Origin of the sequence: Streptomyces sp. ISL-12, from assembly GCF_018614415.1 — a bacterium.
Lineage (GTDB): Bacteria > Actinomycetota > Actinomycetes > Streptomycetales > Streptomycetaceae > Streptomyces.
This window is the reverse complement of sequence record NZ_JAGGOO010000086.1, coordinates 1-57,671: the sequence shown is the minus strand read 5'-3', so window position 1 is coordinate 57,671 and position 57,671 is coordinate 1. Positions and strand designations below refer to the sequence as shown.

At 70.6% G+C, this 57,671-nt stretch carries 22 protein-coding genes and 5 pseudogenes (1 of these 27 running past the window's edge); 17 read left to right on the top strand and 10 right to left on the bottom strand.

All coding sequences use genetic code 11. The features are described from left to right. The 5 genes from J7I94_RS23905 to J7I94_RS23885 form a co-directional block, all read left to right on the top strand. Positions 1-226: the 3' portion of a hypothetical protein gene (locus J7I94_RS23905; RefSeq protein WP_215169850.1), read on the top strand. The gene continues 128 nt to the left of window position 1, outside the view; only the last 226 of its 354 coding nucleotides appear in the window; its start codon lies off the left edge, out of view; the stop codon is at positions 224-226. Positions 227-229: 3 nt separating this feature from the next. Next, positions 230-25,273, top strand: coding sequence for a lonely Cys domain-containing protein (locus tag J7I94_RS23900; protein ID WP_215169848.1), 25,044 nt, complete (start codon positions 230-232; stop codon positions 25,271-25,273). Positions 25,274-25,496: 223 nt separating this feature from the next. Then, positions 25,497-26,090 carry a type VII secretion system-associated protein gene (locus J7I94_RS23895; protein ID WP_215169846.1) on the top strand — a complete coding sequence of 198 codons (594 nt, stop codon included), beginning with the start codon at positions 25,497-25,499 and terminating at the stop codon, positions 26,088-26,090. A 439-nt stretch (positions 26,091-26,529) separates the two neighbouring features. Further along, positions 26,530-27,489, top strand: coding sequence for a hypothetical protein (locus tag J7I94_RS23890; protein WP_215169844.1), 960 nt, complete (start codon positions 26,530-26,532; stop codon positions 27,487-27,489). A 166-nt stretch (positions 27,490-27,655) separates the two neighbouring features. Next, positions 27,656-28,486, top strand: a complete 831-nt coding sequence (locus tag J7I94_RS23885; RefSeq protein ID WP_308114673.1) for a class I SAM-dependent methyltransferase — start codon at positions 27,656-27,658, stop codon at positions 28,484-28,486. Between the two features lie 503 nt (positions 28,487-28,989). Here the strand turns inward: J7I94_RS23885 and J7I94_RS23880 are convergent. Continuing rightward, positions 28,990-29,134 (bottom strand): annotated as a pseudogene (locus J7I94_RS23880) (IS5/IS1182 family transposase); the annotation flags it as partial. Between the two features lie 479 nt (positions 29,135-29,613). Between J7I94_RS23880 and rsgA (J7I94_RS23875) the strand changes: the two are divergent. From rsgA (J7I94_RS23875) to J7I94_RS23865, 3 genes and pseudogenes are all read left to right on the top strand, one after another. Beyond that, positions 29,614-30,075 (top strand): annotated as a pseudogene (rsgA, locus tag J7I94_RS23875) (GTPase RsgA); the annotation flags it as partial. A 552-nt stretch (positions 30,076-30,627) separates the two neighbouring features. Continuing rightward, positions 30,628-34,944, top strand: coding sequence for a LamG domain-containing protein (locus tag J7I94_RS23870; RefSeq protein WP_251075625.1), 4,317 nt, complete (start codon positions 30,628-30,630; stop codon positions 34,942-34,944). 115 nt (positions 34,945-35,059) lie between these two features. Further along, positions 35,060-41,905 carry a polymorphic toxin-type HINT domain-containing protein gene (locus J7I94_RS23865; RefSeq protein ID WP_215169842.1) on the top strand — a complete coding sequence of 2,282 codons (6,846 nt, stop codon included), beginning with the start codon at positions 35,060-35,062 and terminating at the stop codon, positions 41,903-41,905. A 448-nt stretch (positions 41,906-42,353) separates the two neighbouring features. Here the strand turns inward: J7I94_RS23865 and J7I94_RS23860 are convergent, their stop codons facing one another. From J7I94_RS23860 to J7I94_RS38530, 7 genes and pseudogenes are all read right to left on the bottom strand, one after another. Continuing rightward, positions 42,354-43,634, bottom strand: a complete 1,281-nt coding sequence (locus J7I94_RS23860) for a site-specific integrase (protein ID WP_215169841.1) — start codon at positions 43,632-43,634, stop codon at positions 42,354-42,356. Next, entirely contained in the window at positions 43,634-43,858 is a 225-nt protein-coding gene (locus J7I94_RS23855) for a helix-turn-helix domain-containing protein (RefSeq protein WP_215169839.1), read from the bottom strand. The genes J7I94_RS23860 and J7I94_RS23855 overlap by 1 nt, the downstream gene beginning before the upstream one ends. Then, positions 43,858-45,287: pseudogene (locus J7I94_RS23850) on the bottom strand (replication initiator). Before J7I94_RS23850 ends, J7I94_RS23855 begins: the two are co-directional and overlap by 1 nt. A gap of 151 nt (positions 45,288-45,438) precedes the next feature. Continuing rightward, entirely contained in the window at positions 45,439-46,206 is a 768-nt protein-coding gene (locus tag J7I94_RS23845; protein ID WP_215169837.1) for a DUF2637 domain-containing protein, read from the bottom strand. 39 nt (positions 46,207-46,245) lie between these two features. Then, a complete protein-coding gene (locus tag J7I94_RS23840) occupies positions 46,246-47,661 on the bottom strand; it encodes an FtsK/SpoIIIE domain-containing protein (RefSeq protein WP_215169835.1) in 1,416 nt (471 codons plus the stop codon). 1 nt (position 47,662) lies between these two features. Next, positions 47,663-47,854 carry a hypothetical protein gene (locus tag J7I94_RS23835; protein WP_215169833.1) on the bottom strand — a complete coding sequence of 64 codons (192 nt, stop codon included), beginning with the start codon at positions 47,852-47,854 and terminating at the stop codon, positions 47,663-47,665. Beyond that, positions 47,851-48,066, bottom strand: a complete 216-nt coding sequence (locus tag J7I94_RS38530) for a hypothetical protein (RefSeq protein WP_251075624.1) — start codon at positions 48,064-48,066, stop codon at positions 47,851-47,853. The genes J7I94_RS23835 and J7I94_RS38530 overlap by 4 nt, the downstream gene beginning before the upstream one ends. A 309-nt stretch (positions 48,067-48,375) precedes the next feature. Here J7I94_RS38530 and J7I94_RS23825 point away from each other — a divergent pair, with 309 nt between their 5' ends. The 6 genes from J7I94_RS23825 (at position 48,376) to J7I94_RS23800 (ending at position 52,613) form a co-directional block, all read left to right on the top strand. Further along, complete coding sequence (locus J7I94_RS23825) at positions 48,376-49,242, top strand: GntR family transcriptional regulator (RefSeq protein WP_215169831.1); 867 nt, start codon at positions 48,376-48,378, stop codon at positions 49,240-49,242. A gap of 608 nt (positions 49,243-49,850) precedes the next feature. Beyond that, positions 49,851-51,098: a helix-turn-helix domain-containing protein gene (locus tag J7I94_RS23820; protein ID WP_215169829.1), complete on the top strand. Its 1,248-nt coding sequence runs from the start codon at positions 49,851-49,853 to the stop codon at positions 51,096-51,098. Between the two features lie 125 nt (positions 51,099-51,223). Then, entirely contained in the window at positions 51,224-51,595 is a 372-nt protein-coding gene (locus J7I94_RS23815) for a hypothetical protein (protein WP_308114671.1), read from the top strand. Continuing rightward, the gene (locus tag J7I94_RS23810; protein ID WP_215169827.1) at positions 51,588-51,854 is read left to right on the top strand and encodes a hypothetical protein; all 267 of its coding nucleotides are present in this window, start codon (positions 51,588-51,590) and stop codon (positions 51,852-51,854) included. Before J7I94_RS23815 ends, J7I94_RS23810 begins: the two co-directional genes overlap by 8 nt. 313 nt (positions 51,855-52,167) lie before the next feature. After that, on the top strand, positions 52,168-52,329 hold the full coding sequence (locus J7I94_RS23805; protein WP_215169825.1) for a hypothetical protein: 162 nt from the start codon (positions 52,168-52,170) through the stop codon (positions 52,327-52,329). Then, positions 52,326-52,613, top strand: a complete 288-nt coding sequence (locus J7I94_RS23800; RefSeq protein ID WP_215169823.1) for a hypothetical protein — start codon at positions 52,326-52,328, stop codon at positions 52,611-52,613. The genes J7I94_RS23805 and J7I94_RS23800 overlap by 4 nt, the downstream gene beginning before the upstream one ends. A gap of 206 nt (positions 52,614-52,819) precedes the next feature. On the opposite strand, the pseudogene J7I94_RS23795 reads toward J7I94_RS23800, so the two are convergent. After that, a pseudogene (locus tag J7I94_RS23795) lies at positions 52,820-53,137 on the bottom strand (tyrosine-type recombinase/integrase); the annotation flags it as partial. 674 nt (positions 53,138-53,811) lie between these two features. On the opposite strand from J7I94_RS23795, the gene rsgA (J7I94_RS23790) reads away from it, so the two are divergent. The 3 genes and pseudogenes from rsgA (J7I94_RS23790) to J7I94_RS23780 all read left to right on the top strand — a co-directional run bounded on the left by rsgA (J7I94_RS23790) (position 53,812) and on the right by J7I94_RS23780 (position 56,937). Then, positions 53,812-54,918, top strand: coding sequence for a ribosome small subunit-dependent GTPase A (gene rsgA, locus J7I94_RS23790; RefSeq protein ID WP_251075623.1), 1,107 nt, complete (start codon positions 53,812-53,814; stop codon positions 54,916-54,918). Positions 54,919-54,987: 69 nt separating this feature from the next. Beyond that, on the top strand, positions 54,988-56,373 hold the full coding sequence (locus tag J7I94_RS23785; protein WP_308114670.1) for an AlkA N-terminal domain-containing protein: 1,386 nt from the start codon (positions 54,988-54,990) through the stop codon (positions 56,371-56,373). Positions 56,374-56,381: 8 nt separating this feature from the next. Next, positions 56,382-56,937: pseudogene (locus tag J7I94_RS23780) on the top strand (methylated-DNA--[protein]-cysteine S-methyltransferase). Here J7I94_RS23780 and J7I94_RS23775 read toward each other — a convergent pair. Further along, a complete protein-coding gene (locus J7I94_RS23775; RefSeq protein WP_251075622.1) occupies positions 56,900-57,382 on the bottom strand; it encodes a DUF456 domain-containing protein in 483 nt (160 codons plus the stop codon). The pseudogene J7I94_RS23780 and the gene J7I94_RS23775 sit on opposite strands and share 38 nt — an antisense overlap. Positions 57,383-57,671: the final 289 nt, after the last annotated feature.

Below are 57,671 nucleotides of genomic sequence, written 5' to 3'. Positions count from 1 at the left end.
GTGGGGCCAGGAGAACGTGGGCGATGACTTCGCCGATCAGGTGGGTCCGCAGATGAGATTGGAGCGGCAGCAGATCACCGAGACTCTGGACGCCCTCACTTCGGGTTTCCTTCATCTGGTCGGGGCTGTGGACGCCGAGGCAGGGTCTGCTCGGACGGCCCAGTCGGACGCCCTGGACAATATCCACCAGGCGAGCGGTGCTGCCGCGGACGGGGCCAAGCGGTAGGTCATGGCAATCGATTTCTCGCCCGCTCTCCGGGAGTTCCTGCAAGTATTCCTCGGAGCGAGTGTCCCCACCGGTGACGAGGATCTCGGCTTTCAGAGCCGGCGATCCCTGACCCGGGTGGAGACGGATGTCCGGTCGTGGGCGGACGAGATGAACGGTGCCATCTCCGCCGTGGCGGACAAACTGCCCGGTGATGTCGGCAGGGCGTTCAAATCCGCGTTGAACGAGTTCGTCGATGATCAGGGGCAGAACCATCTGACCCGTTTCGCGGATGATCTGCGGGACCGGGCGGACAAGCGGACCACCATGTCGATGAGTCTGCGGGAGAACAAGTACGAGCTCATCCTTGAATGGGTCGAGCTGAAGGCGTCGATCGCGGCGATCATCGCGACCTCCTTCTTCACCGGTGGTACTTCGGTGTGGCAGATAGCGCTTGCCGAAGCGCGGAGCGCGCTGGCGATGGCCCTCATCCTGCAACGGCTGGGGCGGGCGGTGCCGACTCCTTTGTCGGCGGCGCTGGAAGCGGTGCAGGAAGCGTTCGTCACCTTCGGCGCCCAGATGCTCTCGATGAGCGTGCCCGATGACCCCGGGCAGCGCCGCAAGAGCTTCGACTGGTCGGACATCGGCCGGTCGGCGGTGACGGGCGCGTTCGCGGGGCTCTTCGCGGGAGCTTTCGGCCAGGCGTTCCAGCCGGCCGCGAAAAAGTTCCTCGACGGCGCTCCGGAGTGGAAGAAGGAGGCGATGGAGCTTCCGGCGTCCTTCGTGAACGAGGGGCAGGCGGAGACCTTCGCCGAGGCCTTCACGAAACTGGCGTACGAGGGGAAGTTCGGCGTCGACGCGTCGACGTTCGTCAGTGGAGGTCTCAGCGGACTTCTGACCGACGCGGCCATGGGTGCCGCGGGCGGCGGGAGCAAGTGGCTGCACGGCAAGGTGTTCGGCGCTGACAAGTTCAGTGAGTACAACGCGAGCGGTGCGGGAGCCGCCCCCACGGCCGTGGGCGGCGTCAGTGGTCAGTCCACCGACGGCGCGAACCAGGCGGGCGACCCCACCGGCAGCGGCGGGGACGTCACCGGGTATGTGCCGGTCGGCACCGGAGCCCAGCCGTCGGGCACCCCCGCAGCCGGCCGTCCGTCCGGCACCGAGACCCACACCGACACGAGCCCGCCCCCGAGTACTTCCTCCACACCGGACACGAGCAGCTCCTACGCCTCCGATCCCGACGGTGCAGGTACAGGTACGAACGTCGCGGGAGCGCCGCCCGTGACCCCTGCCCCGGTACCTGCCGACACGTACCAGCCGCCGCCGACCGCTTCGGTGACCGACCCGGTCGGTACCGTTCCTCCTCCGGTCCAGCACGGTGTTCCCCCGCTGACAGCTGTGACCTATCCCGGCGTTCCCCTGGTCAGTGATCCCGTGACCGATCCGGCGGACGACAGCGCGTCCGTCTACAGCGACGTCAGCGCGCTGGGTCCAGGAGAAGAGGTCGATCTCGATACCGCGAGTGCGGTGAGTGACCTCTCTTATACGGCCGACCTGAACGACGTCAGTCCTGTCCCCACTGCTTCCGACCACCCGGGCGCCGACACCGTCTTCTCGACACTGAGCCCGGCCGGAACAGCGGCCGGGGTTCCGCCCACGGACATGACATCGGCCGAGAGCCCCTTGCCTGCGGCTGTGGATGTGAGTGCGTCGGTAGCGGGCAGTGGTGTTTTCTCTGTGCCTTCGTCCGACACGGACTTTTCCTCGGGGCCGGTGGATGCCGCGTCGACGGGTACGTCGGAGTCCGGCTTGCCCGCGTCCGCGACGCACCCGGTCCCTGAGCCGACGCGGACCGTGGCCGGTGTTCCGCTCACGGATGTGACGTCGGCCGGGAGTTCTCTGCCTGCGGCTGTGGGTGTGAGTGGGTCTGCGGCGGGCAGTGGTGCTACCTCCGTGTCTTCGGCCGGTGCGAGTCCTGCTTCGGAGCAGGTGGATGCCGTGTCGGCGGGTACGCCGAAGTCCGGCCTGCCCGCGTCCGCGACGCACCCGGTCCCCGAGTCGACGCAGGCCCCGGAACCCGGCTCACCGACAACCGACCGCCCGGACACCGCCGCTTCGGCCACGGGCACGGCCACGGAAGGGCGCGACGACACCACCGCCGTTCCCGATACCGATACCGGTACCGGTACCGGTACCGGTACCGCCGGCCTTCCCCTCGCCGCCGGCACGGGGGGAGTCCCTACCTCCGTGGACCAGGGGCCCGCCGAGTCGCTCTCCACCCAGTCGTCCGACCAGCCGTCCGATCCCTCCGCACCGCAGCCGGGTAACCCGAGCGGCGCCACCTCGGCCGGCGACCAGCCGGTGCGACCCGCGACCACGGTGACCGCCGACTCGACGACCGACACCGCCCCCGTCACCACCCCCGTCACGCGGTCGGCCACGGACCCCGTCGCGTCCGGCGCGGAACCGCTTCCGGTACCTCCCGCGTCAAGCGAGTCGAATGCTCCCGCCCCGGCCGATCCCTCCGGTGCTCCCACCGACCCGGTCCTGGCGGAAACCGTCGTCGCGCCCGCCGATACGCCGCCGTCACCGGTCGTGGCCGCGCCCACGGGCGCCCTCCCCGCAGCGGCCGGCCCGCCCTCGTCCGTCGGCCAGCAGCCCCAGGGGCGAGCGGATCAGACGGCAGGCATCTCCGGGCCCACGGAGCCGGCCCCGGCCGACGCGACCCCGTCGCCGTCACCGTCGTCGGTTCAGGACGTCGCAGCACCCGGCAGCCCCCGCGACTCCGACGCCTTCGCCACACCGCACACGCAACCGGCGGAGTCCCGGCCCGGCACCGCCACCACCGCGCTGCCGGATGCCGCTCCCACGGTCCGGACCAGCAGCACCGACACCCCGCCTCCGGCCCACGACGCGCGGACTGCCGCCCCGGCGACCGGCCCGGCCGTTCAAAGCGGTCCGCACGTCCACATATCCGCACCCGTGCCCACCGGCTCGGCAGCGACCTGGAGTACACCGCCCGTCGACGCCGGGTCGGACATGCCGAGCCAGGCCACTGGATGGGCACGGCAGCCTGACGTGACGTTGCGGTCGGTGTTCACCGGGGACGGGCAGCGCATCGCCCTGACCTCATTCAGTGACGTGGACTGGGCCAGGAGGGAACCCGCGTACCAGAACCTGCACGCGGCCACCACGTATGTGAGCTGGACCGGCGGAAGATCCGCACCCACCGCCGCCGTGCGACCCCTGCCCGGCGGACCCGGCACCTTCTTCTTCGCCTCGCACGGAAGCGAACTGGGGCTGGAACTGTCGGCGGCGGACGGCAGCAGGCGTGTGGACGACGGCTCGTACGTAGGCCGGCTGCTGAGCGGCGCGGCACGGAACGGTTTCACCAGCATCACGGTGCTGGCCTGTGGCACGAGGTTCAGGCCGGGCGACAGGCAGCGAGCCCAGGACCTGGCCGGCCGCATCGCCGAAGCCAGCGGACTGACGGTGTACGCCCCGTACGGACCCGTGGCGGTGACACGGTCGGTGGACGGGCACACCGGCCCCGCGACCATGCACGTCCTGGACGACGACCCCGGAGGCCGATCGAGTTTCGTCCAGGCGTCCCCCGGGACCCTGCCACCGCCCGCTCCGCAGCCGGTACCCGAAACGACCACTGACTCCACGGCGGACATCGGCTACCCCGACCCGCGGGACGTCAACTCCGGTGGGAGACGGCGCCTGCCGCTCGGCGACCTGCCACCGGGCTACAGCCCGTTCAGCTCCGGTGACCGGAGTGGAGCGCCCGGGCCCGGTGGCCTGCCGCCGGTCTCCAGCCCGTTCAGCCCCGGTTCCCGCAGCGGAGTACCCGGGCTCGGCGACCTGCCGCCAGGTTACAGCCCGTTCAGCGCCGCTGCCCGGGACGGAGAACCCGGACTGGGCCAACTGCCGACGACGCACAGCCCGTTCGGGCCCGGCCCAGGTGGCCGCTCCGCCATGCCCTCACCGTTCCAGTCAGCGGACCCGTGGGCGGCCGGTCCTGGATTCCCGGCGCCTCAGAGCACCTCCTTGGCCACGGCCCCGGCCAACGACGTCTCCCACGGAGCCCACACGTTGCTCCGTACCCCCAGAGGCCACAGGCAAGGGCGCAACTGGACCGGTAGGCCGCTCTCCGGACTCCGCACCTCCGGCTACGCCGTGGTGGACACGGCCGGGCGCATGCAGTCGCGGGACGACACACCCTGGGGAGACGCCAGGGTCTGGGCGGTCGTCGCCAACGTCTGGGAACCCGGCCTGATCGACGGCATCGTCGACGACCCGGATCGGCCGGCCGGTGTCCCCGTGCTCCTTGTGGCGCCGGTCTCCAGCACCCTGGAAGAGCCGCGCCTGCTGGCCGACCGGTTGGGGACACCGGTATGGTCCACGGACGCCCGTCACCGGCTTGTCGAGCAGACCAACGGCGACACACTCGTGGGATTCATCGACACCGACGGCGACCGCCCGGTCGGTCAGTGGATTCACAGCCGGCCCGGCATGGTGGCCCCTCCGGGTGAGAACACGATCAAATCCACGGCGGGCGGCGCCTTCTGGGAGAGGGATCTCCTCTCCCACACGATGGTGCATCCCGAAACCCGGGAGTCGACAGGACGCCTTCTCTACGACGACCCATTGGTGTACATTCCCGCCGCCCAGCATGTCTCCCACGCCACCGGACTGACCGCTTACGGATACGCGGGCGACTCCTCCTTCGAGCTGGGGGACCCCGGGAACCCGAACTCACCTGACCGCATCCTCGTCCACGGCCCCCTCAACGAGGCCCGTGAGGACGTCATCCGGTTCCGTCCGGAGATGCCCGACAGCCAGTTGGCCCAGTGGGCCGACCACGTGGGTCTCGACCCGAGTGTCGCGAACCGCCTGGAACACGTGCGCCGTTGGACGCGCGCACTGCGCCGGGCGTACGGCCCGACGATCGACGAGCCCGGCAGCCAGGCCGACTTCTACGGCCAGGCCATGCGCGGCTTCGCCGCGCTCCAGCGCCTGCGCGAGAACAGCGGGGAAAGCACACCGCTCACGTGGCGAGCCCTGACGGACATATTGCAGCGGTTCTACGGGGGACACGGCCGTACGACGCCTCCCTACCCCGAGGCGCTGCGCTCCCTCCTGGAACAGGCCGGCCGGCACGACGGAAGCGGCATGCCGCTGGCGCAGTTCTTGTCCGCTTCCTCCAGCATCCCTTCGCGGCCCGGTCCGACGGCACAGGGCGTGACGCAGACACCCGGCCGCACATGGACGCCCTTCATGAGCGGCCCGGCAGGGACGACCGGAGGGGCCCGAGGACACACCAGGGGCGCGGACCCACTGGCACCGTCGAGGCGGCGGCCGGATCCGGACGCGATGGCCGATGCCGCCTTCCACCCCTCGACGTTGATCAGCCTTCCGGACGGACGGACCCAGGGGCGCAACTGGACAGGTGCGGCACTGCGCCCGCTGGACGTCCAGCGAACCCTGGTCGTCCGGCAGATCGCCGGGCAGCGGCCCGAGCCGGTGTCACGGACGGCGGCTCCGTGGCAGGGGCGGAGCAACCATGCGCCATGGGTGGTGGTGGCCGACGGGGATGCCCACCAGGTCATGATGCCGGTCGGGAACGGGCGTACCCGGCCGTTCGAGGCCGAGTCGGTCGCCGCGTGGGTGCGGGCCGATCCGGAGCTGGCCGGCCTGTCGCCGGATGTCGATGTGGTGCTGGTCGTCCCGGGCGCGGGCGGCCAGGACAGGACGCTGCCGCGGGCGGTCGCGGACGCGACGGGGCGCCGGGTGTGGTCCACCTACGGCGAGGCCCGGATACAGGCGGTAGGCGGGCGGAGCGCCATCGCTCTTGTCGACCGTGACCCGGCGGACGCCCCGTTCGAGAAGCAGCATCCCCTGGGTGCGTGGTTCGTGACGGCACCGGGGATGTCGCCGGAGCAGTCGGACGAGGCCGGGTTCCTCACCACCCTCAGCGGTGAACGCGTCCCCGACACCGCGGTCAGTTCACGTCCGGTGGTCGGTGCCGATCACCGGGCGATCGGCGACATCAGCACGGCGGACGACAGCAGGCGCGCAGAAGAAGGCACGGCGTTCCTGCCCGGGGACATCCGGCAGATCATTCACCGGCGTCCGCTGGTCGGCACCGAGATCGCGGCCGAGCCGGTACCGCACGAGATGGCGGCAGCGGTGCGGTACCGGATGGTGAACCACGGACACCCGGGAGTGGCGGTCCTCCACCTCCGGTCCGGTGACGTGGTGTCGGTGAGCGGCCGGGAGTACGGCGAGTGGCTGAGCCGGCGGCGGAGCGTGCGGGAACTCGACCCGGCGGCCCAGATATGGCTGACCGCCTGCTGGGGCGCGGCGGCGGAGGACCACCTCGGTCGCTCCGCCGAGAACGGGCCCACGCCTCATGTCCGGGATCCGCTCGATCCGCGATTCCCCGCCGTGGGCCAGGCAACGGCGAACGCTACCGGGCGGGTCACCTGGTCGAGCAGCAGGACGATGGGATACGCCCTCCTCGACGACGACTCCCACCGGGATTGGTGGCCGTTCGTCCAGCTCGCCACGCCCGACGGCGGTACCAGGGGCCGACTGGTGAAGTTCGTCCCGGAGCCGGCCGGCGTCGAGCTGGACGACGTGGCACGTCAGGCGGGTCTGCTCACCGGACAAGGGCCCGGGCCGGCCGATGTGCGCGAGGTGGCGCTGCGCCTGGTGCGGGCGCTGCGCGCGATGTTCGGGCCGGATGTGCGGCAGGACGGTGACTACCCGCGCCTGCTGTCCGGCATCGGCGCGCTGGAGCGGCTGCGGGCCGGTGACGAGGGCCTGAGCGCCGTCACGCCGTTCACCCTCGATCTGTGGCACATGGTGACCCGTGCCGACGCGGGCCTGCTGCCGGGCGCTGAAGCGGACGGACCGGCCTATCGTGCCGCGCTGGGCCACGCCGAACAGGTCGTCACCCAGTACCCCGGGGCCACTGTGTCGACGACCTGGTCACTGCCCTGGCTCGGGGTCACGACTGAGCTGTTCGCCGCGGAACCGACGCGTACCAGCCTGGTCGACGCGGTGGTGGGCGACGGCTCACCGGCCGCGCCGCGGGACGCGAATGTCACACATGCCTTCTGGAGCCTGGCCAACGCGCAGGCCCACCTGGGAGAACTCGACGACGACGAGCGGTCCGAGCTGGCCGCGCGCGTCCTGCACCTGCCCGCCGCCGCGGACACGTCACCCCTGTCCCACGTGCAGGACCTGCTGCTCCTGCTGGCGCGGGCGGCGGCGGCCGGCCGGGACATCACCGACCCCGTCGCGGTCGCCTCCTACGACCTGGAACTGAGGGGAGCGCTGTCGGAGGGGACCTCGGTACCGGTGCTCGGCAGCGACGTCCGCAGCGTCCGCAACTGGACCGGCACCGAGATAGGAGAGATCAACGGCTGGAACCTGCATCGACTCCAGTGGCGGGCGGACGGCCGGCTGGGCGCGGGGGACATCATTGCGGCGCCATGGTCCGACGACGCCATCGGCCAGCCCTACCTGGTCCTCGCCGACGTACGGCAGGAGCACGTCGTACTGGAGCTGCCCGGCCAGCCCGCACTTGACGTCCCTCTCGATGAAGTGGTCGACCTCATCCAGCGCGACCGCAGGCAGTTCCGACTCCCGGAGAACTCACCAGTGGTGCTGGTCCCGCCAGGGGCGGACGTGCTGGGACACCCGTTGCCACTCGCCATCGCCCAGCGAACCGGCCGCCCCACCTTCGTCCACACCGGCCAGGTGATGCTGACGAACCTGCACGGCATCCACTTCATCAGCCAGATCCCGAGCGACCAGGAGGAATTCTGGAGCCCGGTCCTGCCCACCGACACCGCTGACTCCGACTCCGGTTCCGACGCCTCGTCGGACGTCCCGAGCGAGGCGTCGCACGACGGTGCGCAGGACGTGGACGACGTGGCCACGTCCTTGGCACAGGTAGTCCTGGGCGATTCGCCGGCATCGCCCACCACCCGGGCGCGCCGGTTCCTGTTCGACGCGTCGTCAGTGCTGGGGCCGGCCGGCGGACGGGCTCAGGGACGCGACTGGACCGGCGGGCTCGACGGGTCCGGCGGCGAGATCGAGACCTCGGAGCTGCGGGTCTACGAGCAGGGCGAGGACGGACGGCTCGACCTGGTGGACGAAACCGACGCGCCGTGGGCCGAGCGGGACACACCGGCGCCGTACGTGTGGGCGGCGCAGGGCGATCACGAGCATGTGCTGAGGCCCGGCCCGCAGGGGCGTCCGGAGCGGCTCGCGGCACCTGAGTTCGCCGAGTGGGTGGCGGCCGACCCGGCGCTGGCGGTCCTGCCCGCCGACGTGCCGGTGGTGCTGGCGGTGCCGTACGCCGGCGCGCAGGACCTGGTGCTGCCGCGCGCGGTGGCGGACCGTACCGGCCGCCGGGTCTGGGCCCCGGCGGGAGACGGACGGCTGGTACGCGACGCGGAGGACGGCCGACGGGGGACGGCCGTGGTGGACCACGAGCCGGCCGTGCCGCTGCCGCAGCGGCGCCCGTTGGGCGTCTGGGTGCCCGTGGACCCCGGTGGCCCGGACGCCGTGGCGGTGCTGCCCGGCGAGGTGGAAGCGTTCGACGGGCAGGTGGTGCGGGACACGGAACTGCACTCCCGGACGCTGGTGGCCGACGGGGAGCGGGTCGGCCGGGTGCTGATCGGCGACGACAACCGCACCCGGGAGAGACTGTCGCGGACGACGCTCGCCGAACTGGCGGGCGGAGACATGCTGCGGGTGCATCCGGCGTCGCTGGACGTGGTGGGGGGCGATCCGCTGCCCAGGGAGATGACCGCGGCGGTGCGCTACCGCTCGCAGTTCCACGGCGCACCGGGCCTGGCGGTCTACCCGCTGCGCGCGGGCGGGACCGTGACGGTGCCGGCCGCCGCCGTGGCGGCCGAACACGCGCGACGCCGGGAGATACGGGAACTGGGCCCGGGGCACCAGCTGTGGATCGACGCGTGCTGGAGCGGTGCGGCCACCGACGACCTGGGTGCGCCCTCGCACGCGGCGGCACCGGACTCGTACGTCTTCGATGTGCTCGATCCGCTGCACCCGGCGGTGGCCGCGGCGATCGCGAACGCGACCGGCCGGGTCGCCTGGGGCGCCACCCGGATGACGGGGGAGTGGTTCGACCGTTCGCCCTACCAGATGACCACGATGACCGGTGCTCCGGCACGGCTGGTGCGCTTCGAGCCGGAACCGGCGGGAGCGGAGCTGGACGCCCTGGCGGCGCGGGCCGGACTCGTCGCGCCCGGGACCACGAGGGTGCCGGAGCCGGTGCGGTCCCTGACGCTCCGTCTGGTGCGGGCGCTGCGCACCGCCTTCGGGAGCACGGTGGCGGCGGATGTCGGCGCCGACGCCTACGACCGGTTGCTGCGGGGCATCGGGGCGCTGGAGATGCTGCGGTCCAACGACCGGCGGTTGCGCGAGACGACACCGCTGACCATGCACCTGTGGCAGCGCGCGGCGCGGGCCCGGGCCGGGCTCGGCCCCGACGCCACGCCGGGACCCGACGCGTACGCGCAAGTACTGGACTGGGCGCGGGAGACGCGGACCACTCGGCCCGGCACCCGGCTGCTGGACGCGCTGCCGCTGCCCGGTGTGCACGCGGCGCTGGGCCGGATGAGCCGGCCCGTGGAGCGCACCCGGCTGACGCGGACCGTACTGCGGCTGGCGGACCGGGACCCGGTCGGTGAGCGGGAGACGGCCCGGGCCATGTGGGCCCTGACCCGGGCGGCCGAGATACTGCCGGCGGATCCGGCGGCACGCCAGGAACTGGCGACACAGGTGCTGCACCTGGACGCCTCCAGGCCACCGGACATGGGCGAGGCGATGCGGTTGTGGGACCGGATCGCACAGGCCGAGGCGGCCGGCCGGGACGTCACCGACACCGACGTGCTGGCCGCGTTCGACCTGGAGGCGCGCGGCGCCCTGACGGACGCCACCGCGATCACCGGGGCCCGCGGCGGGGGCCGGAACTTCACCGGCACCCCCCTCGGCGCGCTCGACGCGACCACCGTGGACACCTGGCTGGTCGCCGAGGACGGCACGGTCGACGGAGGACCGGCGGTCCTCGCCCCCTGGGCGGACGAGCCGGACGCCGCCCCGGCGTACGTGGTGTGGGCACCCACCGTGGCGGGCCGGCCGGTGCTCGTGCTCCCCGGCGGTGAGGTGGTGGGTGTCTCCGGTGCGGAGATCGCCGCGCTGCTGACCGCCGACCCGGTACTGCTGTCCGCCGACGTGAAACGGCCGGTGGTACTGGCGGTGCCCGGCGCCGGGCGGGAGGAGACACCTGTACACCGGACGGTGACCGAGCGCACGGGCCGCACCGCCTACGCCTACCCCTGGCAGGTGTCCGTGCAGCCGGGCCCCGACGGCGGCGCGCACCGGATCGCCGTGGTGATGGCCGCCGGCCAGCCGCTGCCCGAGTGGTCCCGGTCCGGTTCCGACAGCGCCACCGACCCCTTCTCGTATACGCAGCGCGCGGCGGTCCTGGCCACGGCCCGTTCCGCCCGGTCGAGCTCCCCCTCCCTCCTGCCGTCCGGCGAACCCGGCTCGCCCGACGCCCGGTTGCTGCGACGGCGCTTCCTGCGGACGGCCGCGGACGGCCCGGATCCACTGGTGGCCGAGATCGAGGCGGCGGTCCGGTACGGGCTGCGGAACCCGGAAGCCGGCTTCCCCCGGCTGCTGCTGGACACCGAACTGGGTGAACTCGTCGAGGAGACCGCCGGATTCGGGGACGGACCCGACCGGGAGGCATGGCTCGCCGAGGCCGAGACGACGATGCTGGAGATGGTTCCCGGCCTGGTGGACCAGGTGCGCGCCAAGATCGCCGACCACTTCGCGTCCGTGACCGGGCAACGCCCCGAGACACCCGTTCCCACGATCGAGTCCGTATTCCCGGCCGCCGTGCCGCCCGGTCCGCCGGGGACGCTGGTGCCGGACGGAGCGGAGCCGGACCAGGACACGGCCGCGACGGACCCGCCCGTGGACCCGACGGTGGGCACGCCTGCGGACGCGACGGTGGACACGGTGCCATCCGTCGCTCCCGTGGAGACGAGGCGGTGGCGGCTCCCCGCCTACGTGGAGGACATGCGGGCCGGTGGCCGGACGACCCTGTACGGGCTCACGGGCACCGACTGGGTCGCCGAGCAGATCGGCGCGCTCACCTCGGGTGGTCCGGCCACGGAGCTGATGGCGGAGCTGGCGGGGGCGCCCGACACGTTCCTCGGGCACGGACGGGTCTTCCAGGTACGCGGCGGCGACGGCTGGTACGACGTCACGCTGGCGATCACCCGGGACCCCGGGGAGCCCCGGCCGCTGGTCGTCTCCGTGGACACGGCGCGGCAGGTCGCGACCCGCACCGTCAACGAGCGGTCCTCGACGGCCGCCGCCGGTCATTCGTCGACCTGGAGCAGTGGCTGGGCGCTGCGCGGCGGCGGCACGTTCCTGGTGCCGACCCCCCAGCCGGGACTCATGGCGGGCGCCGCGCTGCAGGCGAACCTCGCGATCGGGCAGCGGTCGGTGACGGTGGCGGTCCAGGACGATGTCAAGGACGGCCGCGGTGTGGCCACCCAGCCGGGCACGGTCGAGGTACCCCGCCGGTTCATCTGGTCGTTGCGGGTGGCGAAGTCCGGATCCGGGCACGCGCGGACGCTGCGCGGGCAGGGGACGGTGGCGCTGCGGGTCCCCGTCGAGGACCTGGTGCCGGAGGGGCTGCGGTCCCGGCCGACCGCTTTCACCCCCATCGGCGCGGACACCGGCCGCCGTATCGCGGCCGCCGTCTCGCTGGTGATGCTGACGGCCGACGCCGGACGGCCCTACCAGGGCGGCGGGGGCATCTTCGACGCCATCCGTTCCCACCTGCCCGCCGCCCTGACGGCCCCGGGCGCGCCCGGCCGGACGCTGGCCTTCGAAGCCGCGTCGTCCGAGGGTCTGCTGCGCAACCTGCCGCGTCTGCTCGCCGGCTGGGTTCCCTCGGGTGAGCTGATGAGCGCGCACGGCGACACCGCCGGCGGCTACCGCATGCGGGCCACGATCACCGAACTGGCGCCCGTACCCCGCAACTACGAGGATTCCGCCGCACCCTCCGACGCTCAGGCACCGCCGGCCGCGGCCGGGGCCGGACAGCCGGGGCAGACCGGGGAGCCGACCCACCCCAGGCTGCGTACGACCCGGACGACGAGCGGCCAGCGCTCCACCAAGGTCGGCGAGGGCACCGCGTGGGACATCGCGGTGGGCCCGGGAATCGGGATCGACGCCCTGGCGCTGGGCCCGCGCGCCCGCGTCTTCCTCCAACCGGGCCTCAGCGGGGGAAGGAACCGCTCGCTGTCGGTGCTGGCCGGCACGGCGACGAAGAACAGCTCGGATCTCGCCGGTGACACGGTGCAGTACCAGGCCCGGGTACGCGTCGAGGTGCAGAGCACCGGCGGACACCCGCCCGCGGCGCGTACCGGACGCGGCCGGACAGCCGGCGCGGACGCCCAGGTATGGCTCTATCTGCGCGCCGAGGAAGCCGCCGAACTGGGGCTCCCCTTGCCCGACGGTGTCGCGCCGGGCCCGCTGACCACGCACCCCGGTTTCGAACGCATCCTGCCCCGTGGGCCGTTGGGCACCAGCACGGCACTCCAGGGCCTGGACACGGCGGGGCTCCTGGACGCCGTCCACCGGCACTTCACCCAGGACGCCCGACTGGCCGGTTTCCTGCCGGGGCTCCCCGCCGCGGACCGGGCGGGCGCTTCCCGCCGGTGGACCTCCCCGGCGGACGAGTCCAGGATGCGGAACAACGAGCGGGCCCTGTACACCGCGCTGTCACCGGCCGGTCTGCAGAACCGCAGGAGGGCGCTGTTCACCACCGGTGTTCCGGTCCGGCTGGTCCGCAAGCATCCGGCCTCCACGGAGACCGTCGTCGTCAGGGTCAGGGGACGGCTCACGGAGGGACCCGCATACCGGGGCGACGTAGGCGGTTGGAAGACGAGGTACGGCCACACGACGCGCGCGGGCACCGACAGCGAGGCCGCGACCAGGGCGGGGGCTTCGCTGTACGGACGCTTCAACGCGAGGCCGATGCGCGGGTCCTTCAGCCTGCTTGGCACGGCGAGCGCGGAGTTCTCCGCCACCCGGGCCGGCGGCACCGCCCTGCGGGTCACCGGTGAGACCGACAACGACGGGCACGCGCCGACCAGTGTGTTCGATGTGCGAGTGGCCTTCGAGGTGGAGATCACCTCGGTCAGCCGGAGCAGTCAGTGGCGGCGCCTGACGACTCCGGGGACGCCGGGCCGGCACACGCCCGCGGTCACCACTTTGCTGGCGGGTGCGCCGGCGACGGGCGGCCGCGAAACCTCCACCGCCACCTCGCTGTCCACGCTGTCCATCGAACCGGTACCCGCGCTGCTGACCTCGCCGGCGGCACTGACACTGACCGCTGACCGGCCGGAACCGACCACGCCACCGGCCGGGTCACCAGTGGGGTCACCGGCCGTGTCACCGGTCGGCGGGCCGCGCCCGGTGGGCGGCCCCGAGCCGCTCGACGTCCCCCCGGCGGACGGTATCGGCGCCCTGTACGACCCCGAGTGGGCACGCCCCTCGGCCGGCGCGTCCGACCTCCGGGACTGGCTGATGGTGGAGGACCACGGCGCCGGGGAACACCTCAGGAGTCTCGCACTGGACCTGCTGGTCCAGGCCGCGGGCGACGGCGACGACGCGCTCGGTGTGCCGGGACTCGATCCCGCCTCGATGATCGAGGCCGCGTTCGGACCGGACGGACTGGCCACGAGCTTCCAGGCCGGCCCCGACCAGGTGTGGCTGGTGGACGAGTTGCGGTTCGACCGGCGCTGGTCCGGGCTGCTCGGCGCCGTCGGTGCCAGGGTGAACGTCAGCGCGCCCACCGTGGTGCACGTGGCCGACGGACCACCGTTGTCGCGGACCTACACCGTACGGCGCGGCGCGACCGGCAGCGCGGGCCAGAGCCTGACGATCGGCACGCAACTCGGACTCATCGGCAGTGGCAACTCGGGTTCGCCCGTGCGCCTGCTGGGAGGCGTCGGCGCAAGCCGGTCCTGGAGCTGGTCCCGGGGATCGTCCTTCGGCACCGAAGGAGCGGTCGAGTCCAAGCACACCATGTCGGCAGGTGAACCCATGGTGCTGGTCCAGGCCGACCTGGAACTGCTCATGGTGGCCGAGGTGTCGGTACGGGGCGGCACTCCACGGGTCAGCTCCGGCGGACGCCGGATACCGGGGGCGGTCCTCGCCTGGCTCACCGAGAACGAGGCACACCGCCTCGGCCTCACCACGCAGGGCCCCGCGGCACCGGCCCGCACGGCACCGGAGTCCGCCGATGCCCTGGCCGGCCTGCGTCTCGAAGGGGCGGGCCCGCTGCCCCTCGGCCTGACCGAGCGGGTGCCGGACTTCCGCAGGCTGCTGCCCGCCCTGCGTGAGGAGCTCGGACGCCTGCGCGGTCAGGACCACGCCGACAGGCTCCTGCCGCACCGCCTGGTGGAGGACCGGCAGCGCAACACGTCCCGGCTCATGACAGTCCTGAGCGGTCTCGGCAGCCGCGGTCTGCTGGCCGGAGCACTGGACGGCGGTGTGCCGGTCGAACTGCGGCAGCGCGACGGCACCCTCGCGTACGTCGCGCGCCTGACCGTCACCCGCGGCACCGGTGTCTTCCACGACCGCCCCGCCGAGCGGCGCGGCAGCGACATCACGACCAGCGCGAACTTCACCCGGCAGACGACACGGACCAGGGGAAGGACCCAGGGCGGCAACGTGTCGCTCCTGCCGGCCTTGCGCCTGAGCCCGAGTGGCGACTCCAGCTCCGGCATCAGCGCACCGGTGGCCCTGGCCGGTCAGGGGACGCGCGCCGCCGTCAACGGCAGCCAGGGGAAGTACGGGACCGGTGTGACGGTCAGCGCCGACCCCAACGCCGCGACCGTGCGCGTACGCTTCCCGCTCGATGTCGCCCTGGAGCTGTATCAGCCCGGCGCCCACCGCGACGACGCCCCGGCCGCCCGGGTCCGGCTCGGACCTCCGCCGCGTGGCGACGACGACCGCTATGCGCTGCACCGTGTGCTGGAGGCCGATCTGCGGGCGCTCGCCGGCAGCGGAGCGGTCTCGGCACCCGCCCGTCACGACCGTGCCCTCTCGGCACCGTCGATGGCGCCGGAGCAGTGGCGCGCCGCCGGCACGGCGCTTCCGATGGAGGCACAGGTCCACAGTTTCCAGGGCGCGCCGCAGGTGCGTGCCGCTCTGGAGAGGCTTGTCGACGGCCTCGGTGCCTCCGCCGCCTTCGGCACGACGGGCACCCCCGCCGCCTCGCTGCTCGAAGGCGCGCTGTCCACCGAATGGCTCCGCTCCGCACTGCCCATGCTCGTCGCCACCGGAGGACGTATCCCGGTCGCGTTCACCGACGGCTTCCTCGACGGACAGGATCTGAACGTCTCGATCCACGCGCGCCTCACCGGCGGTGAGGTCCTCGGTGTGGGTGACCGCATGCTCTTCGACGTGGTCGTCGGTGACGCTCCGGGCGTCCCCCGCCTGAGCGAGACCTCCGCCGCGAGCACCCTGACCGACGCGGCCGGCGGCGGTCCGCCCTCCGGCGGTGCGGCCTGGTACCAGTACCGCGAGGCGGACCTGCACAACCACACCGCCTCCGGTGCCGTCGTCCTCGGGCGCGGCGCGGACACCGTCTTCACCCCCGGAAGCGGCCACGCTCCGCGGGTCCGGATCACCGGTCCCTCCGTGCTGGTGCGGTTCGACGCGGAGGTGCTGCTGGAAGCGGGACTGCGCCACCGCCTCGGGCACCTGACGGGGATCACCGACCGGACGGGCGAAGTGGTGGTGGGGCTGCCGCAGCCGGTCGTCGTCCGCATGGAACTGCGCTCGGCAGCCCACCTGGTGGCCCAGAACGCCATCGGTGACCCGCGTGCCGCGCTGCCCTTCTCCGGCCCCCTGCCGAAACCCGCCGGCGGCGAACCCGACTGGTCCGCGCGTGCCCTCTTCCACGACATCCATGACGCCAAGGGCAAGACCATCGGCAAGGCGTCCTTCGCCCCCGGCGACTGGAAGCACCGCGAGCCCGCGCTGAGCCGGGTCGGCGACGCCACGGCCTACGTCGAGTGGCGCAGAGCCTCCGACGGGCGCCTCGACAGCGACCTGCGGCCACTGCCCTTCCCGAACCGGCCCCGCTTCTACCTGGCGGGCCACGGTACGCGCGACGGTGTCGAAGTGATCGGGCAGGACGGCACGCCCCTGCCGCTCGGCCCGGACGGCATCGTCCGGATCGCCCAGAACTGGTCCGAGCTGGCCAAGCTCTCGTCCGACACCCTCCTCGTCCTGCTGGCGTGCGGACCCATGAACACGGACGTCGGACGCCGGCTGGCCGCCGTCACCGGCCTGACGGTCGTGCAACCGCGGTGGAGCGCCGCCGCCACCCCGCCGCAGGGCGACCGGCCGGCCAGGCTGCACATGCTGGAGGCGCCCGACGGCACGCCGGGCGGGCTGGTCCTGCACCGCCCCGGCGGCCGGAGCGAGACCTACGAACCGGACGGGACCCAGCCCGGGCCCGGCACAGACCCCTGGGAAGGAACCTCCTACCCCGGCCCGGAACACCGTCTGAGCGGACGGCCGACGCACCCGGCATACGCGAAGAAGACGCGGATCGTCCATAACGGCCGCCCCCGGGGACGGAACTGGACGGGTGCGGACATCGACGAGCTGGACATGTCGGTGACGCACGTCTACCAGCAGGTGGGTCAGCACGAGCCCAACCTGGTCTCGGACCACCCCGCACCGTGGGGCAGCGACGCCTGGGCCGTGGTGGCGGACGGGGATGCCGGGCATGTGATGTTCCCCGGACCGGACGGACGGCTGACGAGGGTTCCGGTCGAGCAGGCCGCGGCGTGGGTGCTGAACGACCCGGGCCTGCTCCAGTATCCGCCGGACGCCGATGTCGTCCTGGTCGTGCCCGGCGTGGGCGGTCAGCAGATGACACTGGTGCGTGACATCGCGGACGGTACGGGGCGTCGGGTGTGGGCGACATACGGCGAGGCACGGGCGTTCCGGCTGCCGCGACGGCGTGGCATCTCAGCCCTGGGCGACCGGCGCCGGCATGTCGCCGCCCTGGTGGGCAGGGTCCCGGTCGGGACGCCGGCGGGGGAGGGGCCTCCGCTGGGTGCGTGGCTGGTGGCCGATCCCGCGCCCGGTGCACTTCGATCCGCCCCCGCCGCCGGTTTCCGGACCCTGGACGGGGAGCAGATCTCTGATTCCGAAGTGGATGTCCGTCCCGCGGTGAACACCGTGCACCGGATGTTCGGCGGCGTCAGTATGGAAGACGATTCCCGAGGCAACGAATCCGCGACGATGCTCATGCCCAGGGAAATCGCCAAGGTGACGCACCAGCATCCGTCAGGTGCGGAGATGAACACCGAGCTTCTTCCTCGCGAGATGATTGCGGCGGCACGCTATCGCATGAGTAACCACGGGCTGCCCGGAGCGGCTCAACTGCACCTGAGGTCCGGTAGAACGGTCGCGCTGAGCGGCCGGGAATATGCGCAGTGGCTGGGGCGGCAGCGTGCCATTCGAGAACTCGATGACGAGGCGCAGGTCTGGCTGAACGTTTGCTGGTCCGCCAGTGCCACGGACCGGAAATTGCCTCCTTCAATCGGGCAAGCGGCACCATCCGAGTATCTTTTTGTCGCAGATCCACTCGATCCGGTGCTGCCCGCGCTCGGCCAGGAAGTCGCCAACGCGGTCAAACGCATCGTGTGGGGAGGTACCAGGCCGACGGGGTTCGATTTCAACACTGTCGACGGAAACGTTCTGACACCACTCACACATATCGCGGCGGCGGACGGTACCCGAGGCCGACTGGTCAAGTTCAAGCCGGAACCGTCGGCTGACCAGCTGGGGGCTCTGGCGGTCGCGGCGGGTCTGTGGCCGGCGGGCACCACCGTGCCCGCCGGGGTGGGCGCGACGGCGCTGCGACTGGCGAGAGCACTGCGTGCGGTATTCGGGCTGGAAGTGGAGGACGATGCCCATCTGCCCGACGGTACGTACGCTCGGCGGCTCCGCGGCGTGGGGGCTCTGGAACGAATGCGGGCCAACGATCCCGAACTGAGCAGGCTGACTCCGTTCACACTGGATCTGCTCGCTCACACGGCCCGCGCGCATTCAGGGCTGCACCCGACCGCAGAGCCGGAAGCCGAGCACTATCGCTCTGTTCTGCGTCATGCAGTGAAGGTGGCGAACCAGAGCGAACGCCCCGCTTTGTTGGCGACTTGGCCGATTCCTTGGATCGATGAAAGTCTGAACACTTTCGCCGACGCAGGCAAACGGGCGGAACGGGTCCGTGAAGTACTGGGCCTTGCGCCTACAGCGTCGCTGGAGAGCAGGGAGTTCACACATGCGTTCTGGAGCTCTGTCAAGGCGACGGCCCATATGCGGAGGTTCGGGGTGGCGGAACACAAGTCACTTGCGGCCGGCGCTCTGCACCTGACTGTTCCCCCGACCGAAGAACATGTGAAGCAGTGGCGTCTCCTGCTTGCGGCGTCCGCCGCCGCGGGCCGGGACATCACCGATCCGGTGGCGGTAGGTGTGCACGACCTGGTGCGCAGAGGCGCCCTGTCCAGGGCGACCATGCTCCCGGTGGCCGGTTCACGGGCACTCAACGTTCGCAACTGGACGCGCGCCAGGCTGCAGCAGTTCAACGATGCGCAGTTCCAGGAACTCGCCCGGGATGCCAAGGGAGCGCTGTACGTCGCGGGCGTGAAGAAGGCGCCGTGGGCGGCCGACGCGCAGTACACCGCGCCCTACGTGATCCTGGCGGAGCCGCACCCGACCGGTGTCCAGATCAACCTTCCGGGCGATGTCGCACTGGTCGTCTCCCGCAAGGAACTGGCGGAACTGGTGCGCCTCGACCACATGCATCTCCAGCTGCCTCCCACGGCTCCGGTGGTTCTGGGTATCTCAGGGGCCGGTTCCTGGGGCGGCGGCCTGATGAGTGACATCGCGAACGGGACCGGTCGCGATGTCGTGGCCAACCGCGCGGCATTGGCCTTCGCAGGCGCCCCCAGCACGCTCTCCCAGGTCCCCACGGACAGGTCGGCCGACTGGGTCTGGCACAGGGGACCTCTCGCATCCGATCTGGCCGCACCACCGAGTTCCCGCGCCCGGCGGGCCTTCTCGGGTGGGCCCGGCACCTCGGAACAGGCAGAGGTGCATCGGGCGCACGCGCCGTCGACGCTGATCACGTCGGACGATGGCTGGCCGCAGGGGCGGAACTGGTCGGCCGAGCCCATCGGCACGCTGGTCGTGGACAGGACATATGTCCACCGGGTGGCGGGGGGACGGGCTCTGCACGAGGAGGGTGCGGCTCCCTGGCCGAGTGATGCCTGGGTAGTGGTCGCTGACGGCAGCGACAGTCATGTGTCACTGCCCCGGGCGGACGGCCGGCTGGTTCCGGTCCCGGTGAGTGACGCCGCGGCGTGGGTGATCAATGACCCCGAGCTCGCCGAGTATCCGTCGTCGGTACCGGTGGTGCTGGTGGTGCCGGGGGTGGGAGCCCAGGACCAGGCGTGGCAGCGTTCGATCGCGGACGCCACGGGCCGTACCGTGTGGTCCACCTATGGTGAGGCCCGGGTACGGCGGCTGCGGAACAGGCATGTCATCACCCTGGTCGACAGGGCACCGGCAGGCGCCGTGCCCAGGCAACAGCCGGTGGTGGGCAGGTGGTTCGCCACTGTCCCCGCGGCACCGGGCGCACGTCCGGCACAGCCGGGCGGATCGTTCAGGACTGTGAGCAACGTCGTGGTCGACGACGCCGATGTGTGGGTTCGTCCCGCGGTCGGCGTCTCGAACGAGGTGCACGGCGCTCTCAGCATGCGGGACGACCATGCGCGTCTTGAACTGCCGTCTGGGGAGTTGCCCAAGGACATCAGGGTACTGACGCACCTGCGCATGCCGGCCGAGACCAAGACGGGAACGACGGAACTGCCACCGGAGATGGTGGCGTCGGTGAAGTACCGGATGACCAATCACGGGCTGCCCGGCTACACCGCCCTCCGTCTGAACTCCGGTGCCGAGGTGCGTCTCAGTGGCCGGGAGTTCGCCGGATGGCTGAGCAGACGACGCGGCATCCAGGATCTCGGCAGTCGTGATCACATCTGGCTGAGCATGTGCTGGAGTGCTACCGCGACGGATACGCCCCCATGGGAGCTGTCACAAGCATCGGCGGTTCCGCACGTCGCGGACCCTCTCGATCCGGTGTACCCCGCCGTCGGCCAGGAGACCGCGAACCTGACGCGACGTACCACCTGGGCACACACCAGGGCGACAGGTTTTCGGTTCACCCCTGGCCAGGCGGACGTCGAGCAAGTCGATTACACGGAACCGAACGGCACGCGTGGCCGAGTGGTCATGTTCAGACCGGAGCCCCTGCCCGAGCAGTTGGCCGACCTGGCGGTCCGAGCAGGTCTGTGGCGAGAACCGGGACCGGTGCCGTCCAGGACGACTGCGACAGCGTTGCGGCTGGTACGGGCTCTGCGCGCGGTCTTCGGGCCGGAGGTGGAACAAGACGCCTACCACCCGCAAGGCGCCTACGACGCACACGGTGTCCACGGCGGACTGCTCAAGGGTGCGGCAGCGCTCGAACAACTGCGAGCCAATGACACCCTGCTGCACGAGGTGACCCCCTTCACACTGGATCTCTGGGCGTTCGTCGCCCGTGCGCACGCCGGACTGGCACCGGCCGCCGAGCCGACCCGCGCCCAGTACGCGGCGGCCCTGGAGCACGCGACGCGAGCCGTGCACCAACCGGGCGCCACGGTGCTCTCGACGTGGTCACTCCCCCTGCTCGCCGGTCACGCTCCCGGATTCGCTCCTGACAGCGACCGGTTCACGGCCAACGTCCGGCAGATCGTCGGCGGTCGTCCGTCGGCCCCCCCGCACCGCAGGGACGTGGCACACGCCTTCTGGAGCCTGGTCAAGGCCAGGGCGCAGCTGGAGAGCCTGCCCCCGCAACGACGTGGCGCGCTGCTGTACGCGCTGCACCTGCCCCAGGTTCCCACCGCGCAGGAAGCGCCCGCCCTCGCGGGGAGCCTGGCGGTGCTGATGGCTCAGGCCGCGGCAGCGGGCCGTGACCTCACCGACACCATGCAGGTGTTCGCGTATGACCTGGTGCGGCGAGGCGCCCTGGACGACGGACAGACCCTGACAGGGGTCACCGGCACACCGAACCAGCGCACCGTACGGAACTGGACGGACATCGACGTACGAGAAGTCGACCCCGGACAGCTGCTCACTTCGGCATCCGACGGCCCTTCGGCGAGCGCCGTCCTCTCGGAAGCTCCCTGGGCGGCCGGACACACGCGGACCACTCCCTACATGGTGCTGGCCGAGCCGGGCCCGCGAGGCATCAGGCTGCGCCTTCGCGACGGATTCACCGCGTGGGCTCTCCCACAGGAACTGGCTGAACTGGTGCGCCGGGATCTCGTGCAACTCCGTCTTCCTCGCACGTCCCCGGTGGTGCTCGGCATCTCCGGAGCGGGCGCGGGCCCCCGACTGCTGCCGGCTGCCCTGGCACAGTCCACCGGACGGCTCGTTTTCGCCTACACCGGCCCGCTCGAACTGCGGCGGACGGGCAGCAGTCACACCATCGCCACGCTGCCGACCGGCCGACCGGAGAGCTGGCTCCGGTTCGCCCCTCAGCCTCCTGCCGCGTCCACTGGTCCCGTGCGGAACGTCGGCTCGCAGCCGCTGGCGCTGTCCGGCGCCGCAAGCGGCGAGGACTCATCGGAGGTACGCCATCCGGCGTACGCGCCGGAAACACTGATCAGGTCGGCCAACGGCGGTTTCACCGGCCGGAGCTGGACCGGAAGTCACATCGGCTCACTGGTGGTGGACAGGACCCGTGTCCACCGGGCGGCGGGAGGCCGATCCGAACGTGAGGAAGTGGCTCCCTGGCCGAGTGATGCCTGGGTGGTGGTCGCGGACGGCAACAGCGGTCATGTGATGCTGCCCGGGGCGGACGGCCGGCTGGCGCCGGTCCCGGTGGATGAGGCCGCCGCGTGGGTGGTCAACGATCCCCAGCTTGCCGAGTATCCGTCTTCGGTACCGGTGGTGCTGGTGGTGCCGGAGGTGGGAGCCCAGGACCGGGTGTGGCCGCGTATGATCGCGGACGCCACGGGGCGGACCGTGTGGTCCACCTACGGTGAGGCCCGGGTGCGACCGCAGCCGAACGGGCATGTCATAGCCCTGGTCGACAGGGCACCAGAAGGCGTACATCAGTCCGAGCGGCCAGTAGTGGGCAGGTGGTTCGCCACCGACCCCGCTGCGGCTGGTGTGTCCCGGACGCAGGCGCAAGCGGCTGAGTCGTTCGAGACCACTCGCAACACGGTGGTCGATGACGCCGACGTGATGGTTCGCCCTGCGGTCAGCGCGTCGCACAGGGCGCACGGCAGCGTGAGCGAGGGAGACGACAACGCACTTCTGGAAGCCGTGAATACGGACGAGCCCGGTGACGTGCGCGTGAGGAACTGGCACTCCAGCTATCTCCTGACAGAAGTCAGGGCGTTGCCGCCGGAGATGGTGGCGTCGGTGAAGTACCGGATGAACAACCACGGACTGCCTGGCCACGCAGTGCTGCGTCTGAAGTCCGGTACCGACGCGATGCTGAGCGGCCGGGAGTACGGCGGATGGCTGAGCAGACGGCGCAGCATTCGGGAGCTGGCACCCGACGACCACATCTGGCTGAGTGCCTGCTGGTCCGCTACTGCGACGGATCAGCTGCCTGGGACGTCGTCCTCACCCCTCTTCCCGGGGTCCCCCCTGCCGCATGTCGCGGATCCCCTCGATCCCGTGTTCCCGGCACTCGGCCAGGAGACGGCGAACCTGACACGGCGTAGCACCTGGGCGAATACCAGGCCAGTGGGCTATTTACTCGATGACGAGAGCCCTACGGGGCATCGGCACACGGTCGTTCTGGAGTCGAATGGCAGGGGCGGACGAACGGTCATGTTCAAGCCCGAGCCGTTGCCCGCCCAGTTGGCGGACATGGCGTCCCCGGCGGGTGTGTGGCAAGGATCGGGGCCGGTGCCCTCCGAGGTGAGGGCGACAGTGCTGCGGCTGGTGCGGGCCCTGCGCGCGGTCTTCGGTCCGCAGGTGGAGCGGGACGCGTACGGCCGCGACGGCGCCTACGATCCGCGGAGCGTCCACGGGCGGCTGCTCGCGGGTGCGGGAGCGCTGGAGCGGTTGCGGGCGAACGATGCCCTCCTGCGCGAAGTGACCCCGTTCACGCTGGATCTGTGGGCGTCCGTGGCCCGGGCACACGCCCGGCTGGCACCGAGCGTCGAACCGGGCACCGCGCAGTACGAGGCGGTTCTTCATGCCGCGAAGAACGCTGCCGCCTTCCCGGACGCCACCGTTCTCACGGCGTGGCCGCTTCCCACCCTTGCGGCTTCCGCTCCCCAGTTCATACCCGAGCAGGGCCAGACCCGGTCCGACCTCACCCCCGTGGTGCGGACATACATCGGCGGCGACCTGTCGGAGCCGGTGCGCCCCAGAGACGTCACGCACGCCTTCTGGAGCCTGGTCAGGGCGAGGTCGTTGCTGGAAAGCCTGCCGTTCCCGCAACGCATGCGATTGCTGGCCGTTCTGCACCTGCCCGAAGCCCCTGCTCCGGACGACGGGAGGAAGCTGGCCGAGCTGTCGAAGCGCCTGCTGCTGCTTACGGCCCGGGCCGCAGCGTCCGGCCGGGACATCACCAAGGCCGTGGAGCTGGCCGCGTACGACCTGGAAAGCCGAGGCGCTTTCAGCGAGCAGACCCTGACGAAGGTCACCGGCGTACCAGGTCAGGGCACCGTCCGGAACTGGACAGCAGTCGGCGTCCGGGACCTGGAAAGCGATCGGTTCCAGAGACTCGCCCCGGCAGCCGATGGCTCGCACGAGAGCGAGAGCTACGCGGAATCGCCCTGGGGGAAGAGAGCCGGCTGGAGCACCCCCTACGTCGTGCTGGCGGAGGCCCGTCAGGATGCCACCGCGGTGCTGCATCTCCCCGACGGAACAGCGCAATCGGTCAATCACCTGGAATTGGCCGAGCTCGTGCGCCGGGACATCGCGCAGCTCGGGCTACCCGCCACGTCCCCGGTGGTACTGGGCATCTCGGGCGCCGGAGCGGCCACGCTGCCGGCTGCCGTGATGCGGTTGACGGGCCGCCCTGTCTTCGCCTACACGGGCCCGGTGGAGCCGCGGCCCACTGGCACCGGCCACACCCTCGCCGTCCGGCCGACCGGCCGACCGGAGAAATGGATCTCCGCTCACCCCAAAGCCTTCACTGTCCCGAGCGCTGCCGCACGGGGTGCCGTCCCACCGAGCACCGCCACGCAGTCACCCACCTCACCCACCCCGGCGTTCGGCGGGGCACCGCTCCTGGCGCAGGGCGGAGCCGGTCTTCCGCGCCCCGTGGTGACGGGTGACGGGAAGGACCTCGCCATCGCGTTGGCCGACGCGTTGCGTACCCGCCCGTGGCGGCGGCCGGAGGACGGGCCCGGCGATGTCCCGTGGCTGACCGCAGCCGACACCGCGGACACGGACGCGGTGGCCGCGGGCTTCGAGTCCTGGCTGACCGGACAGCTCGCCGATGACGGCGACGGCGGCGGAGCAATGGCGGTGAGCAGTCTCCTGCCGGCAGGTGACGGGCCCGTCGTCACGGAGAACGACCTGCGCGACGCGGGTATCGTTCTGGACCCGGGCCGGCAGATGCGGCTCGCGCTGTCGGGCAACGCGATGACCCCCGCGGAACTCGGCCTGAGCCCTGTGCACCGGCTGCGCCTGCTCCTCCACGGACCTCGGGCACCCGAAGCGACCTATGCCAGGGCGCTGCTGGCGGCCCGGCAGCTGGGCATCCGCCTTGTCCTGACCGAAGAGGACGGAGCAGACGGAACGGAACACGGCTTCGGTGACGCGGATGCACCCGTGATCCGGCTGCGGTCCGACGGCTGGCATCGCCCGTTCCTCTCCGCGCGAGGAGAGTGAGCGTGACGGACACGGCGACCACCGTCGAGCACACGGCGGGTCACCGACGAAGAGACCGACAGGCCCACCGCACGAGTGCGGCACCGGAAACACCCCGAGGAGAAGGCGCAGCATGCCGGAGAACGGAACGCCCCCGGACACGGAAGATGTCGCAGCGGAAAACCCAGCGGAGCGAGCGGCGTACGACAGTGTGCCCGTGGCGGACTTCATAGGACCGCTCCCCATGCCCGCTCCGCCCGTCCAGGTGGTCGAAGCGGCCCGGCTGGCGCCCGACCACTACATCGGCTATTACGACTCCACCTGGTCGGGCGAGGGACAACCGCCCGACTGGACGTCGAGTGGTCAGTGGCGCACCGACGAGAACGGCATCATCGTGGACTGGGAGGAGAACGAGGACTACCGTCCGTCGCCGCGGGCACTGGGCTGGCTGGAGCCGATCGGGGCGATCGACGCGGCCGTGCAGCTCTGGGCCACCGGGTACGGGCCGGCGGATGCGGTACTGGAGGCGTTCCGCAACGCGGAGCTGGCGGTGTACCTGGAGCCGGAGGGGGATCTGTCCATCAGCGTCGTCTCCGAAGAGGGCGGGCGGGCCGTGGCCGTCACCAGCGCCGAGGCCGATCACGACAAGGAGCAGATCGGAGAGTACGAGGTGGTCGCCGTACCGGAGCTCCTCGAACGCATCCCGGAGGACTGCGACCTCCTCTTCCTCAGCCCTTCGTCGCCGGTGTCCATGGTGGTGGAGTCCGCCGATCTGCGGCAGCCCCTCCCCGCAGAAACGGAGGAGTCCGCGCCCGGAGACACCAGCGTGCCTGACTGACAGCGGGGAGGGACAGCGGGTACGGCTCGGCCTGTCCGGCGGCACGGTGTCGGCCCGGAACACCGGCACGGCACGCGACCACCCCGGACGACGACGGTGCGCGGCAGTTGTCGAGCCAGGAGGAGGCCGCGCCCGAGTCGGAGACCGTCAGGTAGTCGTCCCGGCAGTCGTCGGCGTTCATGTCGGCGAACCGGACGTGGTCGCCGTCGGTGCCGACGCCGGAGGCGACCTGGTCCCGCTCGATCCCCCGGCGTATCGCCGCTGCCGCCGCCGCTGTGCAGTCGGGCGCGCACCGCGCCCTCGTCGTCGAGTACGAGGTGGCCGTCGCGCCCGTCCCCATCTCTGCTCATCCCGCCCCGCGGTGCCAGTGAACCGGACGGCGGCCGCGGGCGTTCTCCGGTCGGGTAACTGCAGTCGGAGCACGTTGGGGACGGCGATGGTGAGGACGGGGCGATGCGGCCGGGACGAATCCCGGGGCGGCCGGGAGTCCGAGGCGAGCGGCGTCGTCCCTGCCGCCCTCCGTGTCATCAGGGCTGGGCGCCGCGTACCGCTGCGGTGGACGCTGTCGGTCGTCGGCCTGGCCGGACTGGGCGGACTGTCCGTGACCACGACGGCGTTCGTCATCGCCCGGCACGCGTTCGCCGAGATGTGGAGGGCCGGACGGGAGGCACACCAGCAGGGCGACTCCTACGTGCCCGACACCGGTCTGCTCCTGCGTCTCATCGCTGCCGGAGCCCCCGTTCTGCTGGCCATCTCCTGGCTCGGCTGCGCCGCGCTGCAGACAGCGCACGCCCGCGCCGCGACCGGGAAGGCCGAGCCGACACGGTGGCTCCGGCTCGGCCACGTCGTCGCCGTGTATCCGCTGCGCTGCGTGATCGTGTGCGTCGTTCCGGCGGCGACGTTCTGGCTGGGAGTGCACCTGCGGCCGGACGCCGGCCGGCGCACCCTGCTGCTGGACGTCCTGACCGGTCCTGCCGGGCTCGTGGCGCTCGTCCTGCGGCTTGGGTTGACCTTCTCTCCGACAGCCGCGGCGTCGGGCGCCGGTCCTCTCGCCGCACTACGCCGCTCGTGGAGGCTGGTCTGGCGCCCAGGAGCATGGTGGAGGACCTTGGCCGTCTCCGTGTCCGCGGGCATCCTCACGGTCGGGACATTCGTGCTCCTGTTCCACGCGGCCGGACCGCTGCGCCGCGTGATACGGCCGGCTGTCATGGCCTTCGGTACGGACAATCCGTACGTCGCCTACGCGGCGGGGCTCCTCGCTCCGGTAGCCGCTGCCCTCCTGCTCACGGCGCTTCTGACACTTCCTGTCCTCCATACCACCTTCGCCGTGCTCTATGAACGGCTCCGCCAGACGCCGGTGGCGCGCGAGACGCCAGGGCCCACAGCCCGGGGCTCGTGATCCGCAAGGGTCCGTGAAATCACGTCAGCTTCCCTGTCGCTTCACCGTGTCGCTGCTCTGCGAGTCGAGCAGCGGCACTCCTTGGCCTTGCCGATGACGCGCACGAGCTCGGTCAGCGCCCGTCGGACAAGAGCCGCCGCAGTAGGTCTCACGAGAAAGAGAAGCAGTGAGTAAATACATTCTTGGCCGCTCGCAGCACGAGACGCGCAGGCTGGACCTGCAGAGCAGGCTGTACGCGGCCCACAGCGCCCACCTGCTCACGCTCGCCGGACTGCGAACGGGTATGAAGGTGGTGGATGTCGGATGCGGTACCGGTGAGCTGACCAGCATCGCGGCCCGGATCGTCGGCCCGTCCGGTCATGTCATCGGGGTGGACCACGACCCGGACATGCTGGCGGTCGCGGAACGCAACATGGCGCACGCCGGCCTGTCGCATGTGACGTTCCGACAGGACGTGCTGCCGAACATCGCCCTGGACCAGCCGGCCGACGCGCTCGTGGGCCGGCTCATTCTCATGCACCTCGACAGCCCGGCCGACGCTGTCCGCCGCATGGCACGCCACGTCCGTCCTGGCGGTGTGGTGACCTTCCAGGACCTCAACCTCTCGCGCAGCAGATCGGTCCCGGCTCTTCCCCTCGTCGAGGACATCGGGTGCTGGATCCAGGCGGCCTTCCGGCAAGGGGGCACGGACCCCGATCCCGGAGAGCGGCTTCCCGCGGTGTTCCGAGCGGCAGGGCTGCCGGCCACTGGGCTGGCAGTGGCCGTTCCGGCGGGCGACGCCGGCTCGATGTCCGTCGCACACGCGACCTCAGCCGTCACCGCGCTTCTCCCGCTCATCGAGAAGAGCGGCACGGCCACAGCCGAGGAGATCGATATCAAGACGCTGCACACACGCCTGACCGCCCAGATGCACGAGGCCGCAGCCACCCTGTTCTCACCCGAACTCGTAGGCGTGTGGGCGACTACTCCGACCACACCGCCCCACCCAGTCGGCTGACCCCTCCTGGTTGGTCCGGCTTTACGGGGCCCACGCCAGGAGTAGGGGTTCTCGCCGTCGAGGCGGGGGCAACCTCCAGATGCAGGAACGCTGCTGAGAAAGCAACTCCGGTGCGCAACCTGCCACCCGTGGCGGGACGGCCGGCCGGGACGGACGACCAGAGGGCCTCTGCCACCGGCAGGTGGCCGACGCAGTGCTTTCTCGTAGCGGACGGCATCAAGTGGCGGGCGAATCCGTGGGACTTCCCGCCAGGGTCCGGGAAGAGAGCCACCTCTGGCACCGGGACGTGGATCGCCTCGTACGTCGTTGTAGATCTCGGAGGTGAACGTAGTGCAGCCCGTGTCGGAAACTTCCTTGCCCAGCACGTCCGGGCACACCCTGAAGCGGATTCGGCTGCCCTGGTCGCCCAGGCGGTGAGGTGTTTCACCCCCGTGCACACAGGTCCGGAAGCCGTCGAAGTCCCGGTCCTCATCCCGACCCTCTCCCAGGACTCGATACGACTCGAGGAGGTGGACTTTCGATCCCTGTCTTGCCGCGGTCGGCCGGATTCGGTCCCGTCAGCTGCCCCCCTGAGATGTCTTTGAGGGCCCGGACGCTGACCGAGCCGATCGCGCACCGCGACCAGTCCAGCTCACCCTGGGCACCGAGTGCATACCAAGCGGTAGAGCTTGGCCTCTTCTGGTGCCATCCGCTCGACGGCGTGCTGATGAGACGAGCCGTTCGCCCCCTCGCCAGGAGATCAGGCCACTGGGGGGAAGGCTGCTTCTGCCCCTCCGCGCGCAGCATGCGTCCCCCTCCGACTCGCAGGAAAGCCACCCGTTCGCCACGGTAGTCGCCGCCACTGACAGTCCGAGCTGCGTCCGAGTCGCGCCCTGCGTCAGTCGAGGGAAAACAACTCGCGACCGTCGGCGCGGGTGGCTAGGCTCCTATTCGTTCTCGCGGCCGTTGCGTGCCGCTGCTGTCCGCTGTGCGTGTTCTTGGAGGTGTCGACCGATGGCTGTCTCTGCGACGGGCGTTGCCCGCATCCGGAAGTTCGTCAAGTCCACCTCCGTGGCCGCCGGCTGACCTCACTTCTTCCCCGCGCTCGTGGGCGCGGTGCCGGGGCCACCCTTGTGAAGGGTCACCCCTTGTCTCTCTCCTCTTCTCTCGGTTCTTCCTCGCATCCACTCGTTCCGTACGGCTGGGACGCGGGCTGGGAGGCCGAGTTCGCCCCGTACGCCGAGCTGGGTCTCGTACCCGGCCGCGTCGTCCGGGTCGACCGCGGCCTCTGCGACGTCGTCACACCGGCCGGCCCGGTCCGTGCCGACACCGAGTTCGTCGTCCCCCGTGACCCGATGAAGGTCGTGTGCACGGGCGACTGGGCCGCCGTCGACCCCGACGGCAGCGACCCGCTGTACGTGCGGACCCTGCTGCCCCGCCGTACCGCCTTCGTCCGCTCCACCTCCTCCAAGCGGTCCGAGGGCCAGATCCTCGCGGCCAACGTCGACCACGCCGTCGTCGCCGTGTCGCTCGCCGCCGAACTGGACCTCGCCCGCGTCGAACGGTTCCTGGCGCTGGCCTGGGAGAGCGGCAGCAGCAAGGAAGCAGTGAGGCGGCGCGTTGGATCTGCTGGGCTTTTGTTTCTCACTCGCCGGTGAACGGCCAGAATCGGCGAGGGTAGGCGGCCAGCCGTTCAGCGTGATGCCCGGCGGGTCATCCGTACCGAGGGATCCGGTGCGTCGGACCGTTCCTGGGCCCGTCGGGACGGCAGTGGTGGGCCCCCTGCCCCGGGCCTCGGGGGCTGGACGTACGGTCTGCGCACGACTGATCGTTGTCATGGTGGACACTCAGTCCGCATCGCCGCATGTCTCCCTCCATATCCGTCGGGATGACCGGTATGTACCTGCTCGATGGAGGGTCACAAAGGGTCGGCGCATGATAACTGGAATGGATCGAGACTCGGGATGACTGTGAATGATCGCAAGATGAACGGCAGGTAAGAGGAGTTCATCGTTCCGGACCGTGTGCTTTCCCTTTCCGGCGCGAGACGCCCATAGCTTTTCTTCGCTCAGCAGTGATCTTGCGTCGAGGGTGGGGAGTGTCGACGGATGCGGTTCAGTGCCAGAAGACGCGGGAGAACGGGCAGAGGAGTGATCCTCGCCATGGGGGTTTCCCTGACGGCGGGGCTGCTTCACATGGGAGCGCTTCCCTCGTCTGCCGTAGCCGGTCCGCAGTCGGTCACCCGGGACGTACTGACCTCGGCAGAGGGCACCGATAGTTCGACGGCAGCCTCCGAGGACGAGGCGATCGCCGAGGCGGCGCGGACCGGCCAGAAGGTCGAGGTGGCCTCGTTACGCGGAGAGAGCAGTGAGGTCTGGGCCACTCCCGAGGGCGACCTGGAGGCGCGGGAGTACCTGCGCCCGGTGCGGACCCGAGTCGACGGCGAATGGCGGGCGATCGATACCGACCTGGCCGCGACCGACGGCGGCATGGTAGCCCCCGGGGCCGCCACGATTGGGCTCGGCTTCTCCGGCGGCGGAGAGGGGGACCCACTGGTGCGCGTGGAGCGAGCCGGTCGGACGCTGGAATTGGCCTGGCCCGGTGACGTACCCGCCCCCCAAATTGACGGGAGCATGGCAACATATTCGGACATTCTGCCGGACGTCGACCTGCGCCTCACCGCACTTGCCGACGGCTTCACACAACTGCTCGTGATCAAGTCGGCCGAAGCCGCCCGTAGCACGGAACTCGCCGCGCTGCGGCTGCGGCTCAGTGCGGACGGCATGGCGGTCGAGGAGACCGCCACCGGCGGCCTGCGGGCAGTCGACGAGGGCGCGGGCGGCACCGTCTTCGAGGCGTCGACCCCGGTGATGTGGGACTCCAGCACCGGCGGCCAAGCCGCAGAGAGCACCGACCCGGCGTCCGCAGACTCCCTGACCGCCTCTGCCCGGTCGGCGCTCCAGGCCGATACCCCCGCGGCCGGTGCTGAGGACCCGGCCGCCGGCGAGTCCGGCCGCCTGGAACAGGTCGGCGTGGACATCGCCGGGGACGGCACCGAGCTGATCCTCACCCCCGACCAGGACCTGCTGACCGGCACCGACACCGTCTACCCCGTCTACATCGACCCGCAGTGGTACTCGCCGAAGGCAACCTCCTGGACCATGGCGTCCAGGTACTGGGCGAGTTCCCCGCAGTGGAAGTTCAACGGCAACTCGGACGCGGGTCTTGGCTACTGTGGATGGGCCTACTGCGCGCCCTATGACGTGAAGCGGCTCTTCTACCAGATTCCGACCACCAAGTTCGCCGGACGCACCATCCTTTCCGCGGAGTTCGTCGTCCGGGAGACCTACGCGGCCTCTTGCGACAACCGCGAGGTGCAGATCTGGCGTACCAAGGGAATCAACTCCTCGACCACTTGGAACACGCAGGACGCCTCGGGATTCTGGGTCGACCACCTGCAGACCCGCAGCTTCGCCCACGGCTACGACGGCTGCGCCGCAGCCGACGCCGAGTTCGACGTCAAGGCCGCCGTGGCCCAGGCTGCGGCCAACAAGTGGTCGCAGATCACCTTCGGGCTGCGCGCCACCAGCGAGGACGACCGCTACACCTGGAAGCGCTTCTCCGACGACGCCTACCTGCGCGTGCGGTACAACCGCGCCCCCAACAAGATCAAGCTGTCACAGCTCACCATGAGCCCAGGCGGTCCATGCGTGGCCTCGGACAAGATGGTCCGCATCCGCTCCACGGCCACGGTTCGCGCCAACAACGTCACCGACCCCGACGGGGACACCGTCTCCGTGCAGTTCCAGGCGTCCTGGGATGCCGGTGACGGGGCCGGATGGAAGGCTCGTTACACCTCTTCCCGCACCACCACCAAGAAGAGTGGCTCGGACTTCTCCCTCGTACTCCCCAGTAGCATCCCCAAGAACAAGCACGTCGAATGGCACGCCCGCTCCTACGACGGAGCGCAGTGGTCGGCCTGGAGCTACACCGGCTCCCACGGCTGTCACTTCATGTACGACACGTCCGTCCCCGTCGGACCGGTGATCAACTCAGCCCAGTACGGGGAGTCCGATCCCGAGAATCCCGACGACCCCTGGTGGGACGGTGTCGGAAGGTACGGCACCTTCTCCGTGGACACCACGTCCACCGACGTCACCAAGTACTGGTTCGGCGTCAATGCGGCGCCCAGCAGCGCCAACACCCTCACCACCACGGGCGGCGGGCTCAAGACGATGCAGTTCATGCCGACCAAGCCCGGCGTCAACTTCGTCACCGCGCAGGCCTTCGACGCCGCCGGCAACGGCTCCGAACCCACCACCTACACCTTCCGCGTCCGCTCCGGCCAGCCCGACCGGCTCGCCTGGCAGATGGACGAGCAGGCCGGAGCGAGTGCCGTCGCCGGAGCGGGCGGCGCCTGGCCGGCCACGCTGCACGGCGCCACGCCGGGCGTCGCGGGCGTCTCCGGCAAGGCCCTCGGCTTCGACGGCGTCGACGACTGGGCCGCCAGCGACTCGCCCGTGCTCAACACCGGCAAGAGTTTCTCGGTGTCCGTGTGGGCCAAGCTCCCCGGCACCGACCCGGGCCGCCCGAGCACCGCCCTGTCCCAGCCCGGTCAGAACAACAGCGGGTTCGAGATCTACTACTCCTCCGCGCTGGGCGGCTGGGTGTTCCTGCGGCACTCGGACGACGCCGCCTCCGGCAGCACCTCCACCCGTGCCGTCCAGCCGGCCTGCGCCGCCGGCGACACCGCCTGCACCACTGCCCGGCTGGGCGACTGGACCAACCTCGTCGGGGTCTTCGACAACCCCAATCACCTGCTCAAGCTGTACGTGAACGGCAAGCTCGCCGGCACGGCCCCGTACACCGCCCCCTGGGACGCCCGGGGCGGAACCCTTCTGGGTTCGGGCCGGCATGGGGGCGAGCTGGTCGACTTCTTCCCGGGCTCCCTCGACGATGTCCGGCTCTTCGACTACCAGCTCACCGACGCCCAGGTGGCCAAGGTCGCCGACAAGCAGCAGGTCGACACGGGTCGGCCCGCCAAGCTGGTCTGGCCCCTGGACGAGGAGGCGAGCGCCACCGAGGTGACCGGCCGCGGCCAGGCGGCCGACGCGGTGCTGAAGGGCGGCGCCGTCACGGGGACCACCGGGGTGAGCGGCCGTGCCGTGACCTTCGACGGGGTCGACGATCACGCCACCACCGGCCGCCCCCTGCTGGACACCTTCCAGAGCTTCGCGGTGTCCACCTGGGTGCGGCTGCCGAAGGACAAGCCGGCCAGAGCCATGACTGCGGCGTCCCAACTCGGTTCCGTACGACGCAATTTCGAGCTGTACCACTCCTCCGCGCTGGGCGGCTGGGTATTCTCCCGGACCGACGCCGACTCCACGGACGGAACCATCGTCCGCGCCACCCAGACCGCCTGCCCCGCGGACACGAACTGCGCCGCAGGCCGGTTCGGCGAGTGGAACCACGTCGTGGGCGTCTACGACGCCGATGCCGGCAAACTCCTGCTCTACGTCAACGGCGTTCTGCAGGCCAGCACGGCCTACAGTGCCCGCTGGTCGTCCGAAGGCCCGCTCAGCATCGGCAGTGGCCTCGCCCCGGACGGCACAGTCGCCAGCCCACTCAAGGGCGACACCGACGACGTACGGCTGTACGACCGTGCCGTCTCCGGTGACGAGGTCCGGCAGTTGTTCAAGCAGCGTCCCCAGGTCGGCGCCCGCTGGAAGTTCGAGTCGGCCAACGGCACCCCGCCGGTCACCCCCGACGCTTCGGCGACGGCCGCCGGGATGACCCTCTATAACGGGGCCACCACAGGATCCGGCTGGGTGGACGGCGGTCTCACCCTGGACGGCGTCAACGACTACGCGGCCACCGCCACCGGCGTGCCCACGGTCGACACCAGCGCCAGCTTCAGTGTCAGTGCCTTTGTCCAGGCCGCGGCTCAGCCCACCGCGAACGTCACCCTGCTCAGCGCACCCGGCACCACCAAGAGCGCCCTCGCGGTCCGTTACGTGCCCGGCGCGACGACGGACGGGGATCCGGGACGCTGGCGCATCGAGACCGCTGACGCGGACAAGGCGGACGCCCTCACCACCCAGGTCGAGAACGGCCAGTTCTTCAGTGTCCAGGACTGGACCCACGTCGCGGTCGTCTACGACGGCTTCGCCCGTGAACTGCAGCTCTACATCAACGGCGAACTTCAGGACGTGGCCTGCGCGGACACCGACGAGAATGGTGAGCCGGACGCCTCCGGCTGCACGGACACCGACTCCTCCGCCGAGGACGTCGTGACGTTCAAGGCCGCGCAGAACCTTCAACTCGGCCGGGCCAAGACCGGCGCGAGCACCTGGGGCGAGTACTTCCCCGGCACCGTGTCCGACCTGTGGACCTTCCAGGGGGTCCTCACCCCCACCCAGATCAGCCACCTCGCCGTCGGCATGCCCGGCGTGGAGACCGCCGTACCCAGCGGCGACTGATCGGCACAGCCAAGGGGAAGGGGCGGCCGCCCCTTCCCCGGGCCCTTCGCTCCACTCCGCCATGTCCGGCTCACCGCTGCCCGCGGAGCACGCAACGGAAGGAAGACAGATCAGCATGAAGACCAGACCACGCACAAGAACGGGTCGGCCCTGGCGCCGGGTGGCCATGGCCACTGCGGCCACCCTGACCGCGGCTCTCTTACAGGCTTCGGGGGTGCCCGCCGTTGCCCAGGGCTGGCGCAGGCCCGCGCTGCCGCAGGCCGAGTCGCCGGTCGCCGGTGGCCCGGCGGACAAGTCGGTGCCCCGCAAGGTGACGAAGGGACCCCGTACACCCGCGAAGGCGCCCGCGATCAGCTGGCCGAAGGCGGCCGCGTCGGCGGTGACGCTGCGACGGGAGGCGCTCCGGGTCAAGGGGCTGCCGCTCACCGTGGACACACGGGTGAAGCGGTCCGCTGACGCGGCCTCCGGCACCTACACGGTCAGCACGTTGTCCCGCGCGGCGGCGCGGAAGACGGGCGTCGACGGGCCGGTCTTCACGCTGACGGCCCGTCAGGGCGGTACGCAGCGCGGCGGCAAGGTGCGAGCGGGCCTGGACTACTCCTCGTTCGCGAACCTGTACGGCGGTGGCTACGCGGACCGGCTGACCCTGGTGCGACTGCCGGCATGCGCGCTGACGACACCGCATAAGGCCCAGTGCCGTACGACTCAGCCCGTGGAGACCGTCAACGACGCCGAGAAGCAGACACTGACCACGGACTCCGTCACCCTCAGCGCGAGCACGGCGACCGTACTGGCGGTGACTGCTTCCGCCGACAGCGACAGGGGCGACTACAAGGCGACTTCCCTGTCCGCCTCGTCGACCTGGAACACGGATCTGAGCAGCGGCTCGTTCGCGTGGTCGTACGACATGGCGGTGCCGCAGGTGCCCGGCGGGCTGACGCCGCGGGTCGGGCTGTCGTACTCCTCCGGCGGTGTCGACGGCCGGACCGGGAACACCAATAACCAGGCTTCGTGGGTCGGGGACGGCTTCGACCTGGCGCCTGGTTTCATCGAGCGCAGTTACAAGGGGTGCGAGGAGGACGGTGCGACCAACGCGGACGGGAACAAGCCGGGCGATCTGTGCTGGGCGTACGACAACGCCACCCTGTCGCTGAACGGCTCGGGCGGGGAACTGGTGCCCGACGGTACCAACTCCTGGAAACTCCGGGACGACGACGGCACGAAGATCGACCGGATCTACGGCACCTCGTCCGACGTGCGGTCCAACGGCGCGCGCAATGACGAGTACTGGCGGGTGACGACCCCCGACGGTGCGCAGTACTTCTTCGGCTACAACCGGCTGCCGGGCTGGACGAGTGGCAACGAGACGACCGACTCGACGTGGACGGCGCCGGTCTTCGGCAACGACGCCGACGAACCGTGCAACGCCTCGACGTACGCGGCGTCCTGGTGCCAGCAGGGCTGGCGCTGGAACCTGGACTACGTCGTCGACCCGCACGGCAACGCGGTCGCGTACTACTACGACAAGGAGACCAACTCCTACGGTCGCAACCTCAAGGCTGCCGACGACACCCCGTATGTGCGCGGCGGCACCCTGGACCGCATCGAGTACGGGCTGAAGTCCACGGCCATGTACTCGACGAAGGCCCTGGCCAAGGTCGACTTCACCAACAGCGAGCGGTGCATCCCCGACAGCTCGACCACGTGCTCGTCCATTTCCACGGGTTCCCAGTACTGGTACGACACTCCGTGGGACCTGAATTGCGAAGCCGGCACCGACTGCGACAACGGCCGCCTCTCCCCGGTGTTCTTCACCCGCAAGCGGCTGACGAACGTCACCACCCAGGTGCTGGTGTCGGGTGCGTACAGCAACGTCGACGGCTGGAAGCTCACCCACCGGTGGGGCATGGCGGACACCGACTACCAGTTGCTGCTGGACTCCGTCGAACGCACCGGCTATGACGGCACCGCCTCGATCACCCTGCCGAAGGTCACCTTCGCCTACACCCAGCTCGCCAACCGGCTCGACAAGACCGGCGACGGTTACGCACCGTACATCAAGTCCCGGCTGTCCACCGTCGCGGACGAGTCGGGGGGCCAGATCGACGTCGGATACTCCGCGCCGGTGTGTGACGCCGCCGCGCTGCCCACGCCGGAGACGAACACCACCCGTTGCTTCCCGCAGTACATCGGCGGCAGCACGACCGACGACCCGGACCTGCAGTGGTTCAACAAGTACGTCGTCGACACGGTCACCTCGACCGACCGTACCGGCGGCGCGCCCGACCAGGTCACGATGTACGACTACCTGGACGGCGCGGCCTGGCACTACGACGACGACGACGGCATGACCAGGAAGAAGTCCAAGACCTGGTCGCAGTGGCGCGGTTACGGCCATGTCCGGGTGCGCACCGGCGGTCAGGGCGGTGCGTCGGCGATGAAGTCGCAGACCGACAGCTACTTCCTGCGCGGCATGGATGGCGACCGCAAGACGTCCTCGGGCGGCACCAAGAGCGTGTCGATCACCCTCGACCCGGGCGAAGGCGACCCGATCACCGACCACGAGTCGCAGACCGGCTTCGCGTACAAGACCGTCACCTACTCCGGCCCCGGCGGCAAGGTGCTCTCCAAGACGGTGAGCCGGCCCTGGTACAAGGAGACCGCGGCAAAGGTCCGCGACTGGGGCACCGTCACCGCCAACTTCACCGGCACCGCCTCCAGCAAGGTGTGGACCTCCCTGGACGACGGTGCCGGTGCCAAGTGGCGGACCACCTCGACGTCCTACACGCATGACTCCACCACCGGCCTGGTCACCCGGACCGAGGACCTGGGTGACACGACGACCTCGGCCGACGACCAGTGCACCCGCACCACCTACGTCTCCGGCAGCGTCCCCGTGCATGCTCCTGCCCGGGTCGAGACGGTGGCCAAGGCGTGCGACGCCGCCACCAACCGCCCGGCCGACGTCATGTCCGACGTACGCACCGCCTACGACGGCGGTGCCTACGGCGCCGCGGCGACGAAGGGCGACGCCACCAGGACCGCCAAACTCAAGACGTACAGCGGCTCCAGCGCGGTGTATCTGGAGTCGACCTCCGCCTACGACGGCTATGGACGGGCGCTGAGCACCACCGACCTGACCGCGGACGTCACGGTCACCGCCGCCGGCACGCTCACCAGGAGCGCCCGCAACGACGGACGAACCACGACCACCGTGTACTCCCCGACCACGGGCTTCCCGACGAGCAGTACGGTGACCACCCCGCCCGCCACGGTGGGGGACAGCACCACCGCGCAGACGTCGACCACCACGTACGACACGCTGCGCGGACAGCCGCTCGCCGAGACCGACACCAACGGCAAGGCCACCACCTACGCCTACGACGCGCTGGGCCGCAACACCAAGGTATGGCTGGCCGACCGGACCACCAGCCAGATCCCGACCTACGAGTTCACCTACACCATCACCGACGGCAAACCGATCGCCGTGGGGACGAAGACCATCGGCAACTCGGGCACGCAGGACACCTCGTACGCCTTCTACGACGGCTTCCTGCGAGCCCGCCAGACGCAGGACCCAGGCCCGAACGGCGGAACACTGCTGGCTGACGTCTTCTACGATGAACGCGGCCTGACCGCGCAAGAGTTCGCCACCTACTACTCCGACACCACCGCCCCCTCCACCACCCTCTTCGAGCCCAAGAACGCGCTCAGTGTGGAGACTCAGAACCGTTACACCCACGACGGCCTGGGCCGGATGACCGAACTGAGGCAGATCGCCGGCAACGGTGACGGCGGGACGGTCCTCGGTGTTACGAAGACCATCTATGGCGGCGACCGCACCACGGTCATCCCGCCGGTGGGTGGCACCGCGCAGACCACCGTAACCGACGCCCGCGGCCGCACCACCGAGCTGCGCCTGCTGCACTCCCGTGACGCCGACGCCGACTACGACACCACGTTGTACGGCTACAGCCCCCGCGGTGAACAGACCAAGGTCACCGACCCGGCCGGCAACGTCTGGACCTGGACGTACGACCTGATGGGCCGGCTCACCGACACCACCGACCCCGACAAGGGCGCCGACCACAACGAGTACGACGACCGTTCCCTGCTGACCAGCAGCAAGGACGCCCGCGGTACGGTCCTCGCCCATGCCTACGACGGCCTGGGCCGTAAGACAGAGCTGCGGGACACTTCGACCGGCACACTGCGTGCGAAGTGGGTCTACGACACGATCAGCGGCGCCAAGGGGCAACTCGCGTCCAGCTCCCGCTACGACGGTGCCCAGGAGTACAAGACGAGCGTCGTCGCCTACGACCGGCTGTACCGGCCACTGCGGACCTCCGTGACGATCCCGTCGGCCGAAGGCGCACTGCAGGGCACGTACCTGTCGGCGACCACCTACAACGCCTCGGGCACCGTGCAGGGCGTCGGCTACCCCAAGGCCGGTGACCTGGCGGCCGGCACCGTTGCCTACACCTACGAGGACGGCACACTGCGGCCCGTCAAGGTCAGCGGCCCGCAGAACCTGACCGCCACGACGGCCTACAGCTACGTCGGCAAGCCGTTGCAATACTCCATGGCCGCGAACGGCGGCAAGCTCACGCTGGAGACCAATACCTACCAGTGGGGCACCCAGCGGCTGGCCACCTCACGGGTGGACCGCCAGGACGTCTCGGGCGTCGACCAATACAACACCTACTCCTACGACGAGGCGGGCAACGTCCTGTCCGTCTCGGACACCTCCCGCACCGGCACCGACAACCAGTGCTTCAGCTATGACTATCTCGGCCGGCTGACGCAGGCCTGGGCGCAGTCGACGACCGGCTGTGCGACCACCCCGACCACCACCGCGCTGGGCGGCCCGGCCCCGTACTGGTCCTCCTACACCTACGACGTGGTCGGCAACCGGCTCAGCGAGACCCGGCACGCCACTGCTGCCGGTGACTCGGACACCGAGCGCAGCTACCACTACCCGGATCCGGGAGCGGTCCGGCCGCACACCCTGAGCTCGGTGGACACCACCACCGGGACGGTCAAGTCCACTGACAGCTTCACCTATGACGACGGCGGCAACACCCGCACCCGGCAGCTGGGCGACGGCACCTCCCAGACCCTGGACTGGGATGCCGAAGGCCATCTCGCCAAGGTCACCCAGCCGGTGGAGGGCGGCAGCGACCAGGTCACCGAGTACCTGTACGACGCAGAGGGCAACCGTCTGATCGGCCGCACCCCGACGGAGACCACGCTGTATCTGGGGGCCACGGAGATCACACTGGCGAAGGGTGCCACGACAGCCAAGGGCACCCGCTACCTTGATGTTGGCGGCGGCCACCAGGCCGTCCAGGCCAACGACGGAACCATCTCCTTCACCCTGGCCGACCACCACGGCACCGCCCAGCTCTCCGTCAACGCGACCACCCAGGCGATCACCCAGCGCCGCACCCTGCCGTTCGGCGAACCGCGCGGCACCGAGCCGACCACCTGGACCGGCACCAAGGGCTTCGTCGGCGGTACCACCGACACCACCACCGGCCTGACCCACCTCGGGGCGCGCGAATACGACCCGGCAACTGGCCGTTTCCTGTCGGTCGATCCCGTCTTCACCGGCGACGACCCGCAGCAGATGCACGGCTACACCTATGCCAAGAACAACCCCCTCACGCACAGCGACCCCTCCGGGCTGTGCGCAGGCCCCGACTGCCCGACCCGCAACTGCCCCTCCTGCCTCAACCACACCCCAGGCGACAAAGCCGGTGCCGACGCGTCGAGGCGCGATTACGCCGGCTCTGGCAGCACTCCCACCAACACATCCGCCCACGTGCGGACTGCGGAGAAGGACTGGGTGGCAGCGAACACTCCGGTGACGCAGGACATCGACAAGCTGGCCGACCAGTACTGGTCTCCCCGCATGAACGGGGAGGCCACGGACGACTTCTGGTACAACCCGGTCTACGAGTCGTCCAAGGAGGGCTCCGCCTGCTTCGGCCGCGAGGGCTGCCGTCAGGCCTACCTCTACGTTCTGCACGGAGGCAAGGACGTCGACAAGGCCAAGGAGATCGCGGCCACCTACTGCGTGTACCACGCTGAGGAATGCAACGAGAAGGCAGCAGCCGTCGCCCGAGGAAACTCCATCCGCGACGCCATCTCGACCGCGCTGATGGGCTACCTGGGCTGGAGAGCAGGCAGCACCGCAACTTCCTGCAACAGCTTCGTCCCCGGCACCGAAGTCCTCATGGCCGACGGCAGCACCAAGCCCATCGAGGATGTGAAGACCGGAGACAAGGTCCTGGCCACGGACCCGAAGACCGGCCGCACCACCCTCAAGACGGTCACCGCCGAGATCACCGGCCAGGGCCTGAAGAACCTGGTCAAGATCACCCTGTCCATCAAGGTCGAAGGTAAAACGCTGACAGCTTCGGTCACCGCCACCGACGGCCACCCGTTCTGGGTCCCTGAACTCGGCGCATGGATCGACGCCACCAACCTGGTCGCCGGCGAACAGCTCAGCACATCCACCCGCGCCGCGGCCCGAATCACCAAGATCCGACGCTGGACCCAGCAGGCTTCCGTCCACAACCTCACCGTCGCCGACATTCACACGTACTATGTGCTGGCGGGTGAGACGCCGGTCCTCGTGCATAATTCGAATGGGGCCTGCGGCACAAACCTGACACGAGGTGAAAAGGTTGCTGCCGCTACGGGTGTCGATGATCTGTCGCCAGCGTTGCGAAAGAGCCTCACCGGCTTCATGAAGAAGAGTCCAGGGAATGCCGAAATTCCGCAGATCGTTCGCCTCCCCGAAGGCGGTGCGGAATTCTACTACAAGGTCCCCGGAAGGGTTCCCGGGTCGTACGCGATGTATCGGAAGCGAGTAGATCCTGAAGGAGTCACGGAGTTGGCTTACAAGACGACCTTCCTTCCTGATGGCAGCATTGCCCACATCAAGTTCAAGTGAGGGTGAGGTCTATGGGATCGGATACTTGCCAGGCTCTGACCAGTCTGCTTGGCTGGGAATCATCGCTGGATGGCCTGATCGACGCCGCTAACCGATGCGATCGACACGAGGGGCCGTCTGTACGCTTGGATCGTGATGCGGTAAGAGAGGTTCTGCAGCGATGCACCTCCGGAGAACTAGACGTTCTTCAATTGCCGCGATGGGCTGGGGCGATTCACATGTTGGAGCGTGTCGAGATCGACGAAGTGGACGTTGAGATTCTGACTCAATTCCTCTTCGAGGTGTCGAGTCCTGAACTATTCGAGCCGATCACCGTTGACGTATGTCAGCGATGGATCAGTCGAATGGGACATTCATAGCGCTCTGCTTACACAAAAGCCTGGAGGCTCGGACGGAGGAGATTCCGACCGGGCCTCCAGGGCGTTTGACGGCAACGGTGACGGCAACGTCAGCGGACGACGGCTGCGGTGGGCGGGTCGTCCGGGTCGTCGGTTGTGCCGAGGATGCTGCCGAGGGTATCGATGGCCTGGCGTTGGAGGCGGAGTCGGACGTGGGCGTAGACGCCGGCGGTGACGCCGATGTGGGCGTGGCCGAGGAGTTCCTTGATGACGACGAGGTCGACGCCTTGTTCCAGGAGCAGGGTGGCAGTCGAGTGTCGGAGGTCGTGGAACCGGATCGTCCGGAGCCGTGCGCTGTGAAGGAGGCGGCGGAAGCGGCGGGTGAGGTTGGTGGGGTCGAGCGGCCTGCCCTTCGGGGTGGTGAAGACGAGCCCGTTGCCCATCCAGCCCGTTCCGGCCGCCTGACGCTCTTCTTGCTGCCTTTCCTGGTGGATCTTGAGGGAGCTGAGGCATTCGGTAGGGAGGGCGATGCGCCGCTCGGAGGCCAGGGTCTTGGTGTTCAGGACGGTCAGGCCCTGGCTGCGGGTGCGCTGGAGGGAGCGGTGGATGGTGGCGGTGCCGCCGTCGAGGTCGAGGTCTTCCCAGTGGAGGCCGAGGAGTTCGCCCTTGCGGAGTCCGGTGCGCAGGGCGAGTTCGTACAGGGCGTGAAGCCGGTCGCCGTTGGCCGCTTGAAGGAGTTGCCGGGCTTCGGCGGCGGTGAGGGGCTGGAAGCGTCTCGGCCGGGGCGCGGTTGTCTTGACGTTCCGGGCGACGTTGCGCGGCAGCTCGTCCTCGCGGACGGCGTGTTCCAGGGCGGACTTGAGGACCGCGTGAACGTACGTCACGGTCAGTGGCGACAACCGTCTATCACAGCACTGGCCGGTGGCGCAGCAGCGCCGCCGCTTCGCGTCCCATTTCTGAGCGCAGCACTGGCAGGTCACGCGGAGCCCGTCGAGGAAGGTGCGGACGTCGCGGGTGGTGAGCCGGGCGAGCTTCTTGGCGCCGAGGCCGGGGCTGAGGTGGAGGCGGATGGCGGCGGCGCAGCGGGTGTGGGTGTTCTCCCGCAAGTGGTGGACGGCGACACCGTCCAGCCAGTAAGCGAGATAGGCGCTCACGGTGCTGTCGGCCGCTGCGACGGGGAGGCCGCGGTTGCTGGCGGCGATCTTCTCGGTGAGCTTGGTCATCGCGTCCTTGCGGGTGGTGCCGTAGACGCGGACGCGCTTGCGGGTGTTGCCGGGGGCGAGGACGTATCCGGCGGCTTCCCACCGTCCGTCCTTGCGCTGGTAGACGGTTCCGTCGCCGTTCGCACGGGTGCGGGAGCGGCGGGAAGAGGCGGGGCGGGGCGTGGTCATCAGGCGGCGTCCTGTTCGAGGCGGGTGCGGATGAAGTCGGTGAGGGCGCGGGTGGGGATGCGGCGGGCGCGGCCGAGGGTGATCGAGGCGAGTTGGCCGGAGCGGAGCAGGTCGTAGACGGCGGAGCGGCCGAGTTGGAGGCGGGCCATGACTTGGGGCACCGTCAGCAGGTCCAGCGCTGGCTCTGTCTCCGGGTGGAGGACGGTGGGCGGTGGCGAGGTCATCAGCAGCCCCCTTCGGCGATGAACCGGCGTTCCAGCTCCCCGCGATGCCAGACGGCGGCAGCCAGGAGCGCGGCGCCGGGGCTATAGCCCGAGCCGAGGTAGGTCCAGTGGCCGACGACGAGGGTGGTGTCCGGGTCGCGCTCGGGCAGACCGGCGTGGGAGCGGGCCTGTTCGGTGCGCCAGGCGCGGCGGGCGTCGCGCAGCGCGCCGAGGGTGGTGGAGTAGCGGCGGGATTTGGTGGAGAAGCGGCCGCGGAAGCCGAGCATGTGTGCCCACTTCCAGAGCTTGAGCTCGGCGAATTCCGGCAGCTTGCCCAGCTCCCAGCAGGTGCGGATCATCTGCCGTACGTGGCGGGCGACCGCGAGGCGGGGCAGGGGCCGGGCCTGTCCGGTGCCGTCGCACGCGGTGCAGGGGAGCGGGGTTCCGTGGGGCAGGAGGGTGGCTCCGCGTCCCTGGCAGGGGCGGCAGAACAGGGCGCGGTCGAGGGTGCCGGAGGCGTCGGCGGACTTGGTGGCGTACTTGGCGACGTAGACGGCGACCGCCTGGTCGGTGAGTTCGGTTTCGGTGTCGAAGGCGGCGATCTCGCGTACGTCGAGCTGCTGGCCCCAGGTGAGTTCGCGTTCACCGATCGCGTCCGAGGCGACGGAGATGCGGGCGCGCGGTGCGGCGGCGCGGATGGCGTCGGTGAGCACGGCGACGGTGGCGTACGAGGGCGGGGACTGGGTGCTGCCGTCTGGGCCGTCGAGGCGGATGACGGCGTGGAAGTGGACCAGGCCACGCTTCTGGTACTCGGCAACCTTGCGAAGGACACCCGCAGAACCGCGCGGGCGGCCTTCTGGGTCATGCCGAGCCGGACGGCGAGCTCGCGGCGCAGGTAGGTGGTGAAGCGGGCCCACAAGGCTCCGGCGTGGGCGTTGAAGAGGACTGCACCCGCGTAGTCGTACGTCGCCGGATTGAGCGGTGTGCCGAGCAGTGGGTCCGTGGGCTCGTGGCGGATTCCGCAGCGGCAGGGCCGGGCGTCGGGGCGGTTGTGGACGGGGCCGAAGGAGGGGGCGGTGAGGGTGGCGAAGACGCGGGGGTGGGTGCGGACGGTGTCGGGGACGTTCTTGCCGCCGGAGAGGCCGGCGCGGATGAGGTGGTAGGTGTCAGCGGCGTAGAGGCGGGAGCAGGCCGGGCAGCGGGAGGCGCGGCGATTGCCGCATGTGGTCAGCAGGCTGCCGGTGGGCTCGTCGGAGGCGGAGTAGGTGCGCAGAATCTCACCGGTCGTGGTGTCGACGGTGGTGCTCTGGCCGGTCAGGCGGACGGGTTCGGTGCATCCTCCGAGGCGTTCGATCTGCTGCTGGGCGCGGTCGAAGTCGGGCTGGTTGACGAGGTGGAGCAGGTCCCGCACGGCGGGGCTTGCCAGGTGGCGCAGGTCCAGGGTGACCATTCGGGGCGTGTCCCTTCTGTCGGGTGGGTGCCCCCGAGCAGCAACCAACCAGGCGAGGAGGCGTGTTGGTGCTGCTCGGGGCATGACGAACCAGGCCCATGGGGTGGGCGTGGATTTCGGGGAGAGGCGATCCGGCCGGTGGCCGGGTGGCTCAGAGCTGAGCGAGGGCGGCGGTGGCCACCGGCAGGGCGATGCCCATGCGGGTAGCGAGCTGGGCGGCGGTGACCGGTGTTCCGTGCTCGGCGTGGTGGGTGTCCGCGATGCGCCGGGCCGCACTCAGCAGTGCGGCGGGCAGGGCCGGGCGAGGGCCGGTGGCAGGGGCCTTGGCGACGGCCGGGGCGGAGCCGGGCGCCTCCATCACGGCGGGTGCTTCGGCCAGGGTCGGCGCAGGTGTCGCGGTGGGGACCGGTTCAGGGGCCGGGGCCGGGGGCGCGGTCTCGGGAGCGGGCGCGGTAGTGGGCACCGGCTCGGCGATGGGCGCGGGGGCTGGGGTGGTTGTGGTGGCGTCCTCCAGGTGTGCGGCCGTGTGGAAGTGGGCGAGGAAGGTGGGGCCGACGTGGCCCCAGCCCAGGAGCAGGAGCGGAGCGACAGTGTCCAGGCAGGCCCGGCCGTAGCGTCCGGTCAGCAGCGGCTCGGCAGTGTTCAGCGCGAGGGTGAGCAGCCCGCACAAGTGGAGCAGCCGGGTGCCGGCCTTCAGCTCCGTCTTGGGGACGCCGCGCAGGGCGAGGAAGCGCAGGGCGACCAGGAGTCCGACGACGGACAGGTCCACCATGGGGGCGATCAGCGGGGCGATGGGGCGGGGTACGCCGAGCCGCAGGGCGAGCGCCCAGACGTTGCCGAAGGAGAAGACGAAGGCCAGGGCCGCGATGACCGCCATCACCATGGTCACGGTGCGCCGGGTGAACCGTTCCTCCGCCATGCGCGGGGCCTCCTCTCGGGGGCGTGGGATCGGGGGCGTTCAGGGCTTGGCCAGGGGGACGGCCGGACCGTCCGGCCCGTCGTCGCCGGGGTTCGTGTGGCCGGTGGTGTCGAGGAGGGCGTCCAGGCACAGGGCGGGGTCGGCGGTCAGGTGGGAGGTGGCTTCCGCGATGCGGGCGGCGTCGGCGTCGGAGACGTACGGGGTGCGGATGCGGGTGAAGCCGGGGCGGCCCTGCATCGCCATCACCGCGACCCCGACGTAGGTGGGGTCCAGCAACGTCACCGGGCTGGCATCGGGCCAGTTGCGGATGTCGTCGCCCAGCGCGGCCACCGCGGCTTCCACGGTCTTCTGCGCGAACGACAGCCCGACCGGGCACACATCGCGGATGAACGTCGGGATGGCATCCCCGGTGGTCTTCTGGCTGATCAGGATGGTCAGGATCCCGACGCTGCGGCCCTTCTTGACCAGGTCCTCCACCAGCCGGGCGTTCTCCGCCGTGAGCGTGGCCAAACGTTTCGTCTCGGCGTCGCTGCCCTTGTACTCGCGGAAGAACGTGTGCGCCTCGTCGATGAGGACCACGGTGAGCGGCCACAGCCGGGAGGGGCCGACGTGCCACATGTTCTTCACGCCCAGCACGTCCCGGATCACCGAAGATCGCCGACGGCGCAGCGCCACCAGGCGCTTGAACAGTGTGTTGGCCTCGTCCAGGTCGTCACCGCAGAACGCGAACATCCGCTTGACCAGGTCCGCGTAGTCGCCTTCCTCGGCCCGCGACACCTTCCCGTCGAAGCCCACGAACTGCACGGCCGCCGACGGCGCGAGGTCACAGACGAACTTGTTCACCGCCGAGGTCTTGCCCGCACCCGGGGTGCCGGCCACGGTCACCCCCGGCACATTCGCCAAGGACACGCACACCGGCGCCGCATACTCGTCCACCCCCAACTCCCACCGCGACACCTCCTCCAGCGGGCGGCCGGTGGGATGGTGCTCGGTCGGTGTGGTCAACGGGTCAGAGCGCACGCCCCGGATCACCACCCGACCGGGCCCGTCCGGCAGGACGGACACCCGCGTGCACCGCCAGGCGTCGGCCAGGAACCGCGCCGCCTTCTGGTACTCCTCCAGACCCACCTGCGGCAGCGTCCTGGCCCGCACGATCACCCCGAACCGGTCCGGCTTCACCTTGATCCTCGGAGTTAGCACCCGAGGCGCGGGCGCGGCTCCGTCCTTCTGCGCGGTGATCTGCGCCAGCAGGCCCGGCGTCTTGTCGGTGACCGTCAGCCCGCCCATCCGCGCGAGGCGCACCCAGCCCCAGCGCACCCGAACGGCCTGCCACATGCTGGCCTTCGTGCCCTTATCAGCGCGTGCGTAGCGCACCACGACCAGCAGCAGTGTCACGTTGACCAGCACAGCCGCAATCAGCAGCGCATCCGGTCCGTAATCCGTCACGGCTTCCATGTCAGTCCCCCTCGGTCTCGGATATCAGGCGGAGGACGTCGGCCAGGTCCAGCCCGGTCGCGTCCGCCGGGGTCAGGCCGAGCAGGGCGAGCACCGCGCCGGAGGCGGAGAACGTCGCCTTGCCCTCAGTGCCCGGCAGGGGCCGCAGCACATGCAGCTCCCGCTGCGGCCCCTGGTTGTCGATGCCGGTCACTTGGCCGCCTCCGCCGTGACCAGCTCCAGGCGGGCGGCGCGGTAGGCGAGGCCGTCGGAGAGCTGACCGTTGAAGATCCGCGCCCACGGGGTGGCGAACAGGTCCACCGGCCGCACCATCACGCCCGGCTTCAGCCCGGCCGCCAGGCCCGACTCCGGAACCGTGATCTTCAGGACCTCGGCCCGGCCGTCCTCCATGAGCATCACGGTCACGGTGTACAGCGACGCGCCGGTCTCCCGGTCGGTGGCGACCTCCCCGGTCTGGCTGGTCCTTGATCTTCAGCACCGGCTCGGTGCCCGCGATGCACACCGCCGACGGCAGCAGAGCAACACGGATTCGAGACATGGCCATGTCATCACATCCTCATCGTTCGAGATGGAGCCGCTTGATCGACTCGACACGACCGTAGCCGCACGCCCGCTACACCTGCTACACGCGATTCGTATCGATACACCTGTGCGTCTCGGACGCAGGGGTGGCCGGGTATGCCGTGGGTGCCGGTCCGCCGCTACCCTCGTGTCATGACGCTGCCCCTGGACCAGGACCCCCGGCCGCCGTACGTGCAGGCCGCCGACGTCCTACGCGCCGCCATCCGTGACGGCGAGCTGCGTCCGGGCGAGCGACTGCCCTCCGCACGCGAGCTGCAACGGCGCTTCGGAATCGCGAGTTCGACGGTCCAGAACGCCCTGCGCCTGCTTAAAGAGGAGGGGCTGATCTACTCCGTCCTGGGGCGGGGCAGCTACGTGCGCGCCCACGACGGCGAGCCCGAGCCAGAAGAGGAAGAGGCCGCCGCCAGCGAGTCTGACCCCGCGTACGTCGGACTCGGTGACCTTCGGCGGGGATGGCAGGTGGCACCCACCGACGACCCCCGCCCCCCGTACGTGCAGACCGCGGACGCACTCCGCAAGCAGATCCAGGACGGCCGGCTCGCACCAGGTGCCAAGCTCCCCTCCGCCCGCGAGCTGCAAGAACAGTTCGGCATCGCCAACTCCACCGCGCAGAACGCCCTGCGGCTACTCAAGGACGAGGGGCTGATCTACTCGGTCCAGGGCCGGGGCGTGTTCGTCCGCCAGCTCAGCCCGCACGACCAGTTCCTCAAGCGCTACCACGAGATGCTTGACAAGTCTGCGGCCCAGCGCCGCGCGGACGAAGAGGCCGTACGCCTCAGCGGCAAGACCGACAATGAAGTCGCCGTCGAACTGGAGGCCGCCGAGGAACGCTTCACGAAGGCCAGCGTCGAATTCGAAGCCGCCACAGCCCACCGCGACGCGATGCGAGCCGTCATGGAGCAACGCAAGCGCCTCAGCGGCGACTACACCCCCGAGGAGAAGGCCGCCAAGGCCCAGCTCCTGCGCGACAGACTTACCGAAGGCCGACGCCGACGCTGACCCCGGACCACGCCACGGCGTGGCAGCAGGGGGGTTGACTTCCGGAGAGCTGTTCAGAGTTTCTTTACTTGATAGAGTTTCTTTACTTGATCAAGGCGACCCGCTGACGCGGGCCGCGCGCGCTCCGGCCCTGCGGGGCCGCCGCCCGCTCCTGTCTCCGCCCCGCTGGCGACGGCCCCGCCGGTCCGGGCGCGCAACAGCCCGTGCAGCGAAGCCTTCTGGGGCTCTGCCCCAGACCCCGTCCCTCTCTCCGAGGGGCAACGGGGCCGGATGTCGGGTGCGGCTTCGTCGTGGTGTGTGGTCGGTGGCGCGGGTGGGGTCCCTCGCCGTCCGGTCACCGGAGGCGTACCAGGAACCCCCGGGGGCCGCCAAGGCCGAGCGCACGCGTCACGATGTGAGCCTTGGCGGCGCCCGGGGAACCCTGGTCCGGCGAAGCTGCCCGACCGACGAGGGACCCCTCCCGCTCAGGCCGGCTCTGCCGGAGGCCGGGCCTCGCGCTGCCAGACACGTCACGTGAGGTGGGCGATCGTTCCCTGGCGGGTATCTGCCGGATAGCCACCGGTTGACGCGCCCGTCCGGCGTACCGTGGCGCTGGAGGTGTGAACGGAATGACTACGGAACTGGCCGACAACGTCCGCAAGTACCGGCGTCGCGCCGGGATGAGCCAGGAGGACTTGGCCCACGCCGCAGGCGTGTCACCAGGTACGGTGCGCAAGGTGGAACAGGGCGGAACGGTCCGCATGGAGACGCTGCACACCCTCGCCCGCGCACTGGGAGTGACCACCGCCGCGCTGATGGCGTCGGACGCACCGGAACCCATAGGGCGGGCCGAGGAGCCGAACCGGCTCAACCTCATCCAGCTTCGCGCCGTCCTCACCCCAGCAGTCGGGCTCGTGGACCAGGCCGCCGAAGTCGCAGGCGAGGAACCGAACCTCCGCACCTTCAGCCGTACGGTACGAGACGCGCGGGAGCTGTACTTCTCCGACAGCTACAAGAGCGTCGCCGCCCAGCTTCCCGGCCTGCTACGCGATGCCTCCCTGGCCGTGGCCTACTACGACAACGGCGACGAGCACCAGCAGGCCCTGCTTGCCCGGGCCGAGGCGCTGCGTCTGGCCGGCACGTACCTCACGCAGGTGAGGCAGTACGACATCGCGTACGCGGCCCTGAGTGTCGCCATCGCGGACGCCAAGCAGAGCGGAGACATGCTCGCGGCAGGCTCCGGCGTCGGCGGCATGTGCTGGCTGCTGGTGCGGCAGGGCCGGCTGGACGAGGCGGAGCGGATCGCCGCCGAGAGCATGGATGCGGTCGAGCCGAAGATCACCGGGGCCGAGCCGGACCACTACGCGGTGTGGGGCGGGCTTGCCATGGAGGCCGCAGCCGCAGCCGCGCGGAACAACCGCCCGGACGAAGCCAAGGAGTACCGCAAGGCGGCCCGGGTGGCGGCAACCGCCGTCGGCACCGCGCACCGCAACCTCTCTCGCCACTGGTCCGTCTTCGGGCCCGTCACCGCCGCCCTGAAGGCACTCGAAGACTCCATGGTCATCGGGGACGCCCGTGCGGTCGTACGCAAGGCGGACGAGGAAGAGGCACTGTCGCCCAGGGCGTGGAAGCGCCTGGGCAGGCCCAGTACGAACGACGGCAACCGCTTCACCCTCGACGTCGCACGAGCCCACACCCGCACCGGAGACCTGTCGGCAGCGATGGACGAACTGACCCGGGTCCGAGACGCCGCCCCCGAGTGGCTCAGGCACCAGAACTCGGCCGCCGAGACCATGCAGGAGATCCTGGGCAAGCGGAAGCGCACCCTGACGACGGAGATGCGGGACATGGCCGCCTACCTCGACGTTGTCGGATAGCCACCACGCAGCGTGGTAGTTCGCCGACCCGGTGTCGCAAACCGCTGTGCGGCTGAGATGGAGTGACGGACAGTCAGGCGTCTACGGTCACCGTGTCCCTATCAGCGACCCGCCGGGGGTGCACGGTGAACAGGCCCAGGAGCGACGCGGACCGCATGCGGCGCAGGGAACTGCACGACGCGGCAGCGGGGCTGGCCGGCCCCCGCTTACTTCCCTGGACCACCCCAGACGGGAACCCCTGCTACCTGAGCACCGACGGCAGGGGCTACCTGTCTACACTCGCCGACAGCATCGAAGCCGTCCAACTCGGCATGGGCGAGGAACTGCTGGAACACGCCCGCGAAGTCCTGGCCCCCGGCGCACGAGCCCTGTCGGCCACCGAGTACCGCTGGCTCGCCACCCGACTGGCCGAAGCCCTTACCGACGCGCTCAGGGTTGCCGAGTCACGCGGACAGCGCATCCCGGACCCGCAGGAAGAGGCGGCCGAGCATGCCTGACACCGGCACGCCGGCCCGGAAGCGCTACCGCTTCCGCGAATACCACGTGACCGCCGTCGTGGACCCCATGACCCTGCCCACCTTCGAGGCCATCTGCGTCACCGGAGAAGACCACGACTGCGGCGCCACCTCCGGCGAAGTGCACACCGAGGGCGAACTGACCCGCTGGATCGCCGAACACTGCGCCCAGACCGGCCACGACTTCTACCACCGCACCACCCGCGCCACCCTCCACGCCGAACCCGGCGCATGGCAGTGAACGCCCTGCCGTCGGCACCCTTGACGGCAGTAGCGACGGCAATAACCACGGATTTCCACGCACACCCACGGACTCCAGCGGAACGCAAAACCAGCGCTGACCTGCGAAGAAGCAGGTAAGGGGTGCCGCGTAGCACACGTACTATGTGTTGGCGGGCGAGACACCGGTGCTCGTTCACAACAGCAACTGCCCGACAACCCCGGTTGGTGGGAGGGGTACGAACTTCCGCAATCTTTCGCCAAATGAGCCGGCAACAATCGCAGGTCGCGATTACACCGGACATGCGATTGACCGGATGTAGGAGCGCGGCCTCATGCCGTCTGTGGTGGAAAACATCATTCGTGTCGGCGAAAAGATGCCAGGTAAGCGGGCCGGGACGACGGCGTACTATGAGGCGGAGAATAATGTGACGGTGATTACGGATGCTGCAACTGGACGGGTTGTCACCGTTAGTTCCGGAAGGATCAAGCAGTGATTGAGGGTTCTGATGCGCAGCAGTGGTTGCGCGAAGACGCACGTCAGTCGATCCGGAAGTACCGCTCCGGAGACATCTCGCTCCGGAGTCTGATCGACGATCTCGACTCGGTTTCGTCAAATCTCGCGACATCTCCATTGAGCGAGGAAATTCGCTCACAATGGTGGGTTCTTGAGGAGATCTATGCTGTTGCTCTTGATCGGGGTGATCTGCATGAATTGCCTCGCGAGGACGCGCTGGCTATCCAGGAAGCCCTCGATGTGTTGGAGCGACTGTTCGGGTAGACGTGCTGCCGCGATTGGAGGTATCACGACCGGCGCCTTCTCGTGAGCCGGTCACACCTTCTGACTGCGACCCCTCTGATTCGCTTGAGCGAATCAGAGGGGTCGCTGGCTGTCCGGAATCTGGCATTACGTCTCCACCTGACGGCAGTAGTTGACGGCAACGGCGGCGAACACCAGGGATGTTCGCCGCCGTTGCCGCGTGTGTGTCAGGGACGGTCGAGAGCGTTGCCTAGGGCGGTCATGGCTTCGCGTTGGAGGCGGAGTCGGACGTGGGTGTAGACGCCGGCGGTGACGCCGATGTTGGCGTGGCCGAGGAGTTCCTTGATGACGACGAGATCGACGCCTTGCTCCAGGAGCAGGGTGGCGGTCGAGTGCCGGAGGTCGTGGAAGCAAATCGTCCGGAGCTCTGCGCTGTGAAGGAGGCGGCGGAAACGGCGGGTGAGGTTGGTGGGATCGAGTGGCCTGCCGTTCCGAGGGGGGAGAGAGACGAGACCGTTGCCCATCCAGCCCGTTCCGGCCGCCTGAGGGCGATGGACTAGCTCCGCGACCCTCGCCAGTGTCCACCGCTGGTCCTCGCACCACCCATGCGCCGCTGGGCCGGCCTCCAGCTCGCCCTGCAGTCGCTCCGCCCGGGCATCGCTGAGCTGACAGGGAAAGCCGCCGGGACCCTTGGAGGCCAGGGCTGCTCTGTCGCCGCCCCGCCAGACCGCGTGTCAGGCGTACGCCGACTGCGACACCCGTAACCTGCGAGCCGCCTCCGGTGACCGCACCCCCTGCCCGAACATCCCCCCGGCCTCGAAACGCACTTCCTCACGCTTCGCCCGCCCCGCAGCGGTCAAGCCACCGCCATCCGCCTACCTCATGACGAGGATGCAGCACCACCAACGCCCGCTGTCACTCCACCCTCTCAACCTCAGCGTCCGCGCGCCTTGTGACTTCGTCACGCCGAGGGGCTGCGTTGGTATATCGCTGGTGCCTCCCCAGAAGGGCGGCTAAGGTCGTCTTCGTTACGGTGGCTGCTGTGCCACCGCCGTTCGGCGTATTGATCCGGGAGGTGTCGACCGATGGCTGTCGTTGCGACGGGCGTTGCCCGCAACCGGAAGTCCGTCAAGTCCACCTCCGTGGCCGCCGGCTGATCCCACTCCTTTCCCGCGCTCGTGGGCGCGGTGCCGGGGCCACCCTTGTGAAGGGTCACCCCTTGTCTTTCTCCTTTTCCCTCGGTTCGTCCTCGCATCCACTCGCTCCCTACGGCTGGGACGCGGGCTGGGAGGCCGAGTTCGCCCCGTACGCGGACCGGGGTCTCGTTCCCGGCCGCGTCGTCCGGGTCGACCGCGGTCTCTGTGACGTCGTCACGCCGGCCGGCCCGGTCCGTGCCGACACCGAGTTCGTCGTTCCCCGTGACCCGATGAAGGTCGTGTGCACGGGGGACTGGGCTGCCGTCGACCCCGACGGCAGCGTCCCGCTGTACGTGCGGACCCTGCTGCCCCGCCGCACCGCCTTCGTCCGCTCCACCTCCTCCAAGCGGTCCGAGGGCCAGATCCTCGCGGCCAACGTCGACCACGCCGTCGTCGCCGTGTCGCTCGCCGCCGAGCTGGACCTCGCCCGCGTCGAACGGTTCCTGGCGCTGGCCTGGGAGTCCGGCGCGCAGCCCGTCGTCGTGCTCACCAAGGCCGACCTCGTGCCCGACCCGGTGACGCTGGCGCACCTCGTGCGGGACGTCGAGACCAGCGCGCCCGGCGTGCCGGTGCTGCCGATCAGCGCCGCGCTGGGGGAGGGGCTGGACGTCCTCGGTGCCGTCGTCTCCGGGGGCACCGCCGTGCTGCTCGGGCAGTCCGGCGCGGGCAAGTCCACCCTCGCCAACGCGCTGCTCGGCGACGACGTCATGGACGTACAGGCGACCCGTGACGTCGACGGCAAGGGGCGGCACACCACCACCACCCGCAATCTGCTCGTCCTGCCCGGCGGGGGCGTGCTGATCGACACGCCCGGGCTGCGCGGGGTCGGGCTGTGGGACGCCGGGCACGGCGTCGGGCAGGTGTTCGCCGAGATCGCGGAGCTGGCCGAGGAGTGCCGGTTCCACGACTGCGCGCACGAGAGCGAGCCCGGGTGCGCGGTGCTGGCCGCCGTCGACAGCGGTGAGCTGCCCGAACGGCGGCTGGAGAGCTACCGCAAACTGCTGCGGGAGAACCAGCGGATCGTCGCCAAGACCGACGCCCGGGTCCGGGCCGAGCTGCGGAAGGAGTGGAAGCGGCGGGGCGCCCAGGGACGGGCGGCCATGGAGGCCAAGCAGGGGCGGCTGCGCTAGCCGGCGCAGCCGGACGCGGTGTCCGATTTCCGCCAGCCCGAGGGGGCGGGGTGGCGGAGACTGGACGGTGTGGAAGGTGACGACGACAGCAGGTACGAGACCGTGCGGAGCCGGGACGGACGGTTCGACGGGGTGTTCTTCTTCGCCGTCGAGACGACCGGTGTGTACTGCCGGCCGAGCTGCCCGGCCCGTACGCCGCACCGCCGCAACACGCGGTTCTTCGCGACGGCCGCCGCCGCGCAGGGCGCCGGGTTCCGGGCCTGCCGGCGGTGCCGGCCGGACGCCGTGCCGGGCTCGGCGGAGTGGGACGTGCGCGCCGACGTCGTGGGCCGGGCCGTGCGGCTGATCGGGGACGGCGTCGTGGACCGGGAGGGGGTGGGCGGGCTGGCCGCCCGGCTCGGGTACAGCGCCCGGCAGGTGCAGCGGCAGCTCACCGCCGAACTGGGCGCCGGGCCGGTCGCCCTGGCCCGCGCCCAGCGGGCGCACACCGCGCGTGTGCTGCTCCAGACCACCGGCCTGCCGGTCACCGAGATCGCCTTCGCCGCGGGTTTCAGCAGCGTGCGGCAGTTCAACGACACCATCAGGAGCGTGTACGCCGACACCCCGAGCGGGCTGCGCGCCGCCGCCCCGGCCAGGGACCGGGCGGCCCCCGGCGGCGGCATACCGCTGCGGCTCGCCCACCGCGGGCCCTACCCGGCCGGGCCCGTCTTCGACCTGCTCCAGCGGGAGGCCCTGGCGGGAGTGGAGGAGGTGAGCGGGCCGCCGGGCCGCCGCGTCTACCGGCGCACGCTCCGGCTGCCCTACGGCACCGGCGTCGTCGCCGTCGACGAGTGGACGGGCCGGCCGAGCCGTTCCGGACAGGGCTCCGGCGGCTGGCTCGACGCGCGGCTGCTCCTCACCGACCCGCGCGACCTGACCACCGCCGTACGGCGGCTGCGGCGGCTGTTCGACCTGGACGCCGACCCGTACGCCGTCGACGAACGGCTCCGCGCCGACCCCCGCCTCGCCCCGCTGGTCGCCGCCCGCCCCGGGCTGCGCTCGCCGGGCACCGCCGACCCGGAGGAACTGGCGGTACGGCTGCTGACCGGCCGGGCCGGCGCCGAACGGCTCGTCGCGCGGTACGGCAAGCGGCTCGACGCGCCCTGCGGCGCCCTCACCCACCTCTTCCCCGAACCGGCGGCGATCGCCGGGGCCGAGCCGCACGGCACCCTCGGCGCGCTCACCGCCGCCCTCGCCGACGGCGCCGTACGCCTCGACCCGGGCGCCGACCGGGACGAGGCCGAGGCCGCCCTGCTCGCCCTGCCCGGCATGGACCCGGCGACCGTCACCGCCGTCCGCACCCGCGCCCTCGGCGACCCGGACGCGGCCCCGCCCGGCGCCGACGTCCCCGACACCTGGCGCCCCTGGCGCTCGTACGCCCTGAACCACCTGCGCGCAGCGGGGGAGTTGGAGTGATCATGCACATGGACATGCCTGCCTACTGGACCGAGGTCGCGAGCCCCGTCGGGCCGCTGCTGCTCACCGCCGCCGCGGACGGGGCGCTGACCTCGCTGTCCGTGCCCGGGCAGAAGGGCGGGCGGACCGTCCGGGACGGCGACCACTGGCGGGCCGACCCCGGGCCCTTCCGGGAGGCAGTAGCGCAGCTCGGCGCCTACTTCGCCGGGGAGCTGACCGCGTTCCGGCTGCCGCTGCGCGCCGAGGGCACCGCCTTCCGGACGAAGGTGTGGGACGCCCTCGACGCCGTGCCCTACGGCACCACCACGACGTACGGCGCGATCGCCGCCCGCGTCGGCGCCTCCCGCGCCGCCGTGCGGGCCGTGGGCGGCGCGATCGGCGCCAACCCGCTGCTGATCCTGCGCCCCTGCCACCGGGTGATCGGCGCCGACGGCTCGCTGACCGGGTACGCGGGCGGACTGGAGCGCAAGACGCGGCTGCTGGCCCTGGAGGGGGTCCTGGAAGGGGAAGGGGTCCTGGGCGCGGGTCAGCCGGCGAACACCGCGCCCAGCCACGCCCCGGTGATCAGCAGGCAGGCGAACAGTTCCGTCAGCACGCTCCAGCCGCCCGAGCCCATCGCCGACCGCACGGCCGCGACCGCCTCGCCGTGACGGCCAAGGCGGAGCCGTTCGGCCAGGTAGATGCCGCCGAGGAAACCGGGGACGGCGCCCACCACGGGAAGCAGGACGAAACCGAGGAGGGCGCCGCCGCCCGCGTACACCGTCAGCCGGCCCTCGGCGTCCCCGGCCCGGCGCCGCCGCGCCGGCAGCGCCCAGCGCACCGCCAGGGACAGCAGCAGCACGGCCGTGGCGCCGACCAGGACCGCCCAGGCCAGCGGCCGCGGGTCCTTCAGCGCCCACCACAGGACGGCCGCCCACACCAGCAAGGACCCGGGCACACCGGGCAGCAGGACGCCGCACAGCCCGAGCAGGACGACCAGGCCCACCAGCAGGAGGTCCACCACTCCCATCTGACTAGGGTGCGCCCGACAGCGGCCGTCCGCGAAACGACAGCTAGGGCCTGTCGTTTGGATCACGCCGCAGACGCGGGGTCTGGCACGCGCATCTGCGGCGTTGTCGTCACTCGCCGACTCCCCCACGCTCGGCTGCGCTCGCGCGGGGGGGCCCCCATCGCGTCGACTCCCTCCTCCGCCTTGCAGCCGCACGCACCAGACCCCGCTCACCGGCATGGACAAGTCCCGCCGATGTCCCGCGTCCTGATCCAAACGACAGGCCCTAGCCGACTCCTCCGGGCTCACC

Bases quoted from the DNA above. Each gene is read 5' to 3' on its own strand.
- J7I94_RS23775 (WP_251075622.1), bottom strand. From the start codon at position 57,382: ATGGGAGTGGTGGACCTCCTGCTGGTGGGCCTGGTCGTCCTGCTCGGG.
- J7I94_RS23895 (WP_215169846.1), top strand. From the start codon at position 25,497: ATGCCCGCTCCGCCCGTCCAGGTGGTCGAAGCGGCCCGGCTGGCGCCC.
- J7I94_RS23820 (WP_215169829.1), top strand. From the start codon at position 49,851: ATGACTACGGAACTGGCCGACAACGTCCGCAAGTACCGGCGTCGCGCC.
- J7I94_RS23870 (WP_251075625.1), top strand. From the start codon at position 30,628: ATGGGGGTTTCCCTGACGGCGGGGCTGCTTCACATGGGAGCGCTTCCC.
- J7I94_RS23805 (WP_215169825.1), top strand. From the start codon at position 52,168: ATGCCGTCTGTGGTGGAAAACATCATTCGTGTCGGCGAAAAGATGCCA.
- J7I94_RS23845 (WP_215169837.1), bottom strand. From the start codon at position 46,206: ATGGCGGAGGAACGGTTCACCCGGCGCACCGTGACCATGGTGATGGCG.
- J7I94_RS23825 (WP_215169831.1), top strand. From the start codon at position 48,376: ATGACGCTGCCCCTGGACCAGGACCCCCGGCCGCCGTACGTGCAGGCC.
- J7I94_RS23900 (WP_215169848.1), top strand. From the start codon at position 230: ATGGCAATCGATTTCTCGCCCGCTCTCCGGGAGTTCCTGCAAGTATTC.
- J7I94_RS23840 (WP_215169835.1), bottom strand. From the start codon at position 47,661: ATGGAAGCCGTGACGGATTACGGACCGGATGCGCTGCTGATTGCGGCT.
- J7I94_RS23860 (WP_215169841.1), bottom strand. From the start codon at position 43,634: ATGACCACGCCCCGCCCCGCCTCTTCCCGCCGCTCCCGCACCCGTGCG.
- J7I94_RS23865 (WP_215169842.1), top strand. From the start codon at position 35,060: ATGAAGACCAGACCACGCACAAGAACGGGTCGGCCCTGGCGCCGGGTG.
- J7I94_RS23855 (WP_215169839.1), bottom strand. From the start codon at position 43,858: ATGACCTCGCCACCGCCCACCGTCCTCCACCCGGAGACAGAGCCAGCG.
- J7I94_RS23810 (WP_215169827.1), top strand. From the start codon at position 51,588: ATGCCTGACACCGGCACGCCGGCCCGGAAGCGCTACCGCTTCCGCGAA.